49 protein-coding genes (1 of these 49 running past the window's edge) are annotated in these 57671 nt (G+C 73.0%); 24 read left to right on the top strand and 25 right to left on the bottom strand.

Annotation, left to right across the window (positions count from 1 at the left end; genetic code table 11):
* Positions 1-88: 88 nt before the first annotated feature.
* A complete protein-coding gene (locus tag AB0958_RS27295) occupies positions 89-1255 on the bottom strand; it encodes a cation diffusion facilitator family transporter (RefSeq protein WP_366893104.1) in 1167 nt (388 codons plus the stop codon).
* Between the two features lie 63 nt (positions 1256-1318).
* On the opposite strand from AB0958_RS27295, the gene AB0958_RS27300 reads away from it, so the two are divergent.
* Positions 1319-1696, top strand: coding sequence for a metalloregulator ArsR/SmtB family transcription factor (locus AB0958_RS27300; RefSeq protein WP_366893105.1), 378 nt, complete (start codon positions 1319-1321; stop codon positions 1694-1696).
* On the opposite strand, the gene AB0958_RS27305 is transcribed toward AB0958_RS27300, so the two are convergent.
* From AB0958_RS27305 to AB0958_RS27315, 3 genes are all read right to left on the bottom strand, one after another.
* On the bottom strand, positions 1690-2898 hold the full coding sequence (locus tag AB0958_RS27305; protein WP_366893106.1) for a 4-hydroxybenzoate 3-monooxygenase: 1209 nt from the start codon (positions 2896-2898) through the stop codon (positions 1690-1692). The genes AB0958_RS27300 and AB0958_RS27305 overlap by 7 nt on opposite strands.
* Before the next feature lie 73 nt (positions 2899-2971).
* Positions 2972-4609 (bottom strand): APC family permease, encoded by a 1638-nt coding sequence (locus AB0958_RS27310; RefSeq protein ID WP_366893107.1) that lies wholly within the window; start codon positions 4607-4609, stop codon positions 2972-2974.
* Positions 4610-4826: 217 nt separating this feature from the next.
* Entirely contained in the window at positions 4827-5240 is a 414-nt protein-coding gene (locus AB0958_RS27315; protein ID WP_366893108.1) for a CoA-binding protein, read from the bottom strand.
* Positions 5241-5424: 184 nt separating this feature from the next.
* Here AB0958_RS27315 and AB0958_RS27320 point away from each other — a divergent pair, with 184 nt between their 5' ends.
* From AB0958_RS27320 to AB0958_RS27330, 3 genes are all read left to right on the top strand, one after another.
* Positions 5425-6156: a hypothetical protein gene (locus tag AB0958_RS27320; RefSeq protein WP_366893109.1), complete on the top strand. Its 732-nt coding sequence runs from the start codon at positions 5425-5427 to the stop codon at positions 6154-6156.
* Entirely contained in the window at positions 6153-6695 is a 543-nt protein-coding gene (locus AB0958_RS27325; protein ID WP_366893110.1) for a histidine phosphatase family protein, read from the top strand. The genes AB0958_RS27320 and AB0958_RS27325 overlap by 4 nt, the downstream gene beginning before the upstream one ends.
* Before the next feature lie 87 nt (positions 6696-6782).
* The gene (locus tag AB0958_RS27330) at positions 6783-7409 is read left to right on the top strand and encodes a YigZ family protein (RefSeq protein ID WP_366893112.1); all 627 of its coding nucleotides are present in this window, start codon (positions 6783-6785) and stop codon (positions 7407-7409) included.
* Positions 7410-7419: 10 nt separating this feature from the next.
* On the opposite strand, the gene AB0958_RS27335 is transcribed toward AB0958_RS27330, so the two are convergent.
* Positions 7420-8823 carry an amino acid permease gene (locus tag AB0958_RS27335; protein WP_366893113.1) on the bottom strand — a complete coding sequence of 468 codons (1404 nt, stop codon included), beginning with the start codon at positions 8821-8823 and terminating at the stop codon, positions 7420-7422.
* Positions 8824-8973: 150 nt separating this feature from the next.
* On the opposite strand from AB0958_RS27335, the gene AB0958_RS27340 reads away from it, so the two are divergent.
* Together AB0958_RS27340 and AB0958_RS27345 are read left to right on the top strand one after the other, a co-directional pair.
* Positions 8974-9666, top strand: a complete 693-nt coding sequence (locus AB0958_RS27340; RefSeq protein ID WP_366893114.1) for an FCD domain-containing protein — start codon at positions 8974-8976, stop codon at positions 9664-9666.
* A 62-nt stretch (positions 9667-9728) separates the two neighbouring features.
* Entirely contained in the window at positions 9729-11201 is a 1473-nt protein-coding gene (locus AB0958_RS27345) for an APC family permease (RefSeq protein WP_366893115.1), read from the top strand.
* Between the two features lie 31 nt (positions 11202-11232).
* Here AB0958_RS27345 and AB0958_RS27350 read toward each other — a convergent pair whose 3' ends face one another.
* Both AB0958_RS27350 and AB0958_RS27355 read right to left on the bottom strand, forming a co-directional pair.
* Positions 11233-11460 (bottom strand): DUF5133 domain-containing protein, encoded by a 228-nt coding sequence (locus tag AB0958_RS27350; RefSeq protein ID WP_366893116.1) that lies wholly within the window; start codon positions 11458-11460, stop codon positions 11233-11235.
* Positions 11461-11596: 136 nt separating this feature from the next.
* The gene (locus AB0958_RS27355; protein WP_366893117.1) at positions 11597-12052 is read right to left on the bottom strand and encodes an ATP-binding protein; all 456 of its coding nucleotides are present in this window, start codon (positions 12050-12052) and stop codon (positions 11597-11599) included.
* A 202-nt stretch (positions 12053-12254) separates the two neighbouring features.
* On the opposite strand from AB0958_RS27355, the gene AB0958_RS27360 reads away from it, so the two are divergent.
* The 6 genes from AB0958_RS27360 to AB0958_RS27385 all read left to right on the top strand — a co-directional run bounded on the left by AB0958_RS27360 (position 12255) and on the right by AB0958_RS27385 (position 20944).
* Entirely contained in the window at positions 12255-12620 is a 366-nt protein-coding gene (locus tag AB0958_RS27360) for an STAS domain-containing protein (RefSeq protein ID WP_366893118.1), read from the top strand.
* Positions 12621-12890: 270 nt separating this feature from the next.
* On the top strand, positions 12891-17174 hold the full coding sequence (locus AB0958_RS27365) for a HAMP domain-containing protein (protein WP_366893119.1): 4284 nt from the start codon (positions 12891-12893) through the stop codon (positions 17172-17174).
* Positions 17175-17401: 227 nt separating this feature from the next.
* A complete protein-coding gene (locus AB0958_RS27370) occupies positions 17402-19780 on the top strand; it encodes a SpoIIE family protein phosphatase (RefSeq protein ID WP_366893154.1) in 2379 nt (792 codons plus the stop codon).
* A 66-nt stretch (positions 19781-19846) separates the two neighbouring features.
* A complete protein-coding gene (locus tag AB0958_RS27375) occupies positions 19847-20203 on the top strand; it encodes a PRC-barrel domain-containing protein (protein WP_366893120.1) in 357 nt (118 codons plus the stop codon).
* A 25-nt stretch (positions 20204-20228) separates the two neighbouring features.
* Positions 20229-20402, top strand: coding sequence for a hypothetical protein (locus AB0958_RS27380; RefSeq protein ID WP_366893121.1), 174 nt, complete (start codon positions 20229-20231; stop codon positions 20400-20402).
* Positions 20403-20503: 101 nt separating this feature from the next.
* Positions 20504-20944 (top strand): universal stress protein, encoded by a 441-nt coding sequence (locus tag AB0958_RS27385; protein ID WP_366893122.1) that lies wholly within the window; start codon positions 20504-20506, stop codon positions 20942-20944.
* Positions 20945-20980: 36 nt separating this feature from the next.
* On the opposite strand, the gene AB0958_RS27390 is transcribed toward AB0958_RS27385, so the two are convergent.
* The 3 genes from AB0958_RS27390 to ppk2 form a co-directional block, all read right to left on the bottom strand.
* Complete coding sequence (locus AB0958_RS27390; protein WP_366893123.1) at positions 20981-21445, bottom strand: cyclic nucleotide-binding domain-containing protein; 465 nt, start codon at positions 21443-21445, stop codon at positions 20981-20983.
* Between the two features lie 135 nt (positions 21446-21580).
* Complete coding sequence (sulP, locus tag AB0958_RS27395; RefSeq protein ID WP_366893124.1) at positions 21581-23299, bottom strand: sulfate permease; 1719 nt, start codon at positions 23297-23299, stop codon at positions 21581-21583.
* A 318-nt stretch (positions 23300-23617) separates the two neighbouring features.
* A complete protein-coding gene (gene ppk2, locus AB0958_RS27400; RefSeq protein WP_366893125.1) occupies positions 23618-24421 on the bottom strand; it encodes a polyphosphate kinase 2 in 804 nt (267 codons plus the stop codon).
* 41 nt (positions 24422-24462) lie between these two features.
* Between ppk2 and AB0958_RS27405 the strand changes: the two genes are divergently transcribed.
* The 4 genes from AB0958_RS27405 (at position 24463) to AB0958_RS27420 (ending at position 32142) form a co-directional block, all read left to right on the top strand.
* Positions 24463-26847: a phosphoketolase family protein gene (locus AB0958_RS27405; RefSeq protein WP_366893126.1), complete on the top strand. Its 2385-nt coding sequence runs from the start codon at positions 24463-24465 to the stop codon at positions 26845-26847.
* 436 nt (positions 26848-27283) lie between these two features.
* On the top strand, positions 27284-27691 hold the full coding sequence (locus AB0958_RS27410) for a pyridoxamine 5'-phosphate oxidase family protein (protein ID WP_366893127.1): 408 nt from the start codon (positions 27284-27286) through the stop codon (positions 27689-27691).
* Between the two features lie 187 nt (positions 27692-27878).
* Positions 27879-29042 carry an exonuclease SbcCD subunit D gene (locus AB0958_RS27415; protein ID WP_366893129.1) on the top strand — a complete coding sequence of 388 codons (1164 nt, stop codon included), beginning with the start codon at positions 27879-27881 and terminating at the stop codon, positions 29040-29042.
* 109 nt (positions 29043-29151) lie between these two features.
* Positions 29152-32142, top strand: a complete 2991-nt coding sequence (locus tag AB0958_RS27420; protein WP_366893130.1) for an SMC family ATPase — start codon at positions 29152-29154, stop codon at positions 32140-32142.
* A 4-nt stretch (positions 32143-32146) separates the two neighbouring features.
* On the opposite strand, the gene AB0958_RS27425 is transcribed toward AB0958_RS27420, so the two are convergent.
* A complete protein-coding gene (locus AB0958_RS27425) occupies positions 32147-32593 on the bottom strand; it encodes an Lrp/AsnC family transcriptional regulator (protein ID WP_366893132.1) in 447 nt (148 codons plus the stop codon).
* 136 nt (positions 32594-32729) lie between these two features.
* Between AB0958_RS27425 and AB0958_RS27430 the strand changes: the two genes are divergently transcribed.
* Both AB0958_RS27430 and AB0958_RS27435 read left to right on the top strand, forming a co-directional pair.
* Positions 32730-33215, top strand: coding sequence for a rhodanese-like domain-containing protein (locus tag AB0958_RS27430; RefSeq protein WP_366893133.1), 486 nt, complete (start codon positions 32730-32732; stop codon positions 33213-33215).
* A gap of 47 nt (positions 33216-33262) precedes the next feature.
* A complete protein-coding gene (locus tag AB0958_RS27435; protein WP_366893134.1) occupies positions 33263-33778 on the top strand; it encodes an immunity 21 family protein in 516 nt (171 codons plus the stop codon).
* A gap of 7 nt (positions 33779-33785) precedes the next feature.
* Here the strand turns inward: AB0958_RS27435 and AB0958_RS27440 are convergent, their stop codons facing one another.
* The 6 genes from AB0958_RS27440 to AB0958_RS27465 form a co-directional block, all read right to left on the bottom strand.
* The gene (locus AB0958_RS27440) at positions 33786-35012 is read right to left on the bottom strand and encodes a cytochrome P450 (RefSeq protein WP_366893135.1); all 1227 of its coding nucleotides are present in this window, start codon (positions 35010-35012) and stop codon (positions 33786-33788) included.
* A gap of 34 nt (positions 35013-35046) precedes the next feature.
* Positions 35047-36441, bottom strand: a complete 1395-nt coding sequence (locus AB0958_RS27445) for an FAD/NAD(P)-binding oxidoreductase (RefSeq protein WP_366893136.1) — start codon at positions 36439-36441, stop codon at positions 35047-35049.
* A complete protein-coding gene (locus AB0958_RS27450) occupies positions 36428-36655 on the bottom strand; it encodes a ferredoxin (RefSeq protein WP_366893155.1) in 228 nt (75 codons plus the stop codon). The genes AB0958_RS27445 and AB0958_RS27450 overlap by 14 nt, the downstream gene beginning before the upstream one ends.
* Before the next feature lie 75 nt (positions 36656-36730).
* Positions 36731-37408, bottom strand: coding sequence for a hypothetical protein (locus tag AB0958_RS27455; protein WP_366893137.1), 678 nt, complete (start codon positions 37406-37408; stop codon positions 36731-36733).
* A gap of 123 nt (positions 37409-37531) precedes the next feature.
* Positions 37532-39220 carry a DUF885 domain-containing protein gene (locus tag AB0958_RS27460; RefSeq protein ID WP_366893138.1) on the bottom strand — a complete coding sequence of 563 codons (1689 nt, stop codon included), beginning with the start codon at positions 39218-39220 and terminating at the stop codon, positions 37532-37534.
* Between the two features lie 32 nt (positions 39221-39252).
* Positions 39253-39744: an Lrp/AsnC family transcriptional regulator gene (locus tag AB0958_RS27465; RefSeq protein ID WP_132887826.1), complete on the bottom strand. Its 492-nt coding sequence runs from the start codon at positions 39742-39744 to the stop codon at positions 39253-39255.
* A gap of 59 nt (positions 39745-39803) precedes the next feature.
* Between AB0958_RS27465 and AB0958_RS27470 the strand changes: the two genes are divergently transcribed.
* Positions 39804-41156, top strand: coding sequence for a PLP-dependent transferase (locus AB0958_RS27470; RefSeq protein WP_366893139.1), 1353 nt, complete (start codon positions 39804-39806; stop codon positions 41154-41156).
* Between the two features lie 65 nt (positions 41157-41221).
* Here AB0958_RS27470 and AB0958_RS27475 read toward each other — a convergent pair whose 3' ends face one another.
* The 5 genes from AB0958_RS27475 to AB0958_RS27495 form a co-directional block, all read right to left on the bottom strand.
* Positions 41222-42658 (bottom strand): GNAT family N-acetyltransferase, encoded by a 1437-nt coding sequence (locus AB0958_RS27475; RefSeq protein ID WP_366893140.1) that lies wholly within the window; start codon positions 42656-42658, stop codon positions 41222-41224.
* Between the two features lie 99 nt (positions 42659-42757).
* Positions 42758-45415 (bottom strand): DUF6493 family protein, encoded by a 2658-nt coding sequence (locus AB0958_RS27480; protein ID WP_366893141.1) that lies wholly within the window; start codon positions 45413-45415, stop codon positions 42758-42760.
* Positions 45412-46866: an SWIM zinc finger family protein gene (locus tag AB0958_RS27485; RefSeq protein WP_366893142.1), complete on the bottom strand. Its 1455-nt coding sequence runs from the start codon at positions 46864-46866 to the stop codon at positions 45412-45414. Before AB0958_RS27485 ends, AB0958_RS27480 begins: the two co-directional genes overlap by 4 nt.
* Positions 46867-47028: 162 nt before the next feature.
* A complete protein-coding gene (locus AB0958_RS27490; protein WP_366893143.1) occupies positions 47029-48609 on the bottom strand; it encodes an alkaline phosphatase D family protein in 1581 nt (526 codons plus the stop codon).
* Positions 48610-48749: 140 nt separating this feature from the next.
* Positions 48750-49580, bottom strand: a complete 831-nt coding sequence (locus tag AB0958_RS27495) for an alpha/beta fold hydrolase (protein WP_366893144.1) — start codon at positions 49578-49580, stop codon at positions 48750-48752.
* Between the two features lie 208 nt (positions 49581-49788).
* On the opposite strand from AB0958_RS27495, the gene AB0958_RS27500 reads away from it, so the two are divergent.
* Both AB0958_RS27500 and AB0958_RS27505 read left to right on the top strand, forming a co-directional pair.
* The gene (locus AB0958_RS27500) at positions 49789-50673 is read left to right on the top strand and encodes an RNA polymerase sigma-70 factor (RefSeq protein WP_366893145.1); all 885 of its coding nucleotides are present in this window, start codon (positions 49789-49791) and stop codon (positions 50671-50673) included.
* A 239-nt stretch (positions 50674-50912) separates the two neighbouring features.
* Positions 50913-51674 (top strand): GntR family transcriptional regulator, encoded by a 762-nt coding sequence (locus tag AB0958_RS27505; protein WP_366893146.1) that lies wholly within the window; start codon positions 50913-50915, stop codon positions 51672-51674.
* An 84-nt stretch (positions 51675-51758) separates the two neighbouring features.
* Here the strand turns inward: AB0958_RS27505 and AB0958_RS27510 are convergent, their stop codons facing one another.
* The 3 genes from AB0958_RS27510 to AB0958_RS27520 all read right to left on the bottom strand — a co-directional run bounded on the left by AB0958_RS27510 (position 51759) and on the right by AB0958_RS27520 (position 54839).
* Positions 51759-52916, bottom strand: a complete 1158-nt coding sequence (locus AB0958_RS27510) for an ROK family transcriptional regulator (RefSeq protein WP_366893147.1) — start codon at positions 52914-52916, stop codon at positions 51759-51761.
* A gap of 100 nt (positions 52917-53016) precedes the next feature.
* Positions 53017-53667 (bottom strand): response regulator transcription factor, encoded by a 651-nt coding sequence (locus AB0958_RS27515; RefSeq protein WP_366893148.1) that lies wholly within the window; start codon positions 53665-53667, stop codon positions 53017-53019.
* A 14-nt stretch (positions 53668-53681) separates the two neighbouring features.
* A complete protein-coding gene (locus AB0958_RS27520; protein WP_366893149.1) occupies positions 53682-54839 on the bottom strand; it encodes a histidine kinase in 1158 nt (385 codons plus the stop codon).
* Between the two features lie 109 nt (positions 54840-54948).
* On the opposite strand from AB0958_RS27520, the gene AB0958_RS27525 reads away from it, so the two are divergent.
* The 3 genes from AB0958_RS27525 to AB0958_RS27535 all read left to right on the top strand — a co-directional run.
* Positions 54949-55872 (top strand): ATP-binding cassette domain-containing protein, encoded by a 924-nt coding sequence (locus AB0958_RS27525; protein WP_366893150.1) that lies wholly within the window; start codon positions 54949-54951, stop codon positions 55870-55872.
* A 2-nt stretch (positions 55873-55874) separates the two neighbouring features.
* Complete coding sequence (locus AB0958_RS27530) at positions 55875-56585, top strand: ABC transporter permease (protein ID WP_366893151.1); 711 nt, start codon at positions 55875-55877, stop codon at positions 56583-56585.
* Between the two features lie 149 nt (positions 56586-56734).
* A protein-coding gene (locus AB0958_RS27535) for an Orn/Lys/Arg decarboxylase N-terminal domain-containing protein (protein WP_366893152.1) crosses the window boundary here: on the top strand, positions 56735-57671 show its 5' portion. The gene runs 1442 nt beyond the window's last position; the window shows 937 of its 2379 coding nt (coding positions 1-937); it begins with the start codon at positions 56735-56737; its stop codon lies off the right edge, out of view.

A 57671-nucleotide genomic window follows, 5' to 3' on the forward strand; every position in this document is an offset into this window, starting at 1 on the left:
TGGCTCCGCCACATGACCCGCCACCCCGCACGCCGATCGCACGCACCGAACGCCGCTCCTTCTTCCACGGAGATCCATCAGAAGGGCCCTAGGGCGACACCGCGTGGTGGGCCAGGGCCAGGTGCGGGTCGGCCTCGCCGGGGCCCGGAGCCGGATCCGCGTGCACCAGGGCCGCCGTCAGCCTGGGGACGGCGTGCAGCAACGCATGCTCCGCCTCGACGGCGATCACGTGCGCCTGCCGTACGGTCGCGTCGCCGTCGACCACCACCGCGACCTCGGCGCGCAGCCGGTGTCCGAGCCACCGCAGCCGCAGCTCACCCACCGCACGCACCCCCGGCACCTCGCGCACCGCTCGCTCGGCCCGGTCCACCAACTCCGGGTCCACGGCGTCCATGACCCGCCGGAACACCTCGCGCGCCGCGTCCCGCAGCACCAGCGCGATCGCGGCGGTGATCGCCAAGCCGACGAGCGGGTCCGCGAGGTGCCAGCCCAGCGCCGAACCGGCGGCGCCCAGCAGCACGGCCAGCGAGGTGAAACCGTCGGTACGCGCGTGCAGCCCGTCGGCGACCAGCGCGGCCGAGCCGATGTCCCGGCCCACCCGGATCCGGTACCGGGCCACCCATTCGTTCCCGGCGCATCCCACCAGCGCGGCCACCGCGACGGCCGGCAGATGTGCGACGGGGCGCGGGTCCAGCAGTCGTTCAGCCGCCGTCCAGGCGGCGAAGGCGGCCGACGCGGCGACCGTCAGCACGATCGCGAGGCCCGCGAGATCCTCCGCCCGCCCGTAGCCGTAGGTGAAACGGCGGTTCGCCGTGCGCCGCCCGAGCACGAAGGCGATCCCCAGCGGTACGGCGGTCAGCGCGTCGGCCGCGTTGTGCACGGTGTCCCCGAGCAGGGCGACCGAGCCGGACGCGACCACGACGGCCGCCTGGACGAGCGCCGTCGCGCCGAGCACGGCCAGCGACACCCAGAGCGCCCGCATGCCCCGCGCCGAGGACTCCAGTGCCGGGTCGAGCTTGTCGGCCGTCTCGTGGGAGTGGGGGGTGAGCAGGTGCCCGAGACGGTGCCGCAGGCCACGGGGGGAGGAGTGGGAGTGACCGTGCCCCGCCTCACGGCCGCCGTCACCGTCACGGTCATGGCCATGGCCGTGGGCGTGGTCGTGCGGGTGCCGGTCGCCCGACGATGCGTGCCTGTGCGTATGCGTTGTCGCGTGCTCGTGCTCGTGCGCGTGTTCGTGTTCGTGCCGGTCGCTCATGCGGCTCCCCTCTCCGGTGGGCGGGGCGTGGACAGACCGTGCCCTCGGCGCCATTATGTGCGTATGAGCGCACGCACGCACCTATCACCTGCGCATCATGCGCATCCGCGCAGCCCCGGCGAGGAGCAGTTCGCGCTCGCCGCCGAACTCCTCGCCCTGCTCGGCGACCGCACCCGGCTCACCCTGCTGCACGCGCTGACCACGGGCGAGGCGGACGTCACCACGCTCACCGAGGTGTGCGGCGCCGCCCGGCCCGCCGTCAGCCAGCATCTGGCCCGGCTGCGGCTCGCCGGTCTGGTGGGTACGCGCAAGGAGGGACGGCGGGTGGTGTACTCGCTGCGCCACGGTCATCTGCGCCGGCTGGTGGACGAGGCGCTGAAGGTGGCCGACCACCGGCTCACCGAGACCACCGCCGAGGACCGCCCGGGAGGGGCTCAGTAGGCGGTGGCCGAACCGAGGTACTGCTCCGCGAAGGACGTCGCCGCCGTGCGTGAGGTGAACAGCCGCCGCAGCCGGGCCAGCGTGGTCCCGGCCACGAAGGGGTCGCCTGAGGCGGTGCCGTGGTAGATGCCGGACAGGAACCCGGAGAACTCCTGGTAGTCCCAGACCCGGCGCAGGCAGGCGTGGGAGTAGCCGTCCAGGCCGGTGTCGTCGCCTTTCACGACGTGCGCGACGAGCGCGTCGGCCAGCAGGAAGGCGTCGTGCAGGGCGAGGTTCAAGCCCTTGGCCGCGATCGGCGCGGTCAGGTGCCCGGCGTCGCCCGCCAGGAGGAGCCGGCCGAAGACCAGGGGCTCGACCACGTAGTCGTGCATGTCCAGCACGCGCTTCTCGAGCAGCCGCCCCTCGTTGAGCGGCGGCGCCCCGGCCGCGCCGAGCCGTTGGCGCAGTTCGTCCCAGACCCGGTCGTGGGACCAGTTCTCCGGGTCGTCGCCCGGTGGGCACTGGAGGTAGTAGCGGGTCATCTCGGGACTGCGGGCCATGTGTCCGGCGAAACCGTTCGGGTGGACGCCGAACACCACACAGTCCGAGGACGGCGGCGCCTCGGCGAGCAGCGCCAGCCACCCGACGCCGTAGTCCCGGCGCGAGATCCGCACCCGTCCGTCGGGGATCGCCTCCCGGCTCACCCCGCGCGCGCCGTCACAGCCGGCGACGAACTCGCAGCGCAGCACGTGCCGTTGCCCGGTGGTCGGGTCGGTGTACGAGACGGCGGGCCGGTCCGTCTCCAGATCGTGCAGCCGGACGTCCCGCACCCCGAACCTGACGTCCCCGCCGCGCACGTCGGCGTACTCCCGCACCAGGTCGGTCACCAGCAACGGCTGCGGATAGACGTAGTGGTGATGACCTGTCAGCTCGGCGTAGTCGAAGCGGAACCGCTCGTCGGCGAAGCGGAACTCGCACACGTCGTGGACCTGCGCGCGGGCCGACAGGGCATCGGCCAGACCGTGCTCCCGCAGGCCGCGCACCACCTGCTCCTCGATGACCCCGGCCCGTGGCCGGGTCTCGACGAACTGCCTGCTCTCGGTCTCCAGGACCACACAGTCGACGGCGGCGGCCCGCAGGATGTTCCCGACGGCCAGCCCGGCGGGCCCGGCGCCCACGACGACGACCGTACGGCGTTCCTCTGACGGGGAGTTCGGATTCACCCCCGCATTATGACGGTGTCCCGTCAGCCACGGCAGTGCCACCGCGGCTGACGGGACGCAGGGGTGTGGCGGGTCAGTGCGCCGGGGCGTCGGTGACCACGACCTCGTCGATGCTGCGCTCGATGTCCTCCGTCGTGGAGGCGGTCGCCTTGGCCCAGTAGTAGATGACGACCGAGAAGGCGGCGATGACCAGGATGTCCCACCACAGGGCGATGTGTCCCTGGCCGCCGAAACCGCCCTGCCAGGAGATCAGGCCCATGCCGACCAGGTAGACGGGCAGCCACTGGGCGGCCTTGAAGTCCAGCCTGGGCGCGTCCGGCAGGTTCTTGTTGACCGCGTAGAGCGCGTAGCCGCCGAGCAGCAGGTAGCCGAGGACGATCGCGATGCCGAGCCGCCACAGGGTGCCCCAGCCGGACCAGTAGATGATCAGGTTGGCGACCACGAACGACACCGGGGAGATCACCTTCCCGAAGGGCAGCCGGTACGGGCGCTCCAGGTGCGGCAGCTTGTCGGTGAAGACGCCGTACGCCAGCGGCGCACCGGCGTACATGAGCACGCTCGCGGAGGTGATGAAGCCGACCAGCTGCTGCCAGCTGGGGAACGGCAGGAAGCAGATCACACCGGTCACGAAGGACATGATCAGACCGAACCACGGGACGCCCCGGGCGTCGGTCCGGGAGAAGAGCTTCGGCGCGTAGCCGTTCTTCGCCAGGCCGTAGGAGACGCGGGAGGTGGCGGTGGTGTAGATCAGGCCGGTGCCACCGGGGGAGATGATCGCGTCGAGGTAGAGGACCCACGCCAGCCAGCCGAGGCCCACCAGGCTGGCGAGTCCGGCCCACGGGCCGCTGATGCCCTTGTAGGCCAGGTTGGCCCAGCCGTGCGCGAAGCTGCTGTGCGGCAGCGCGGCGATGAACACGACCTGGAGCAGGACGTAGATGACGGCGCCGATCGCGACCGAGCCGAGCGTGGCGCGCGGCAGGTCCTTCTTCGGGTTGCGGCTCTCGCCGGCCAGCTGGATGGCCTGCTCGAAGCCCAGCAGCGCGAAGATGATGCCGCTGGTGCTGATCGCGGCGAGGACACCCTTGGCGCCGAACGGGGCGAAGCCCTCGGAGTGGAAGTTGGACGGGTGGAAGTTGCCGACCGCGATGATGAAGATCGCGAGCAGCGGCACGGCGATCTTCCACCAGGTCGCGGCGCTGTTGGTGTGCGCGAGCACCCGCACGCCGAGGAAGTTGACTCCCACGAACAGGGCCATCAGCACGATCGCCACCAGCAGACCGGTGTGGGTCAGGGTGCCGTTGGCGTGCTGCAGATGCTGTGCCCACTTCCAGTGACCGGCGTAACCGATCATGGCTTCGACCTCGATCGGGGCCACGGTCGCGGCCTGCAGCCAGGAGAACCAGCCGAAGGACATGCCGGCCAGCCCGCCGAAGGCGTAGTGCGGGTAGCGGGCGGTACCGCCGGCCACCGGGAACATGCCGCCGAGTTCGGCGTGCACCAGGGCCAGCAGTACGATCGCGATGGCGCCGATCACCCACGAGATGATCGCCGCGGGGCCTGCCTCCACGACGGCCTTCTGGGCGCCGTAGAGCCAGCCGGATCCGATGATCGAGCCCACCGAGGCCCACATCAGGCCGATCAGGCCGACGTCCCGCCTCAGCCCGCCCGAAGGCCGGGTGTCCTCCGTCGCGGGTTTCTCGACACTCACCATGTCAAGTGGCCTCTCAGTTTCTGAACGCAGATTTAACGAGCAAGAGGGCACAACTTAAGGGCGAGTTCCGGAACGACAGAAGAGCCTTGTCGAAGATTTGACCCTCGATCTTGCCTGTCTTGGCCAAAGCTTTTGCGCAGGTGAGCGAGGGTCACGGAATGTCCGTATTCAGCTCCGGATTGTGAGAAGAGGGTAAGACAGAAAGCTCAGATCAAGCTCAAATCCCGCTCAGCCGCGGAATTTCGATGGCCGGGCAGCGGTCCATGACCATGTCCAGCCCGGCGCCCCGCACCCGCCCGTACGCGGCCTCGTCCACCACCCCGAGCTGGAACCACACCGCCTTCGCCCCCTTGGCCACCGCCTCGTCGGCCACCGCCCCGGCCTGCCCGCTGTTGACGAAGACGTCCACGACGTCGACGTCGAAGGGGATGTCCGCGAGCGACGCGTAGCCCCGCTCGCCGTGCACCGTCTCCGCCTTCGGGTGGACCGGCACGATCCGCTTGCCGAACCGCTGCAGCACCTGCGCCACCCCGTACGCCGCCCGCCCCCGGTTGGACGACAGGCCGACCACCGCCCAGGTGTCACCCGTACCGGTCAGGATCCTGCGGACCGTCTCTGCGTCGCCGTACACCGGCTGCCTCCTCTGCTCGGGGAACGTCTGCCGTGGCCAACCCCCTCCGCCTGACCCTGATTCCCCGGCGCGGGGCGGTCCCCGTGGCACGGGCGGGCGTCGCATGTCCCGTATGTCCCGCCACGGTGACCGGAATCGTCGCAAGGTGCCTGCGTGGGGCCCTCCGCACGCCTACGCTCAGCCCGTGCTGCGCATTCTCGACGCCAAGACCGGTGAGACCGTCCCCGCCGCCCCCGCCCGACGTGCCCTGACCCGGGTGGAGGCACATGTCTCCGGGCGCGACCTGACCGGGCTGCGGGTCCTGCTCACCACCGACCTCCTGCTGCGCGCCCTGGAACTCGGCGGCACCCCGGTCCTGCCGCTGCTCACCGCCGACCGCCACCAGGCCGAACTGCACGCCGCCGCCACCGCCCTCGGCATCCGCCCCTTCGAGGACGGCCGCGACCTCGCCTCCGGACTCGGCGAGGCACAGGTCGTCCACGTGACGGCGCGGGACGCGCCCGTGCCCGGCACCGGGGTGACCGTGGCGGTCGCCCCCGCCGGCGGACCGGACGCGGACGTCCTGAACGGGCTCGCCGACCCCGCCGCCCTCCGGCTCGCCCTCCTCGACGCCCCGCGCCGCACGGCCCTCCACCTCGCCGCCGGCGCCCTCGACGAGGCCGGACGGCGGCTCGGGCGGGTGCGGCAGTCGGTCGCCGGATGGGCGCGCAGCCCCTCCCGGCCGGTGCCCGAGAAGGTGCGGGGGCGGCTGCGGGACGCCTGGGATGACGATCTCGACGTGCCCGGCGTCCTCGGTGTGCTGCGTTGGATGGAGAGCCAGCCCGAGATCCCGGACGGCGCCCGCTTCGAGACCTGTGCCTACGCCGACCGGCTGCTCGCCCTCGACCTCACCCGCGACCTCGGGAGGCCGGCGTGACCGCCCGGCCGGGCGCGGGACCGCTGCGCCGTCTGGTCGTCCTGCGGCACGCCAAGTCGTCCTGGCCCGAGGGCGTCCCCGACGAGCTGCGCCCGCTCGCGGCGCGCGGCCGCCGTGACGCGCCCGCGGCCGGCCGGGCCCTCGCCGCGTCCGACTGCCTGCCCGACCTCGCGATCTGCTCGACCGCGGTGCGTGCCCGGCAGACCTGGGACCTGGCGGCCGGGCAGTGGGGCACACCGCCGCCGGTCCGCTACGACAGCCGGGTCTACGCGGCCGACGTGCCCGAGCTGCTGGAGGTCGTGCGCGAGGTGCCGGCCGAGGTGGAGACGCTGCTGCTGGTCGGGCACAACCCGGGGCTGGAGGACCTGGTCCTGGAACTGGCGGGGGGCGGCCTGGACGACGCCCTGGACCAGGTCCGCGCGAAGTTCCCGACGTCGGCGCTCGCGGTCCTCGCCTGGCACGGGACGACGTGGACGGAACTGGTCCCGGGAGCCGCGCTGCTGACGGAGGTGACGGTGGCCCGGGGGAGAAAGGCCTGACCCGGTGCGCGAAGCCCTGACCGCGGTCCACCGGCCGGGGCGGCCCGGGTGGGCCGGGTGCGCCGGGTGGCCGCATAGGCTGGGCGGATGCAGGACGAGTACCGCACAGTCGCCCGCGCGGGCGTGCACGAGACCGAGGTCAACCGTTCCCGTTTCCTGTGCGCTCTCGCCCCGGCGGCCGACGAGCAGGAGGCCCAGGACTTCGTCGCGGCGATCCGCAAGGAGCACGCCGACGCCACCCACAACTGCTGGGCGTACGTCATCGGCGCCGACGCCTCCGTCCAGAAGGCCAGTGACGACGGCGAACCGGGCGGCACCGCCGGGGTTCCCATGCTCCAGATGCTGCTGCGCCGTGAGATGCGCTACGTCGTCGCCGTCGTCACCCGGTACTACGGCGGCGTCAAGCTCGGCGCGGGCGGCCTCATCCGTGCCTACGGCGGTGCGGTCGGCGAGGCCCTCGACGAACTCGGCACGCTCACCCGCCGCCGCTTCCGGCTGGCCACGGTGACCGTCGACCACCAGCGCGCCGGCAAGGTCCAGAACGACCTGCGGGCCACCGGCCGCGAGGTCCGCGACGTGCGCTACGGCGAGGCGGTCACCATCGAGATCGGCCTCCCCGACGCCGACGTGGACACCTTCCGCGGCTGGCTCGCCGACGCCACGGCGGGCACGGCGAGCCTGGAGCTCGGCGGGGAGGCCTACGGCGACGCCTGACGGCGCCCGGTCACCGTGTCCGGCCGGTGACGCGCTGGCGGACCAGGGCGAAGACGACGACGCCCACCGCCACCAGGGTGGACAGGACGACCTGGTCGCGGCCACCGCCCGCGCTGGAGTCGGTGAGCATGTAGCCCAGCACGAAGAGGATCAGGGCGATGGTGGCCCACGTCAGGTACGGGTAGAGCCACATCCGCACGACGAGCTTCTCCGGCTCCTCGGCCTGGATGATCTTCCGCAGGCGCAGCTGGGAGAAGCAGATGACCAGCCAGACGAACAGGGCGATCGCACCGGAGGAGTTCAGCAGGAACTGGAAGACGGTGTCCGGCCAGAGGTAGTTGAAGGCGACGGCGACGAAGCCGAAGACCACCGAGGCCAGGATGGCGCTGCGCGGGACCCCGCGGTCCGTGGTGCGCGCGAAGGACGCCGGGGCGTCGTTGCGGCCGCCGAGCGAGAACGCCATCCGGGAGGCCGTGTACAGACCGGAGTTGAGACAGGACAGCACCGAGGTCAGCACGATCGCGTTCATGATCTGCGCGGCGTGCGGGATGCCGATCGAGCTGAGCGCGGCGACGTACGAGCCGTCCTTGAGGATCGCCGGGTCGTCCCAGCGCAGCAGCGACACCACGATCAGGATCGAACCGAGGTAGAAGACGGCGATACGCCAGATGACGCTGTTGGTGGCCTTGGCGACCGCCCCGCGCGGGTCGGCCGACTCGCCCGCCGCGAGGGTGACGATCTCACTGCCCATGAACGAGAAGACCACCATCAGGACACCGGTGAGGATCGCGCCGGGGCCGTGCGGCAGGAAGCCGCCGTGCGCGGTCAGGTTCGAGAACCCCGAGGCCGGGTGGTCGGAGCCGGGAAGCAGGCCGAACAGGGCCAGACCGCCGACGACGATGAACGCGGCGATGGCAACGACCTTGATGCCCGCGAACCAGAACTCGAACTCGCCGTACGAGCTGACCGAGGCGAGGTTGCTGGCCGTCAGCACGAGCATCACGATCAGCGCCCAGCCCCACTGCGGGACCGCCGGGATCCACCCGGCCAGGATCTTCGCCCCGGCGGTCGCCTCGACGGCGAGCACGACGACCCAGAAGAACCAGTACAGCCAGCCGATGGTGAAACCGGCCCAGCGCCCGAGGGCCCGGTCGGCGTAGGCGGAGAACGAGCCGGAGGTGGGGTTGGCGGCGGCCATCTCGCCCAGCATGCGCATCACCAGCACGACGAGGACGCCGACCAGCGCGTACGAGACGAGGATGCCGGGGCCGGCGGCGGCGATGCCGGACCCCGAGCCGACGAACAGGCCGGCGCCGATCACGCCGCCGATGGCGATCATCGACAGGTGGCGGTTCTTGAGCCCGGCCTTCAGACCGGGCTCGGTGGGCGGACTTGCGGGGAGGGTTGTGGTCATCTCGACATCCATGGGGGAGTGCGGACCAGAGCGGTCACGAAAATTAGTTCACGACGATCTAAAAAAACAGTCTTGTTTAAATGTTCACCTTGCTCTATTTTTCGCTTCAGCGTCGGGCTGCGTCCGCAGGGTCGCCGTTAGGGTGGCGTCGTGGTGAATACAGGGGGCAAGTTCGGCCCCTACAGCGGGCCGGGCCCCGTACGGCCCGGAGCGGAGCTGGTCCGTTCGCGGATCGCCCTGCGAGTACGCCTCAAGTCCGAGGCGCCGGGGGACCGGCTGCCGGACGCCGGAGTCCTCGCCGAGGAGCTCGGCATCGGTGAGATCACCGTGCGCCGCGCCCTGGAGGGCATGTGCCAGGACGGCCTCCTGGACCGTCGCAGGGGCAGGTCCGGAGGGACCTTCGTGGCGCGGGAGTGGGACTCCGTCGCCGCCGTACTGCACGATCCCGCGGAGGGGGCCGCACTGGACGCCTTCCACCTGCTCCTGGAGTGCGGCCTGGTCTCCCACGCGGCCGGCGACATACCGGACGGCGGCCTGGACGGGCTGCGCGCCCTCGTCGAGGAGATGGACCGCGCCGACGCGCCGGACCGGCTGCCCGAACTGGAGGCCCGCTTCCACCTCGAACTGGCGCAGACGCTCGGCGGACCCGGGATCCGTGAGTTCGCCGCCGACCTGCTCGGCCGGCAGTGCCTCCTGCTGCCCGCCCCGGAACCCGAGGTGGTACGGGCACGCAACCGCCATCACGCCGACCTCCTGAAGGAACTGGCCCGCGGCGACATGGCCCTCGCGGTGGCCGCGGTCAAAGCACACCCGCACGCCGTGCCACGCTCCGGGCCCGCCTGACCCCCGCCGCCCCCGCTCAGTCCCGCAACCGCTCGAAGACCGTCCCCGAAGGAGCTGGCGTCATGCCCGATCCCGCATCCGCCGCCGGGTCCCCGCCGGCCTCGGGCCCACCGGGCCGCGCCACCCCGCAGCGACTGCGCGGCGGCGTCCTCGGCATGGCCGACATCGCGGCCGCCACCATGGCCAACGTGGGCCCGGCCATGAGCTTCTTCTTCGGCTTCGCCTTCCTGGCCACGACCGCGGGCGTCGCCTCGCCGCTGACCATCGTCGCCGCCGGGGTCGCCGTGGCCCTGCTCGGCAACACCCTCGCCGAGTTCTCCCGGGCCCATCCCTCGGCAGGCAGTTTCATCACCTTCGTGGGCCGGACCTTCGGGCCGGTCAGCGCCGTGACCACCGCCCTGCTGGCGGGCCTCGGCTACATCGTCGCGATGGCGTCCGTCATCGCGATCTCCGGCGGTTTCGTGCAGATCACCCTGCACCACTACACGGGCCTCGACCTCCCCTGGATCATCTGGACGCTGCTGCTGACCGGGGCGGCCGTCCTGCTCATGCTGCGCGGGATCGTGGTCTCCACGAAGTGGGCCGGCTACTTCTTCGCGGTGGAGATGCTCGTCCTCGCCGTCGTCTCCGCCGCCGCGATCGCCGGGCACCACGGCGCCCTGTCCGCCGCCCCGTTCCTGCCCGGCCACATCACCCACGGACTCAGGGGCCTGGCCGCGGGCTTCCCGATCGCGGTGTTCCTCTTCGTCGGCTGGGAGAACTCCGCGGCCCTCGCCGAGGAGACCGAGAACCCGCGCCGCAACGTCGGCCGCGCGGTGTTCTCCTCCGTCGCCATCATGACCGTCAGCTACATCCTGTTCGCCTACGCCACCGTCACCGGCTTCGGCTACGACGTGCAGCGGCTCGGCGACTCGCCCATCCCCTTCATCGACGTCGCCCAGGACACCCTGGGCGTGCTGGCCGCCCTCGCCTACGTCGGTGGCCTCACCTCCACCCTCGGGGTCCTGATCGCCGGCATCAACTCCCAGGCCCGGCTGATCTTCAACGCCGGCCGGGAGGGCCTGCTGCCGTCCTTCTTCGGCTACGTCCACCCGACCCGCCGTACGCCGAACAACGCGATCGTCACCTTCACCGTCACCGCGCTGCTGATCATCGGCGGCTGGGGTCTCGGCCACGTCCTGGGCGGCGGCCCGATGGACCCCGTGGTCTTCTTCACCGAGGCCTCCAGCCTGGGCGCCATCCTGATCCTGCTGGTCTATCTGGCCTCGAACATCGCCCTGCCGCTCTACTACCGGCGGTACCGTCCTCAGGAGTTCCGCGTCCTGCGGCACCTGGTCCTGCCCGCGGCCGGCACCCTGGCCATCCTCGTTCCCCTCTACTACCTGGCGAAGCCCGGGCAGCCGGCGCCGTACAGCTGGTTCCCGTACGTGGCCCTGGCCGCCCTGCTCGCCGCCGTCGGCTACGCCACGCTCCTGGTCCGCCGCGAACCGCACCTCGCCGAGCGCGTCGGCTCGGTCGTCGCCGACGCGGAGTGAGCGCACCCGCTGTGCGGGCCGCTCCGCCCGGTCAGGCCGTGAGCAGGGAGTCGTCCTCCGTGCGTGCGCCGGGAAGCCGGTGCCGGGCGGCGATGAGAGCGGCGTCGATGTCCTTGGTACCGGTAGCCACGCAGAGCGTGTAGGCGATGTCCGCCATCCGGGAGCGCACATCCTCGGACCCGTCGTCCGCGTTCAGGACCCGCAGCGTCTCGTACTGCTCGACCAGGTTCATCAGCACGGCGGGGTGGGCCATGAGCATCGCAAGCCTCCTGCGTCATCACGCTTCACATGGGTCGTACAGCGCCCCGTGTGCCCCGGCTTCCGCCGCTCATTCCCCTCGCCCGGGCCGGTGTCCCCGGCGCGGCGAAGAGCGGCCTTGTCGCGGTGGGCGACCGTCAACCGTCCCCGTCGGCACCGGAGGGGCCGAGTCCCGGCAGCACGTCGTCGAAGAGTGCGAGCCGGGCGGTGACGCGTTTGCCCACGGGCTCCCGGTGCGCCTCGAAGCCCTGCACCACCGCCAGCACGATCTCCAGACCGTGCTGGCCGACCCGTCCGGCGTCCGCCGCCCTGGCCAGCGGAAGCGTCGGATCGCTGTCCCACACCTCGATCTCCACCGCGCCCCCGGCGATGCGCAGCCGCAGCAGCACCGGCCCCGGCGCGTACTTGAGCGCGTTGGTGACCAGCTCGCTGACCACCAGTTGCGCCAGGTCCATGGTCCGGGCCGTCACCGGCAGTCCGTGCGCGGACTGGGCCCGCGTCAGGAACTCCGACGTCCGGTGGCGGGCGCCGGCGATACAGCCGTCCGCCCCGTCCAGTGCGAAAGTGACATCGTCAGGTGCGGCTTCCGGCATCCGGGAACACTCCTCGGGCGGGACAGGCTCCCTGCCGACGATCTGCAATACCCCGTTCATGGGCGCGCGTTTACCCGGTGATGGCCTGCACTACTCCCGGCCGGCGACAAAAACAGGACCGTCTCGTGCATCACGTTCCGCTTCCCGGGGCAGCGTTGGCTACGGAGAAGCCCAGCCCGGACCGAGAATGCGCAGGTCGCAGGTGACAGACAACGAGGAAGCAAAGAGCCGGGGACGGCTGGCCGTGACCCGTGCCGACGCCGACGGCATCACCGTTCTCATCCTCCGTGGGGAGGTCGACTACGAGAGCGCGGGCGCCCTGGCCCGGGCCACACCGCCGGCCGACCCCACGGCCGCGGCGCGGATAGTCGTCGATCTGAGCGGGGTCACGTTCATGGACTCCAGCGGCATCAACGCCTTGGTCGCCGCCTATCAGACCGCCCGGGCCGCCCAGGGGTGGCTGCGCATCGCGGGGGCCCGGGGTCCTGCGTTGCGCATCGTGCAGATGGTGGGGCTGGACGCCCTCGTGACCTGCCACCCGACCGTCGAGGACGCCATCGCGGCGTGACGGCCCGCCGGTTCGCAAACTGCTTCGAGTACCCCGATCCGACGCCCTCATTCCGCCCGCACCACCCCTGATTTTCGGCCGATCGGGAAGGCCGTTTTCCAGGGCTCGCGGGCTTTGGCCGCGGGCAGTTCCGTGCGTTAATCTGCGACCGATTTCCCATCGGTCGGAGCCGTCGAACACGGAATTCCCGCTGGTGGGTGGGGCTCGCGGCCCTGGTGTGGTTCCGAGTCCTCGGGGTGGGGACTCCTGGGGAGTGGAACGAGGGTGTGCATGAGCGGCACGAAGGTGGGCGCCCAGGTGCAGGGGCCGGGTGAGCAGGAGCTCCGGCAACTGCTGGCCGGGCTGACGGCCGTGCGCGACGGGGACTTCGGCACCCGGCTGCCTGCCGACGGACCGGGGCTGCTCGGCGACATCGCCACGGTCTTCAACGGCATGGTCGACCAGTTGTCCCTTTTCACGTCGGAAGTGACCCGCGTGGCCCGCGAGGTGGGCACCGAGGGCACCCTGGGCGGTCAGGCGGAGGTGCCCGGTGTCTCCGGCACCTGGGCCGACCTCACCGACTCGGTGAACGCCATGGCGGGCAACCTGACCACGCAGGTCCGCGACATCGCGCAGGTGGCGACCGCGGTGGCCAAGGGAGATCTGTCACAGAAGATCGACGTGCCCGCGCGCGGGGAGATCCTGCAGCTGAAGGAGACCGTCAACACGATGGTCGACCAGCTGTCCGCGTTCGCCGACGAGGTCACCCGTGTCGCCCGCGAGGTCGGCAGCGAGGGCCGGCTCGGCGGTCAGGCGCAGGTGCCCGGCGTCGGCGGTGTCTGGCGGGACCTGACCGATTCGGTCAACTTCATGGCCGGAAACCTCACCTCCCAGGTCCGCAACATCGCCCAGGTGACGACCGCCGTGGCGCAGGGCGACCTGTCGCAGAAGATCACGGTGGACGCCCGCGGCGAGATCCTGGAGCTGAAGAACACCATCAACACGATGGTCGACCAGCTGTCCGCGTTCGCCGACGAGGTCACCCGTGTCGCCCGCGAGGTCGGCACCGAAGGGCGCCTCGGCGGACAGGCGGACGTCAAGGGCGTCAAGGGCACCTGGCGCGATCTGACGGACTCCGTGAACTTCATGGGAGGCAACCTCACGGGGCAGGTCCGCTCCATCGCCCAGGTCGCCACCGCGGTGGCCCAGGGCGACCTCTCCCAGAAGATCACCGTGGACGCCCGCGGCGAGATCCTCGAACTCAAGGACACCATCAACACGATGGTCGACCAGCTGTCCGCGTTCGCCGACGAGGTCACCCGCGTCGCCCGCGAGGTCGGCACCGAGGGGAACCTCGGCGGCCAGGCGATCGTGCGGGGCGTGTCGGGGACCTGGAAGGACCTCACGGACAACGTCAACGTGATGGCGTCCAACCTGACCGGGCAGGTCCGCTCCATCGCCCAGGTCGCCACGGCCGTGGCGCGCGGCGACCTCTCGCAGAAGATCACCGTGGAGGCCAAGGGCGAGGTCGCCGCCCTGGCGGACGTCATCAACACCATGGTCGACACGCTGTCCGCGTTCGCCGACGAGGTCACCCGCGTCGCCCGCGAGGTCGGCACCGAAGGGCGCCTCGGCGGCCAGGCCCACGTGCCGAACGTGGCCGGCACCTGGAAGGACCTGACGGACAACGTCAACTCCATGGCGAACAACCTCACCGGGCAGGTCCGCAACATCGCCCTGGTGACGACCGCCGTGGCCAACGGCGACCTGTCGAAGAAGATCGACGTCGACGCCCGCGGCGAGATCCTCGAACTGAAGACCACCATCAACACCATGGTCGACCAGCTGTCGTCCTTCGCCGCCGAGGTCACCCGCGTCGCCCGCGAGGTCGGCAGCGAGGGCCGGCTCGGCGGGCAGGCCGAGGTGGAGGGCGTCGAGGGCACCTGGAAGCGGCTGACGGAGAACGTCAACGAACTGGCCGGGAACCTCACCCGGCAGGTCCGCGCGATCGCCGAGGTCGCCAGCGCCGTCGCCGAGGGCGACCTGACCCGCTCGATCACGGTGGAGGCCTCCGGCGAGGTCGCCGAACTCAAGGACAACATCAACTCCATGGTGGGGTCGCTGCGCGAGACCACCCGGGCCAACCAGGAACAGGACTGGCTCAAGACCAACCTCGCCCGCATCTCCGGCCTGATGCAGGGCCACCGTGACCTGCCGGTCGTGGCCGAGCTGATCATGGACGAGCTCGCGCCCCTGGCGGCGGCCCAGTACGGCGCGTTCTACCTCGCGGAGGACACCCCACGCGGTCACGAACTGCGGCTGGTCGGGTCGTACGGCTACCCCGACGACGCGGACCGGCCCACCCGCATCCCCGTCGGACGCTCCCTCGTCGGGCAGGTCGCACGCAACCGGCGGCCCATCACCGTGGAGGACCTGCCCGAGGGCTACGTGACCATCTCCTCCGGTCTCGGACAGGCGGTGCCCAGGGCCCTGATGGTGCTGCCCATCGTGGTCGAGGAGCAGGTCCTCGGCGTCATCGAACTGGCCTCGCTGACCGGCTTCACCCAGATCCACCAGGACTTCCTGACCCAGCTGATGCCGACCATCGGCGTCAACCTCAACACCATCGTGGCCAACGCCCGCACCGACGAACTCCTGGAGGAGTCCCAGCGGCTGACCTCCGAACTCCAGGCCAGGTCGGAGGAGTTGCAGGTCCAGCAGGACGAACTGCAGCGCTCCAACGCCGAACTGGAGGAGAAGGCATCCCTGCTTGCCTCGCAGAACCGCGACATCGAGGCGAAGAACCTCCAGATCGAGCAGGCCAGGCAGGAACTGGAGACCCGCGCGCAGCAGCTGGCGCTGGCCTCCAAGTACAAGTCGGAGTTCCTGGCCAACATGAGCCACGAACTGCGCACCCCGCTCAACAGCCTGCTGATCCTGGCCCAGTTGCTGGCGCAGAACCCCTCGCGCAACCTCACCCCGAAGCAGGTCGAGTACGCGGGCATCATCCACTCGGCGGGCTCCGACCTGCTCCAGCTGATCAACGACATCCTCGACCTGTCCAAGGTGGAGGCGGGCAAGATGGACGTCGCCCCCGAACGGGTGCCGCTGCGCCAGCTCCTGGAGTACGTCGAGGTCACCTTCCGGCCGATGACCACCCAGAAGAGCCTGGAGTTCACGGTGGCCACCGCCGCGGGGACACCGGCCGACCTGCTCACCGACGACTCCCGGCTGCGGCAGATCCTGCGCAACCTGCTGTCGAACGCGGTCAAGTTCACCGAGGAGGGCGGCGTCCAGCTGCTCATCGAACCGGCCGCCGACCGGGAGGTGCCACCGGAGGTCCTGCGCGGCGGTCCTGTGGTGGCCTTCCGGGTCGTCGACACCGGCATCGGCATCCCGCACCAGCAACTGGAGACGATCTTCGGCGCGTTCCAGCAGGCCGACGGGACCACCAGCCGCAAGTACGGCGGCACCGGACTGGGCCTGTCCATCACGCGGGAGATCGCCCATCTGCTCGGCGGCGCCGTCACGGTCGACAGCACCCCCGGACAGGGCAGCACCTTCACCCTGTATCTGCCGGTCGCCCGCGCGGACTTCGAGGAGCTGCTGGAGAACGGCGGCCGGCCGGCGGAGCAGCAGCACGCCCCCGCCGGCGAGGCCGCCGCCGGGGAGGCCGCCGCGCACCACGAACTGCCGGTGGCCGCCGCGGCCGCCGGACAGCACCGCAGGCGGCGGCTGCTGGTGATCGAGGAGCGCCCGCGCGGGCTGCTCACCCTGGTCGCCGAACGGGCCGTCGGCGACCTCGCGCAGGACCCCGGAGACCCGCACGGGGCGATCGACCTCATCACCGCCGTCGGTGCCCAGGAGGCGGCGAGCACGCTGGCGGCCGAGCCCTGCCACTGCGTCGTCCTCGAGCTGGGCATGCCCGGCAAGGAGGGCGCGGACTTCCTGGAGGCCATGCGCGGCGACTCCGCGCTGGCCAGCGTGCCCGTCCTGGTGCACACCGGGCACCGGATGGAGCTGGCGCAGGAGCAGGCGCTGCGGGCCCTCGCCGGGGGGCGGCCGCTGGACTTCCTGTCCAGCCTCGACGAGCTGCGCGAGCGCATCACCCTGCACCTGTCCGCCGAACAGCCCGGGGACGTGCTGTCCCTGGTCCGTACGGAGGAGCCGCACCGGCCGGCCGCGCAGATCGACGACGCCTTCCTCGGCCGGACGGTCCTGGTGGTCGACGACGACGCGCGCAACCTCTTCGCCCTCAGCGGGGTGCTGGAACTGCACGGGTTCCAGGTCCTGCACGCCGACAACGGCCGCAAGGGCATCGAGATGCTGCTCGCCCACCCCGACGTCTGCCTGGTCCTGATGGACGTGATGATGCCGGAGATGGACGGGTACGCCGCCACCGCGGAGATCCGGGCCATGCCCCAGTACGCTGAGCTGCCCATCATCGCCGTCACCGCGAAGGCGATGCCGGGCGACCAGGAGAAGAGCCTCGCGTCCGGTGCCAACGACTACGTCACCAAACCCGTCGACACGGGCGACCTCATCGCCCGCGTCCGACGCTGGCTGCCGGAGTGAGCGGGCGCGGCCGACGTGACGTCCAGCGGAGGAACAGGAACACCGTGAGCGATCTCCGGCAATCCCCCGAACCCCTCGCCTCCGGCGCCTCGGCGGGCGACCACCCGGCGGCGGGAGCCCCCGCCCCGGCGGAGCCGTCGGCCGCGGCGGACGGCTTCGCCGCGGCCGACGGTCCGGGCCCGGCGGACGATCGGATTCCGGTCGGTGGCGCGGCGTCCGTTGCCGTCGTGGGGCAGGACGAGGGGCCTGGCGGAGACGCGGACGAGGCGGGGGAGCGGTCCCCCGTCGGGCGGCTCGCGGCGACCGTGGAGCGGTTGCGGCGTGAGGTGCGGGCCGCGCACGCCGAGGCCGACGGGCGTGCGCTGATCGAGATGGCCAAGGGCATCCTCGTGGAACGGCTGGGCTGCGGCCCGGCGCAGGCGGCCCGGCAGCTGGCCGAGCTCGCCGAGCAGGCGGGGGTGACCCCCCTGGAGTTCGCGGTCGACGTCATCAACCAGGCGGCGCGGGACCGGTTCTCGGAGGTCGCCGCCGAGTTCCTCACGGTCACCGCGGCCCGCACCGACAGCTCCGGCTCGGCGAGCGTACGGCTGCGGGCCGCCGAGAGCGGTGCACTGGCCGCCGACGACACCCAGGCCGTGGCCGACGCCCTGCTGGAACACGCCCTGGTCCCGCTGGGCGCGGAGGCCGTGGCGATCTGGGCCCTGGGCACCGACGGCTCGCTCACCCTGGCCGGGCACGCCGGCTTCTCCTCCGCCGAGGCGGGACGCTGGCGGCACGTGCCCCCGGGCGTCGCGACCGTGGCCCGCCGGGGCCTCACCGAACGCGGCGGCCACTGGATCCACAGCCTCGCCGAGACCGGCCTGCCCTCCATCGGCCAGCACCACCATCCCGAGGGCGGCCGGGTCGCCGTACCCGCCGGGACCGGCGGCCGTATCCACGGCGTCCTGGAGATCGCCTGGCCCACCCCCTTCGACACCCCCTCCGCGCCGATCGTCCGGCAGGTCGAGGCGCTGGCCGAGCTGTGCGCGCACACCCTGGAGACCTACGCTCCCGCCACCCTCGACGGCGACCTGGCCGCGCGCGCGGTGCCCGCGGTGACCGAGCTGATCGACCTCGCCGAAGGACTCCACGACCCGGCCCTGGTCCTGGTGCCGCACCTGGACGCCGACGGGAACCTCGTCGACTTCCGCATCCACCACGTCAACAGCCGTTTCCTGGATCCCGCCGGCCGGCCCCGGAGCGTCATCAACGACGCCCTGCTCCTGGAGGCGTACCCGATGGTCGCCGGCCACAGCGAGCTCTTCGACCGGATCGAGCGCGTCTTCGCCACCGGCGAGCCCTACCGCGCCCGCCGTATGCGCCTCACCGCCCTGGTCGACGACGTCCCGCTGGCCGCGGTGGCCGACTTCAACATCAGCCGGCACGGCGGCAGCGTGCTGCTCATCTGGCGTATCGAGGACGAGACCGCCCGCCTGGCCAGCCTGCTCAAGCACGCCCAGCGGCTGGGCCGCATCGGCGGCTTCGAGGAGAACGTCCTCACCGGCGAGATCACCTGGAACGGCCAGCTCTACGACCTCTACGGCCGGCCCGCCTCCGCCGCCCCCGTGCCGCTGGAGGACCTGGCCGCCCACGCCCACCCCGACGACGCCGTCACCATCGGCCGTTTCCTGCGCACCCTGATGCACCACCACCGGCCGGCGTCCACCGCCTTCCGTCTGCAGCGACCCGACGGCGTCACCCGCCACATCCGGGTGGTGGCCGAACCGGTCCTCGACTCCGGCGGCCAGCTGTACGGCGTACGCGGTGCCTACCAGGACATCTCCGCCCACCACTGGACCGAGGTCGCCCTCGCCGCCACCCGCGACCGGCTCGCCCACACCGAGCAGCAGGCCAGCGAGCGCAACCGGCTCACCCTCCAGCTCCAGCACGCCATCATGCCGCCCGCGCAGGCCCCGCTGGAGGTCCCCGGCCTGGACCTGGCGGTGCGCTACCGGCCCGCGGAGACCCAGAACCTGGTCGGCGGCGACTGGTACGACGCGGTCGTGCTGCCGTCCGGACTGGTGCTGCTGTGCGTGGGCGACGTGGCGGGACACGGCATCGAGGCGGCCACCAGCATGGTCGTCCTGCGCAACGCGCTGCGCGGGCTCGCCGTGACCGGCGCGGGCCCGGGGCAGCTGCTGTCCTGGCTGAACATGGTGACCCACCACCTGACCGGCTCCGTCACCGCCACCGCCGTGTGCGGTCTGTACGACCCCGACCGGCACACCCTGCGCTGGGCCCGGGCGGGCCATCTGCCGCCGGTCCTGGTACGCGGCCCCGAGGCGGAAGCGCTGCCGCTCGTGCAGGGCCTGCTGCTGGGCGCCGTGCCCGAGGCCGCCTACCAGGAGCACGAGGTGCAGCTCGCCGTCGACGACACCCTGCTGATGTACACGGACGGCCTGATCGAACGCCGGGACCGGTCCGTCGAGGAGTCCCTGGCGCAGCTGCTCACCGCCGCGCGCACGGTTCCCCGGACCCTGGAGCAGCGACTGGACCGCCTGCTGACCCACAGCAGGTCCGACACCGACGACGACACCTGCATCGTCGGCATCCGCGTGGTGCCGTGACCCGGGCGCCCCGCGCCGTGCGTCAACCCCGGATTCAGGGGGTACCCGCACAGCCGGAGGTGGGCGATGTTCGAAGCAGGCGACATCCGGGAATGGCGCGGCCATGACGTGGTCGATCCGGGCGGTCACAAGATCGGTGTCCTGGAGTCGGTCTACGTCGACACCGCGACCGACAGGCCCCTCTACGCCACCGTCACGGTCGGGCTGCCGACCCGCCGCCGGCTGGTGTTCGTCCCCCTCGTGAAGGCGACCGTCGGTCCGGGCTACCTGAAGGTGGCCTACGACAGGGGTGTGGTCAAGAAGGCCCCTGCGATCGACACGGACGGCGAGCTCCTGGCCGCCCAGGAACCCGCGGTCTTCTCGCACTACGACCTCGAATACACCCCCGGCGCCGGCGGTGAGCGCCGGCTCGCCCGGCGCTGACCGGGCCGAAGCGGCAGGAGAGCCGATGACCCTGTTTCTGCTCCTGATCCTCGTGGCCCTGGTCCTGGGCATCGTCGGGTTCGCCGCCCACGGACTCTTCTATCTCTTCGTCATCGGCGCCGTCGTCCTGGCCGTCGACCTCGTCTACGCCGCGCTCCGCCTGCGGCACGGCGGCCGGCACCACCGCATCGTCCGCTGACCCTGCCGGAGGCGTATCTCTGGCGGCGCGGCGGACCATCCCGCAGCGTGGGGGTGAGGGGGCCGCTGGGCGGCGTGCGCGCCGCGGGAGAGGTGGGACCGATGGACAGGGAAGTCGCCGTGCCCCGAGTCGTGGTCGGTGTCGACGGGTCGTCGTCCTCGTACGGCGCCCTGCGCTGGGCGGTCCGGTACGCCGGCCTGGTCGGCGGCACCGTGGAGGCGGTGTCCGTGTGGGAGCTCCCGGGGCTGTACGGCTGGTCGGGGCCCGCGGTGGACATGGACGTGGACCAGGAGGAGGCCCAGGACCGGATGCGGCAGGAGCTGACGGAGGTGCTCGGCGAGGAAGCGCGGTCCGTCACGACCCATCTGGTGCACGGCAACGCCGCCGACGTGCTGGTGCGGGCCTCGGCGGGGGCCGAGGTGCTGGTCGTCGGCAGCCGGGGCCGGGGCGGGTTCGCGCGGGCGCTGCTCGGTTCCGTCAGCATGCAGGTGACGCAGCACGCCGACTGCCCGGTGGTGGTCGTCCGCTCCGGGGAACCGTGAGCCGGCGCGGACCCGGCCGCCGCATCGCCGTCCCGGTCAGAGGCTCGCGCCCGCGCCGTACGGGGCGTACAGGTTCAGGAGCCGGGTACGGGCCGCGCTCAGGCGGTGGCCGACCACCTGCCCCACCCACTGGCTGACGGCGGCGCCCAGCTCCGCGTCCTCCTGGCACAGGGTCAGCACCGTCGCCGCGTCGAACTCGTAGGCCCGGACCGGCGTGGTGGCCTCGGCGCCCAGATGCCACACATGGGGCGCGAACAGCCAGGACCAGCCGACCAGTTCGCCCGGCCCCAGACTCTCGATGACGGCGGCCCGCCGACCGGGCACCCGCACGTCCAGCTCGACCCGGCCGGTACGCACGATCCAGAACCGGTCGGCGTGGCCGCCTTCCTCGAAGAGCCTGGTCCCCTGGGCGAAGGAGACCTCCCGGGCGAAGTGCATCAGCCGTTGCCGCTGACCGGCGGGCAGGGCGCGCGGCATGCTGAGGGACGGCGGGGCGTTCATGGCAGGCCTCCTGGGGACGCGCGTGACAACTCTGTCGCTGCCAGCGTGCGGGTCCGGCCCCGGGCCCGCCATGGGCCGAGCGGTCCCCACGACCGGGACCTTGAGCACCTCCGCGGCGCCCACGCCGGTGGCCGCTCAGTTCTGCGCGGCCGCCCACTCGTGGTACGCCGCCACCGCCGTCGGCAGGGTCGGGAACATGCGGTCGGGGCCCACCGCGTCGGCGAGGCCGTAGGCCCGGAGGCTGTCCAGGAGGTCCTGTTTGACGCGGGCCAGGGCGAACACGACGTCCCGGGCGGTCAGTTCGCGGCGGAGCTCGTCGACCGCGTCCAGGGCGGTGATGTCGACCTCCACGTTGGCCTCGGTGTTGAGGACGAACCACCGGACGGGTTCGGTCTGTTCGTCGACGGCGGCCAGCGCCCGGCGCCGGAAGTTCTCCGCGTTCGCGAAGAACAGGGGTGAGTCGTAGCGGTAGACGAGAAGCCCGGGAATCGTCCGGGCGGCGGGGTAGTCGTCGATGTCGTGCATGCCGGCCAGACCGGGCACCAGCCCCTCGACCGCGTCGTGCGGACGGGCCACCCTGGTGAGCAGCTCCGCGACGGACAGGCCGACGGCGACCAGCACGCCGTACAGGATGTCCAGGGTGAGGACCCCGGCCAGGCAGCCGAGTGCCAGCAGGAGTTCGCGACGGCGGAAGGCGGCCAGGCGGCGGAAGCCGGCCAGGTCGATCATGCGCAGGGCCGCGTAGACCACGAGGGCGCCGAGGACCGCGGACGGTGTGCGGGTCAGCAGCGGGCTGAGCAGCAGCAGGACCGCGAGGACGAGGGCCCCGGCCACCAGGGAGTACGCCTGGCTGCGGGCGCCCGCCGAGGCCGCGAGGGCGGTGCGGCTGGCGCTGCTGCTCACCGGGAAGCCGTGCACGGCGCTCGCGCCGAGGTTGGCCGCGCCCAGGGCCAGGAACTCCTGGTCCGCGTCGAGGGTGGGCTCCTCGTCGTCCGGGCCGGCTCCGGTGAAGGCGCGCGCGGTGAGGATGAAGTCCGTGTAGGCGACCAGGAGGACGCCCAGCGCGGGCAGCACCAGGCGGGGGATCTCGCCGAGGTCCGGCAGGGCGAGATCCGGCAGGCCGGAGGGGACCGTGCCGATCACCTTGATGCCGTGGCGGTCGTCCAGGCCGAACACGACGACCGCCGCCGTGGCCAGGGCCACCACCAGCAGCGGGCCGGGCAGGACGGGGAAGTACCGGGCGACGAGCAGGAGCACGGTGAGAGCCAGTGCCGCGAGCACGACGGTGGGCGGGTGCACGTCCCCCAGACGGGTGAGGAAGGACCACAACTGGGGGAAGAACGCGGTGCCGGTGGTCGGGACCCCGGTGAGCTTGGTCAGCTGGTCGACCATCATGATCAGGGCCACGCCGGTCAGGTAGCCGATGAGGACCGGGCGGGACAGCAGGTCGGCGAGGAAACCGAGCCGTATCACCCGTGCGACCAGGCAGAGCAGGCCGACGGTGGCGGCGAGGGTCGCGGCCAGCACGGCGTACCGGGTGGGGGCGCCGGCCGCGAGGGGGCCGACCACGGTGGCCGTCATCAGCGCGGTCGTCGACTCCGGGCCCACCGAGAGCAGCCGCGAGGAGCCGAACACCGGGTACAGGGCCAGCGCGGGCAGGATCGCCCACAGCCCCGCGACCGGCTGCAGCCCGGCCACCTCCCCGTACGCCATGACCTGCGGCACCAGGTACGCGGCGACGGTCGCGCCGGCCAGCAGGTCGCCCTTCAGCCAGGCACGCCGGTAGCCGAGCAGCAGGGCGAGACCGGGCGCGAGCCGGCGCCATCCCGGGTGTCCCTCTCCGTCCTGGGCCATGCGCCGCCTTCCGCCCGGTGATCTCCCAGCATCCACCGGACGGTACCCGCCCGGCCGACAGGCGCACGGCACCCCGCCGACGGCCCTGGCACACGGCACCGTTCGACGGCCGCACCTGAGGTCGGCATGGGGCCGAACGGCACGGGTGCGGGACCACCGGGCCCTGTCGTCGGCCGCCTCGGCGCACCAGGCTGGATCCCGGTTCCGGGGGATCCGGCATCCGTCACGCACGCGGCCGCCCGGCCGGCCGACCTCCGAGGAGCAGCGGACATGAACCCAGCGGTCGTACGGAGCGCCGGCTCTCCCGGCCGGAGCCGGTTACAGGCTCGCGGCGTGGTCGGGGACGTAGGTCTGCAGGTCACGCGACGGGCGCTGGTACCCCGTCGGCGCCGGCCGCTCGGGCAGTTCGAGCACCGGCGGCGGCACGTCGTGGTACGGCACTGTCGAGAGCAGGTGGGCGATCATGTTCAGGCGGGCCGCCCGCTTGTCGTCGCTCTCCACGACGTACCAGGGCGCGTCGGAGATGTCGGTGTGCACCAGCATCTCGTCCTTGGCCCGGGAGTACGCCTCCCAGTGGGTGATCGACTCCAGGTCCATCGGCGAGAGCTTCCAGCGCCGCAGCGGGTCCTCCAGCCGCTTGCGGAACCTGTCCTGCTGCTCGGTGTCGCTCACCGAGAACCAGTACTTGCGCAGCAGGATCCCCGACTCGACCAGCATCCGCTCGAAGATCGGGCAGTGCCGCAGGAAGAGCTGGTGCTCCTCCTTGGTGCAGAAGCCCATCACGTGCTCGACCCCGGCCCGGTTGTACCAGGACCGGTCGAACAGCACGATCTCCCCGGCGGCGGGCAGCTGCTCGACGTACCGCTGGAAGTACCACTGGGTCCGCTCGCGCTCCGTCGGCTTCGGCAGCGCCGCGATCCGGGCGATGCGCGGGTTGAGGTGCTCGGTCACCCGTTTGATCGTGCCGCCTTTGCCTGCGGCGTCCCGGCCCTCGAAGATCACTACAAGACGTGCACCCGTGGCCCGTACCCACTCCTGCAGTTTCACCAATTCGGTCTGCAAGCGCAGCAGTTCCGTCTCGTACACCTTGCGCGGCAGCTCCGCCGCCTTCTTGCCGGCCATGCCGCCTCCGCCACCCGATGATCTACCCGTGGAGCCATCCGATGTCCAAGGTCGAACACCAGGACGCCACCGTACTGTCCGACGACGAGCTGCGCACCCTCGACGCCCACTGGCGCGCCGCCAACTATCTGGCCGCCGGCCAGATCTACCTGATGTCCAACGCGCTGCTCACCGAGCCGCTGCGCCCCGAGCACATCAAGCCGCGGCTGCTCGGCCACTGGGGCACCTCGCCCGGCCTGAACCTCGTGTACACCCACCTCAACCGGGTGGTCCGGGCGCGCGGCCTGGACGCGGTGTGCGTGTGGGGGCCGGGGCACGGCGGCCCGTCCGTGCTGGCCAACTCCTGGCTGGAGGGGAGCTACGGCGAGACCTACCCCGACGTCCCGCGGAACGGGGAGGGGATGGCGCGGCTGTTCCGGCAGTTCTCGTTCCCCGGGGGCGTGCCCAGTCACGTGGCCCCGGAGACACCGGGCTCGATCCACGAGGGCGGTGAGCTGGGCTACTCCCTCGCCCACGCCTACGGCGCCGCCCTGGACCATCCGGACCTGCTGGTGGCCTGCGTGATCGGCGACGGCGAGGCGGAGACCGGCCCGCTGGCCGCGTCCTGGCACTCCAACAAGTTCCTCGACCCGGTGCACGACGGCGCCGTCCTGCCGATCCTGCACCTCAACGGCTACAAGATCGCCAACCCGACCGTCCTGTCCCGCCTGCCCGAGGCCGAACTGGACGCCCTGCTGAGGGGGTACGGTCACGAGCCGATCCACGTCACCGGCGACGACCCGCACGAGGTCCACCGGGCCATGGCCGCCGCGATGGACGACGCCCTGGACCGCATCGCCGTCATGCAGCGCTCGGCACGCGAGGACGGCAGCACGGAACGCGTGCACTGGCCGGTGATCGTGCTGCGCACGCCCAAGGGCTGGACCGGCCCCGCCGTGGTGGACGGCGTGCCCGTCGAGGGCACCTGGCGGGCCCACCAGGTACCGCTCGCCGCAGTGCGTGAGAACCCCGAGCACCTGCGGCAGCTGGAGGCATGGCTGCGGTCGTACCGGCCCGAGGAGCTGTTCGGTCCCGACGGAAGTCCCGTCGCCGACGTGCTGGCCTGCGTCCCCGACGGTGCGAGGCGGCTGGGGGCCTCGCCGTACGCCAACGGCGGCCTGCTCGTCCGGGACCTGCCGCTCGCCGATCTCGACGAGTTCGCGGTCCCCGTCGACAAGCCGGGCACGACCCTGCACGAACCCACCCGGGTGCTGGGCGACTTCCTCGCGAGGATCATGAAGGACACGCGCTCGCGCCGGGACTTCAGGCTGGTCGGTCCGGACGAGACCGCCTCCAACCGGCTCCAGGCCGTCATCGACGTGAGCGGCAAGGCCTGGCAGGCGGGGCGGCTCCCGGTCGACGAACACCTCGAACCGCACGGCCGGGTGATGGAGATCCTCTCCGAACACCTCTGCCAGGGCTGGCTGGAGGGCTACCTCCTGACCGGCCGGCACGGACTGTTCTCCTGCTACGAGGCGTTCGTGCACATCGTCGACTCCATGGTCAACCAGCACATCAAGTGGCTGAAGACGTCTCGTCGCCTGCCCTGGCGGGCTCCCGTCGCCTCCCTCAACTACCTGCTCACCTCGCACGTGTGGCGCCAGGACCACAACGGCTTCTCCCACCAGGACCCGGGCTTCGTCGACCACATCCTCAACAAGAGTCCCGAAGTCGTCCGCGTCTACCTCCCGCCGGACGCCAACACCCTCCTGTCCGTCGCCGACCACGTGCTGCGCAGCCGCGACTACGTGAACGTGGTCGTGGCCGGCAAGCAGCCCTGCTTCGACTGGCTGCCGATGGACCAGGCCCGCGTCCACTGCGCCCGCGGCGCCGGGATCTGGGACTGGGCCGGCACCGAGAACGGCTCCCGTGAACCGGACGTGGTGCTCGCGTGCGCCGGCGACGTCCCGACCCAGGAGATCCTGGCCGCCGCCCAGCTGCTCCGCCGCCACCTGCCCGAGCTGGCGGTACGGGTGGTGAACGTCGTCGACATGGCCCGCCTCATGCCGCACGAGGAGCACCCGCACGGGATGACCGACTTCGAGTACGACGGCCTGTTCACCACCGACAAGCCGGTGATCTTCGCCTACCACGGCTACCCCTGGCTGATCCACCGCCTCGCCTACCGCCGCACCGGCCACCGGAACCTGCACGTCCGCGGATACAAGGAGTCCGGGACCACCACCACCCCGTTCGACATGGTGGTCCGCAACGACCTGGACCGCTACCGCCTCGTCATGGACGTCATCGACCGCGTCCCCGGCCTCGCCGTCCGCGCCGCCGCGGTACGCCAGCAGATGGCCGACGCCCGCACCCGCCACGAGGCCTGGATCCGCGCCCACGGCACCGACCTGCCCGAGGTGGCCAACTGGAGCTGGGCCGGCTGACAGGACCTGGCCCGGCCGGTGGGCCCGGGGCGGCCGGGGCGTGGCGTCGCCGTCGGTACGTGCGCCGTACGTGGCCCGTCCGGCGGTGGACGGGGGCCGGTCGGCCCAAGCGGCCGGTTCCCGGCCGGTGCAGGCTGGACCCGTGAGGTGGCGGGCACGCCCCGCTCCCGGAGCGGGCGCACACCTCCCCCCAGGGCGGCGACGGCCGAGGCCTCCGGACACCTGGGGAGCCGGCACCGGGACCGGGCGCCGTCTCCGGGCCCCCGGCCCCCGGCCCCCGGCCCCCGGCCCCCGGCCCCCGGCCCCCGGGCCCCGGGCCCTTCGTCGGCCCGGCCGGGACCGTTGGCCCCTGGACCTGCCCCTGACCGGCGGCGCAGGCTGACAGGACCGGGTGCCCCAGGACGGTGGTACCGCAGGACGAGAGACGAGGCGGCCGATGTACTCCCATGACGGATTCCGCGAACTGGACCGTGGCGAGTGCCTGCGCCTGCTCGCCGGAGTGCCCGTCGGCCGGATCGTCCACACCCGGCACGCGCTGCCCGCCGTGCTGCCCGTCAACTTCGGCCTGGACGGGGACGGCGCCGTGCTGCTGCGGACCTCCGCGGCCTCGGAACTGGTGCACGCCATCGACGGCTCGGTGGTGGCCTTCGAGGCCGACGAGGTGGACGCGGACCGCCGCTCCGGCTGGAGTGTGGTCGTCACCGGCGCCGCGACCGTGGTGCAGGACCCGGCCGAGCACGAACGGCTGGTCCGTGAGGGCCCGCGCTCGTGGGTGCCGGTGCCGCAGGAGGTCTTCGTGCGCATCGAGCCGGACCTGGTCACCGGACGGGAACTGACCGGCTGAGGGACCGGGCACCCGTCAATCCACTCATTACCGACAATCCGCCCATCGGAACCGGGCGATGGACGAGTCCCGTGGTGGAGCAGGGGTCCGCAGGGGTTAGCGTGGTGGGCGCTGACCGTCGGCCACCTGCCGGCGGGCGTCGGTCGTGAGGGGCGGAAGGGCGAGAAATGCGGGTCGGGGCGGTTTCGTGAGATTGCTGCACACGTCCGACTGGCACCTCGGCCGCTCCTTCCACCGGGTGAACATGCTCGACGCCCAGACCGAGTTCATCGGCCACCTCGTGCGGACCGTACGCGAGCGGGCCGTCGACGCCGTGCTCGTCTCGGGGGACGTGTACGACCGCGCGGTCCCGCCGCTCGCCGCGGTCGAGCTGTTCGACGACGCGCTGCACCGGCTCGCCGACCTGGGCGTGCCCACGGTGATGATCTCCGGCAACCACGATTCGGCCCGTCGCCTCGGCGTCGGCGCCGGTCTCATCGACCGCGCGGGCATCCACCTGCGTACCGAGCCGTCCGCCGCCGGTACGCCGGTCGTCCTCGCCGACGCCTTCGGCGACATCGCCTTCTACGGGCTGCCCTATCTCGAACCCGCCCTCGTGAAGGACGAGTTCGGGGTCGAGAAGGCCGGTCACGAGGCGGTGCTGGCCGCCGCCATGGACCGGGTCCGCGCCGACCTCGCCGCCCGTGCCCCCGGCACCCGCTCCGTCGTCCTCGCGCACGCGTTCGTGACCGGAGGCGAGGCCAGCGACAGCGAGCGGGACATCACCGTCGGCGGGGTGGCCGCCGTCCCGGCCGGCGTCTTCGACGGCGTCGACTACGTGGCGCTGGGGCATCTGCACGGCTGCCAGACCATCACCGAGCGCGTCCGCTACTCGGGCTCCCCGCTCGCGTACTCCTTCTCGGAGACCGACCACCGCAAGAGCATGTGGCTGGTCGACCTGGCCGGTGACGGCACGGTCACCGCCGAGCGGCTGGACTGCCCGGTCCCGCGTCCCCTGGCCCGGCTCCGGGGCACCCTGGACGACCTGCTGGCCGACCCCGCCCTGACCCGGCACGAGGACGCCTGGATCGAGGCCACGCTCACCGACCCGGTCCGCCCCGCCGACCCCATGGCCCGGCTCACCGACCGCTTCCCGGGCACCCTGAGCCTGGTCTTCGCCCCCGAGCGCGCCCCGGACGACCCGGACGTGACCTACGCCCGCCGCCTCGCCGGCCGCACCGACCGGCAGATCGCCGAGGACTTCGTCGCCCACGTGCGCGGCGCGGGCCCGGACGAGCGGGAACTGGCCGTGCTCGGCGACGCCTTCGACGCCGTCCACGCGGACGCCGCGGCCCGCGAGGTGCCCCGGTGACCGCCCGTACTCACAGCATCCCGCCCGCCGGCCCGCACTCCGCCGAGGCCGGCCGCGGCCCGCGCGGTGCGGTGGCAGCGGGGCCGGGGTGGCCGGGGGAGGACGTCCAGTGAGGCTGCACCGGCTCGATCTGACCGCCTTCGGGCCCTTCGGCGACACCCAGAGCGTCGACTTCGACGCGCTCTCCGCCGCCGGGCTCTTCCTCCTGCACGGCCCGACCGGTGCCGGCAAGACCTCCGTCCTGGACGCCGTCTGCTACGCGCTCTACGGCAGCGTCCCCGGCGCCCGTCAGAGCGGCCAGGGCCTCACCCTGCGCAGCGACCACGCCGCCCCGGCCGTCCGCACCGAGGTCCGCCTCGAACTCAGCGTCGCCGGACGCCGGCTGGAGATCACCCGGCAGCCGCCCTGGGAGCGCCCCAAGAAGCGCGGCTCGGGCACGACGCTGGACAAGGCCCAGGCCTGGCTGCGCGAGTACGACGCGAAGGGCGCCGCCTGGAAGGATCTCAGCCGCTCCCACCAGGAGATCGGCGAGGAGATCACCCAGCTGCTCGGTATGAGCCGGGAGCAGTTCTGCCAGGTCGTGCTGTTGCCCCAGGGCGACTTCGCCCGCTTCCTGCGCGCCGACGCGGGAGCCCGCGGCCAGCTGCTCGGCCGGCTCTTCGACACCCAGCGCTTCGCCGACGTCGAGAAGCGCCTCGCCGAGCGGCGGAAGTCCACCGAGGCGCGGGTACGGGACGGTGACGCCGCGCTGCTGGCCGACGCGCACCGGATGCAGCAGGCGGCCGGCGACGCGATGGAGCTGCCTGACCTGGCCCCGGGCGACCCCGGCCTCGCCGAGGCCGTCCTGACCGCCGCGGCGGTCGCCCGCAGCACCGCACGGGAGCGCCGCACCCTCGCGAACTGCCGCCTGGACCTGACCGAGTCCGCCCAGTTCGCCGCCGACCGCGCACTGGCGGACGCCCGTGAACTGGCCCGTCTGCAGGGCAGGTTCGCGCAGGCGCGGCAGCGCGCGGCCCGGCTGGCGGAGGGGGCCGGGGCCCACCGGGAGGCGCAGGCGCGGATGGAGCGGGCGCGGAAGGCGGAGGCGGTGGCGCCGGCGCTGGAACTGCGCGAGGCGGCCGAGTCCGCGCACCGCGCGGCGGCCGCGGCCGAGGCACGCGCACGGGCGCTGCTGCCGGACACCTTCGCCGGAGCCGGTGCGGCAGGGCTGGCGGCCGCTGCCCGCCGGGCCGCCGAGGAGCTGGGCGGTCTGGAGTCCGCGCGCCGGGCCGAGCGACGGCTCGCCGAGGTCGTCGACGAGCGCGGCCGCCTCGACCGGCAGGAACGCGAGGACGAGGACGTCCTGCGGGAGACCGACGGCTGGCTCGCCGACTGGGACGCCACCCGTGCCGCCCTCCAGTCCCGTATCGACGCCGCCCAGGAGGCCGCGACCCGGGCCGAGCAGCTCGCCGTGCAGCGCGAACCCGCGCGGCAGCGGCTGGCGGCGGCCCGGCTGCGGGACGAACTCGGCCGGGACACCGACGAAGCCCAGCGCGCCGCCCTCGCCTCCGGTGCGCTGGCCCTGGAGGCGAAGGCGCACTGGCTGCGGCTCAAGGAGCAGCGCCTGGCCGGCATCGCCGCGGAGCTCGCCGCCCGGCTCACCGCGGGCGAGCCCTGTGCCGTCTGTGGGTCCACCGAACACCCCGCGCCCGCGCAGATGTTCGCGGGCCATGTCGACGCGGAGGCCGAGGAGCGCGCGGAAGCCGACCACCAGCGCGCCGAGGCGCGGCGCGCCCAGGACGAACGCCGCCTCGCCACCGCACGCGAGGCACTGGCCGCCGCCACCGCCGCGGCCGGGGACACACCCACCGACCGACTCACCGCCCAGGTGGACGAGTTGGAGCAGGAGTACCGCCTGGCCCGGGGCGCCGCCTCCGACCTGCACCCGGCGCAGGAGGAGCTGCGGCTGGCCGAGCGGGAGCGCGAGCGCCGGCTGACCGACCGCCGGCAGGCCGAGGTCCGGGCCGCCTCCCGGGTCGCCCGGCGTGACGGCCTCGACGCCGAACACGCCCTGCTCGAAGCGGAGTTGACCAAGGCGCGGGGGAGCGCGGACAGTGTGGCGGCGCGGACCGGGCAGCTGGAGCGACAGGTGGCGCTGCTCACCGAGGCCGCCGACACCGCGCGCGCCGCCGAGGGCGCCGCCCGGCACCTGAAGGACGCCGACGCCCGGCTCGCGGACGCCGCCTACCGGGCCGGCTTCGAGACGCCGCAGGCCGCGGCCGCCGCGCTCCTCGACGACACCGCCCACCGCGAGCTGCAACGACGTCTGGACGAAAGGCAGTCGGAGGAGGCGGCGGTCCGTGCGGTGCTCGCCGAGACGGACACCGCGGCCGCCGCGCAACAGCCGCCCGCCGACCTCGACGCGGCGGAACGCACTGCCGCCGCGGCGGCCCGGTCGGTGCGTGAGGCCGCGTCCGCCCGCGACCGGGCCGACCACTGCTGCACCGAACTCGACCGGCTGTCCGCCCGCGCCACCGCGGAGGTGCGCCGGCTCGCCCCGCTGCGCGAGGAGTACGACCGGGTCGCCCGGCTCGCCGCCCTCACCGCGGGCACCTCGGCCGACAACGAACGCCGGATGCGTCTGGAGTCGTACGTCCTGGCAGCCCGGCTGGAACAGGTCGCCGCCGCGGCCACCGTCCGCCTGCAGCGCATGTCGTCCGGCCGCTACACCCTGGTCCACTCCGACGACCGCACCGGACGCGGCCGCAGCGGCCTCGGACTGCACGTCGTCGACGCCTGGACCGGACGCGAACGCGACACCGCCACGCTGTCCGGCGGCGAGACCTTCTTCGCCTCCCTCGCCCTGGCCCTCGGCCTCGCGGACGTGGTCACCGACGAGGCCGGCGGGGTCCGGCTCGACACCCTCTTCATCGACGAGGGCTTCGGCAGCCTCGACGACCAGACCCTGGACGAGGTCCTCGACGTCCTCGACTCGCTGCGCGAACGCGACCGCAGCGTCGGCATCGTCAGCCACGTCGCCGACCTGCGCCGCCGCATCCACGCCCAACTGGAGGTGGTGAAGGACAGATCGGGCTCCGCGCTGCGGCAGCGCGGCGTCTAGGGCCCTAGGTGCCGATCGCCCGGCGGGGCAGGGGGGAGGAGTAGACGACGCTCGTCGTCACCGAGCCCAGGGTGCCGATCCTGCCGGTGATCTCCTCCAGGTGACGCATCGAGCGGGCGGTGACCTTGATGACGAAGCAGTCGTCGCCCGTGACGTGGTGGGCCTCCAGGATCTCGGGCGTGGCGGCGACCAGGTCGTGGAACGGCTTGTAGTGGCCGTTGGGGTAGCGGAGGCGGACGAAGGCGAGGATCGGCAGGCCGAGGCGTTCCGGGTCCACCACCGCCGCGTAGCCACGGATCACGCCCGCCTCCTCGAGGCGGCGCACGCGTTCGGTCACCGCGCTCGGGGACATCGCGACGGCACGCGCCAGCTCGGCGAAGCTGGCCCGGCCCTCGCGCTGGAGGACGTCGAGGATGCGCCAGTCGGTGGCGTCCGGGGAAAACGCGGTCATTGGGGATGGATAACAGGGAATCCCCGGCCGGACAAGGTCCGGGCCGGGAATCGCGCCTTCAGGGCGGCCGGTCACCGGCCGTAGATTTCCGGTCATGGAGATCCGCCGCACCGGCGGTCGAAGGGAAAGGCCCGACATGACCGACACGTTCGTCACCGCCCCCAACCCCGTGCTGCGCGTCGCCCCGGCCGCCCCCGCCGACGCCGCCGCCCACTTCCGTGCGAGCCTCGCCCTGCACGCCGACGTCTCGGACGTGGCCGCCGCCCTCGCCGACACCGCCGACCCCGGCTTCGTCGTCCTCGACTCCCGCTCCACCGCCGCCTGGGACCAGGGCCACATCCCGGGCGCCGTCCACCTGCCCACCGCGCTCGTCCCCGGGCAGGCCGCCGGGCTCCTCGACCGGGACGTGCCCGTGGTGACGTACTGCTGGGGTCCCGGCTGCAACGGCGCCACCCGTGCCGCCCTGGCCCTGGCCGAACTCGGCTACCGGGTCAAGGAGATGCTCGGCGGCTTCGAGTACTGGGTGCGTGAGGGCTTCGAGTTCGAGACCTGGCAGGGGCGCGAACGCCGGACCCCGGACCCGCTCACCGCGCCCGCCCGGCACGGCGACTGCGGTTGCTGATTCCCGAAGGCGAACCTGCATGGTCGCTGTCCGTGTAGGTTCGGCCCATGACTCGTTATGCGGATCCAGGCGTGATGGAGTGGGTGGAGTCGGGCGGCGGTCCGCTCGTGGCGGTCCCGGAGACGGTCCTGCCGTTCTGGGCCGGGGCGGACAGCGCGGACCTGGCCACCGACTACGACCGCGCCTGCGAGGTCGACGGCTTCGTCGGACTGCTCCCGGTCGGGGACAGCGCCGCCCTGGTCCTGGGCGACGAGCCCGCCTCGACGTCCTTCCTGCCGGACCACGGCACCTTCGTACGGTGGTCCGCCGCCGACTCCGAGGACGAACTCCTCGCCCAGGTCCCGGCCGCGCTCGACGCCGCCGTGTGGGAGAAGGAACTGCGCTGGCGGGTCCCCGGTCCCGTCGTCCTGTTCGACTCCGCCTGGCCGGGCGGCGAGGCCGAGGGCGGGGAGCACCTGCGCGTCCCGCTGGAGCCCGGCACCTACCTGGTGCGCGCCGCCTACACCAGGCCCGGCCCGGAAACCTGGCTGGGACTCGTGCAGTTGCGCAAGGTCAACGACTGACCGACCGTCACCTCACCCCGTCCACGGCGATGTTGAGATGCCGGGGCCCGCGCAGCACCGCGTTCCGACGGTACGGCGGCGGGTCCTCGACCAGCCGGGGACCGTCGAGCCGCCGGGCCAGCTGGGCGAGCGCCAGCTGCGCCTCGATGCGGGCCAGCGGGGCACCGAAGCAGCTGTGGATGCCGCTGCCGAAGCCGAGGTGCTGGATGTCCTTGCGGTCCGGGTCGAAGCGGTCGGGGTCCGGGAACCGCTGCGGGTCCCGGTTGCCCGCGCCCAGGACCAGCCAGATCCGCGAACCCTTGGGAATGGTCACCCCGTGCACCTCGATGTCGGTGATGCAGGTGCGCTGCGGCAGGAGCTGCACCGGCGGCTCGTAGCGCAGCAGTTCCTCCACGATCCGCACCGACAGGCCGGGGTCGTCGCGCAGCCGGGCCAGGACCTCCGGGTGCCGCAGCAACGTGAGCATCCCGTTGGTGATGAGGTTGACGGTCGTCTCATGGCCCGCGATGAGCAGCAGCACCGCCGTGCTGAGGACTTCCATGGTCGTCATGGCGCCGTCCGGACCGCGGCTGTGCACCAGGTCCGACAGCATGTCGTCGCGCGGTTCCCGGGCGCGTTGCTCCACCAGGCCGTTCAGGTACATGCCGAGCTGAAGCCGGGCCTCCTGCGCGGCCTTCTCCGAGTCGGCGGCGGTCCGGGTGTCCGGGTCCAGACCCGCCACGATCGGGTCGACCCAGGTCCGGAACCGGGGCTCGTCCTCCCTCGGTACGCCGAGCACCCGGCAGATCGCGGTCACCGGGAAGGGGTAGGCGACCTGGTCCACGAGGTCGAACTCCCGTGCGTCCCCGAGGCCGTCGATCAGCTCGGTGACGATCTCCTCCAGCTGTCCCCGCATGTTCTCGATCCGGCGTGGCCGGTGCGGCGGTCCGAAGGAGCTGTTGGCGATCCTGCGCAGCCGGTCGTGCTCCGGAGGATCCATCCGGATGAAACTCGGCGGCAGCCCGGTCGCCTCCGGGCCGGACAGCTCGTCCGCTCCGAGGGCGGCCAGGTTGGCGGCGTCGGAGCTGATCCGCGGGTCGTGCAGCAGCGCCTGGATGTCGTGGTAGGTGCTGATGAGGTACGGGCCGTCCTCCTCGTGCAGCACCGGCGTCCTGCGCAACTCCGCGTACACCGGGTACGGGTCGGCGCGGTTGGCGAAGTCGGTGATCTGCCGCAACATCGAGGTCTGCGTCATGACAGGTCCTTGGAACGTCGGGGCCGGCGTACGGTCAGTGGCGGGCGGGGTGGAAGACCAGCTGCTGGTCGGTCGGCGAGTAACCGCTGAGGGTCACCATCGGGGCGTGCGTCGGCAGCGCCGGGTCCGGGAAGGCGGCGTCCACCGGCACCCGCCCCTCGGGGCGCCGGTCCACCGTCGGGAACTCCACCGGGAACGGCGCGCCCCGCTCGATCTGCCGCTGGTAGAACTCCAGCCACCGCGTGTTGTCGAAGCTCACCGCGGCGATCGTCCGGCCCTGGTGGCCGTAGACCCCGACGAACCGGCGTTCGGCCAGCGAACCCTGCGTGATCATAATCTGGTCGCCCATCGGCGGTACCCCGACCGACTTGATGTTCACCCCGAACTGCGACGACCAGAACGCCGGCACCCACAGATGCGGCCTGCGCTCCGCGCTCGAACTGACCATGTTGTGCGCGGCGGTCTCGGCCTGCGCGACCGCGTTGCCCCAGTGCTCGAGGGACAGGAACTGGTAGCCGAACAGCGCGTGCGGGGACCGGGCGACATCGCCGGCGACGAAGACGTCGTCGGTGACGATGCCCCGGAAGTCGAAGGCACGGCAGCCCGCGTCACAGGCGACGCCCCGCGGGCCGGCGCCCAGCCCGGACCCGGTCAGCCAGTCGGTGTTGCGGACCGCGCCGAGCCCCACGACCACCACGTCCGCCTCGACGACGTTCTCGTCGGACAGATGGACCGCCCGCACCCGGCCGGCCGGGTCACCCTCCAGCGCGGTCACCATGACCCCGGTCCGCAGGTCCACCCCGTTCTCCCGGTGCATCTCGGCCGCGACCGCCCCGATCACCCCGCCCAGCGCGCCCACCAGCGGCGCGCCCGCGCGTTCCGCCACGGTGACGGGAATGCCCTGTTCCCGGCAGGCCGAGGCGATCTCCGAACCGGTGAATCCGGCGCCGATCACGAACACCCGGCGCGGCCCGGCCTTCAGCCGCCGCAGCAGCGCGGCCGCGTCGTCCCGGGTGCGCAGCGTGAAGACGCCGTCGAGGCGGGCCTCCTCCTCCTTCGGCCAGGGCCGGGCCCGCACCCCGGTGGCGATCAGCAACCGGTCGTACTCCACCTCGTCGCCGTCGGCCAGCCGTACCCGCCTGGCCTCCATGTCGAGGCCGGTCGCCGCGACGCCCAGCCGCCACTTCGCGTCGATCTCCAGACGGTGCGGCAGCTCCGTGTGGTGCGGCTCCGCCTTGCCGAGCAGGACGCCCTTGGACAGCGGCGGCCGGTCGTACGGCTCGTACGGCTCGTCGCCGATCATGGTGAGTTCGCCGGCGAAGCCCTCGGCGCGGAGCGTCTCGGCACCCCGCAACCCGGCCAGCGAGGCACCCACGATCACGATCCGGCCCTCGCGCCGCAGCCAGTCCGGATAGTCAGCGGGCGGCATCCGAGGCCCCTCCCGCGGCTCCGTCCAGACCGTCGGCGGTGATCGCCTGCACCGGGCAGGCCGCGACCGCGCGGGCCAGTCGCTCCCGCTGCTCCTCCTCGGCGCGCGGGTTGTAGACCAGCGACTCCTCGCCGTGCATGGCGAAGACGTCCGGAGCGAGGAACGCGCACTGCGCGTACCCCTGACATCTGTTGAGGTCGACGACAAGACGCATCATGGCTCCGCCCTTCGGTGGCCAGGTCCGGTGCGTACCGCCGGTCCGTCGTCCCAGTGTCGGGCGAGGGCGAACTCAGCGCACTCCGGCACGGGAGCCGGTGGCACGGCGGAAGCTCTCCGCGACGATGTGCACGCTGATCAGCAGCGACCACGCCGGGAACACCAGCTCGGCCCACGGCACGGCGGACGACACGAACAGCAGCGCCACGGTGGCCACCAGGCCCAGCACCGTGAGCCAGCGGGGCAGGATGCCCAGCCGGTGCCCGATCACCGACGTGGAACAGGTGAAGACGGCCGCCATCCGCATGGCGTACCCGGTCATCAGCGTGTACGCCAGGTGCTGGCCGAAGTCCCAGACGGGCCTGGAGGGTGAGGTGCCCGCCGGATGCGCGGTGTCGAACACCGCCGTGGCCGCCGCCGCGGCGCCGAACATCGTGGCCGTGAAGACCAGCCCGCTGCCGAGGAAGACAGTGGCCAGGAACCGGTCCTCGCCCTCACCGACATGGGCGCGTACCGCGCCGGCGAACCACAGGAAGCAGATGCCCGCGAACGGCACCAGCAGGAGCGCCGCGTGCACGGCGCTGCGCTGGGCCGGATCCGGCCGCTGGGCCACGACCGCGTCGGCACCCTGCGGGATCCCCAGCCGGATCAGCACCATCGCGGCGGCGAGCAGCAGCGCGAAGACGATCCCGGCCACACCCGCCGCCCGGGGGGTCTCCAACGGCTGCCGTCGGGGCTCGGAGGTCTGCATGCGCGGCTCGCTTCCTGTGTCCGGTGGCCCCCGGCACCAGCAAGCCGAATCCGCCGGACCGGCGCCACCGGAACACCCCCGAACGGCAGACACGGCCGGTACCCCGGCCGCGCCGCCGGCCGGTCAGAGCCGGGACAGCTCCTCCACCAGGTCGTCCAGGCCCAGTGACCCCTGGGACAGGGCCGCCATGTGCCAGGCCTTCAGGTCGAAGGCGTCGCCCTGCCGCTCCCGGGCCTTCTCCCGGCCCAGCAGCCAGGCCCGCTCGCCCAGCTTGTAGCCGATGGCCTGGCCCGGCATCGACAGATAGCGGGTCAGCTCGCTCACCACGAAGTCCGCGGGGCGGCTGCTGTGCGCGGCGAAGAACTCCTGCGCGAGCTCGGGCGTCCAGCGCTCCCCGGGGTGGAAGGGGGAGTCGTCCGGGATCGTCAGCTCCAGGTGCATGCCGATGTCGATGATGACCCGCGCGGCACGCATCATCTGCGCGTCCAGGTAGCCGAGCCGGCGCTCCGGGTCGGTGAGGAAGCCCAGCTCGTCCATCAGCCGCTCCGCGTACAGCGCCCAGCCCTCGGCGTTGGCGCTGACCATCCCGACGCCGGCCTGGTAGCGGGAGAGGTTCTCGGCGATGTGCTTCCACTGCGCCAGCTGGAGGTGGTGGCCGGGCACCCCCTCGTGGTACCAGGTCGAGACCAGGTCGTAGACGGGGAACCGGGTCTGGCCCATCGTCGGCAGCCAGGTGATACCGGGGCGGGAGAAGTCGTCCGACGGCGGCGTGTAGTACGGCGCCGCCGCACTGCCGGGCGGCGCGATCCGGGACTCCACCCGGCGGACCCGCTCGGCCAGGTCGAAATGGGTGCCGTCCAGCTTCTCGATGGCCTCGTCCATCACGGACTGCAGCCACTCCCGCACCTCGTCGACGCCCTCGATGTGCGTGCCGTGCTCGTCCAGGTGCGCCAGCGCCTCCCAGGGCGTGGCCGCGCCGGGCAGGATCTTCTCCGCCTCGGCCCGCATCTCGCCGAGCAGCCGGTGGTACTCGGACCAGCCGTACGCGTACGCCTCGTCCAGATCGAGGTCCGTACCGTTGAAGTAGCGGACCCAGCGGGCGTACCGCTCGCGGCCCACCACGTCCGGCGCGCCCTCGATCGCGGGCTCGTACACGTCCCGCATCCAGTCGCGCAGCGCCACGACCGCCCCGGTGGCGGACCGGGCCGCCGCGTCCAGTTCGGTGCGCAGCGCCTCGGGCCCGGCCGACGCGAACTGTTCGAACCAGCCCCTGCCGTCGCCCGTGTCGGCCCATTCGCCGAGCTGTCCGACGAAGGTGGCGGTGGCCCGCGGACCCGCGTAGAGCTTCCGCTCCAGGCCCAGTGCGAGGGACTGCCGGTACCCCTCCAGCGCGGCCGGCACCGCGCGCAGCCGCTCGGCGACCGCCGCCCAGTCCTCCTCGGTGGCGACGGGCGTCACGGTGAACACCCCGCGCACCGAGTGCGCGACCGAGCTCAGGTTGCTGACGGCACGCAGGCTCTCGTCCGCCTCGTGCACGGCGAGGGCGGCGGTGAGCCGCTCACGCAGCAGACGGGCGCAGCGACGCTCGATGTCACTGTCCGCACCGGGCTGCCGCTCGGCCTCGTCGAGCTTGGCGAGCGTGGCGCGCTGGAGCTGTGCGACCGCTTCGTCACCGGCCGGCGAGGTGTCGGGCAGCCGGCCCGAACTCTCCTTCACGCCGAGGAACGTACCGGTGATCGGGTCGAGGGCGATGAGTTCGTCGACGAAGGTGTCGGCGACCTGACGGGGCAGCGGGCTGTTCGTCTGTGACATGCGGTCCATCCTCGTACGACGGCCGCCGCGCGTCACTGGGATTGAGCTGACGGCGTAGGCGGGAGCAGCGGTCCGCAGTCCCACCGCTGGAAGATCAGCCGGGTCTCCACCCGGGCCACTTCCCGACGGGACGTGAACTCGTCCAGGACCAGCCGCTGAAGGTCCGTCATGTCCGCCACGGCCACCTGGACCAGGTAGTCGTCGGGACCGGTCAGATGGAACACCGTACGCGACTCCGGCAGCGCCCGGATCCGCTCCACGAACGGGCCCACCAACTCCCGCCGGTGCGGCCTGACCTGCACCGAGAGCAGCGCTTCGAGACCGCGCCCGAGTTTGGCCGGATCGAGTTCGAGCCGGTGCCCGAGGATCACCCCCGAGCGGCGCAGCCGCGCCACCCGGTCCAGGCACGTCGACGGCGCCACGCCCACCTGGGCGGCGAGATCGCGGTAGGTGGTCCGGGCGTCGTTCTGAAGCAGCCGCAGCAGATGCAGGTCCACCGGATCCAGTACGACGGAATCGGCCATGAGCCGAACGTAGCACGGCGTTCGGGGCGACCGGCCCGCCCCCTGTTCACCCTTTCGCCATGGACACAGCGAGCATGGACATGGCGGGCTCGGGCGCGGCGGGCATCGACGCGGCGGGCATCGACGCGGCGGGCATGGACGCGGCGGGCATCGACGCGGCGGGCATGGACGCGGCGGGCATCGACGCGGCGGGCATGGACGCGGCGGGCTTGGACGCGGCGGGCTTGGACAGCGCGGGTACGGCCACTGCGCACGACCGGCCGGCGCGGCGTCACGGCGACCCGGGCCGCCCGCGGCGCGCCCTGGCCACCGAGGCGGTGCACGCAGGCCGCGACGACCTCGCCCGACAGGGACTGCACGCCCCGCCGATCGACCTGTCCACCACCTACCCGTCGTACGACAGCCGTGCCGAGGCCGCCCGCATCGACGCCTTCGCCACCGACGGCGCGGACCCCACCGGGCCCCCGGTCTACGGGCGCCTGGGCAACCCGACGGTCGCCCGCTTCGAGACCGCCCTGGCCCGCCTCGAAGGCACCGCGTCCGCGGTGGCCTTCGCCAGCGGCATGGCCGCCCTGTCGGCCGTCCTGCTCGCCCGCGCCGGTGCGGGTCTGCGCCATGTCGTGGCCGTACGGCCCCTGTACGGTTGCAGCGACCACCTCCTCACCGCCGGTCTCCTCGGCACCGAGGTCACCTGGACCGACCCGGCCGGCATCACCGACGCGCTGCGTCCCGACACCGGCCTGGTGCTGGTCGAGTCCCCGGCCAACCCGACGCTGGCCGAACTGGACCTGCGCGCCGTCGCCCACGCCTGCGGCACGGTCCCGCTGCTCGCCGACAACACCTTCGCCACCCCTGTCCTGCAACGCCCCGCCGAACTCGGCGCACGTCTGGTGCTGCACAGCGCGACCAAGTACCTCGGCGGTCACGGCGACGTGCTGGCCGGGGTGGTCGCCTGTGACGAGGAGTTCGCGGGGCAGCTGCGAAAGACCCGGTTCGCGACCGGCGGCGTGTTGCACCCGCTGGCCGGCTATCTGCTGCTGCGCGGCCTGTCCACCCTCCCGGTACGGGTCCGCGCCGCCTCCGCCAACGCTGCCGAACTCGCCCGCCGGCTCACCGCCGACCCCCGGGTGGCCCGCGTCCACTACCCGCGGCTCGGCGGCGCGATGATCGCCTTCGAGGTGCACGGCGACCCCCACGAGGTCGTCTCCCGGGTAGGTCTGATCACCCCGGCCGTCAGCCTGGGCAGCGTGGACACCCTCATCCAGCACCCGGCGTCGATCAGCCACCGCATCGTGGCCGCGGGCGACCGCAGAGCGGCCGGTGTGAGCGACCGGCTGTTGCGCCTGTCGGTGGGCCTGGAGGACGTGGACGACCTGTGGTCCGACCTGGACCGGGCACTGGGACGGCGGTAGCGCCCCGTCCGGGGCGCCGGCCTGCCCCCAGCCGAAGGCTGGGGGCGGCACCGCGCTCCCCGCCCCTACGGCGCTTCGGTCCGCCCCGGCTCACCCGCACCGGAGAGCCGTCCCGCGACCGCCACGGCATCCAGCCGAGCGGTGATGACCAGCGTCCCCTCCTCGATCTGGTAGTCGAGCGGCAGCCCCAGCGCCCGCATCGCGGCCACCATCCCGGTGTTGGACGCCTGCGTCACCGCGTACACGCTCTCGCAGCCCGCCTCGACCGCCATCCCCACCAGCCGGCTCAGCAACTCCCCGCCGACGCCCCGCCGCTGCCAGTCGTCCTCGATGAGCAGCGCCACCTCCGTCTCGTCCCCGTCCCAGAGCAGATGCCCGAGTCCCACGATGCGCCCCGACGCGGTCTCCACCGCCAGCGTCCGGCCGAACCGGGGGCTCAGGAGGTGGTTCAGGTAGCGGTCCGCGTCCCCTACGGGACCGTGGTACCGCAGTCCCAGGGTCCGCGCCGAGCAACGCTCGTGCATCGCCTTGGCCGCCTCCAGGTCACCGGTGTCGGCCCGGCGCACGGTGATCGCGTCGCCCTCCGGCAGTGTGAGCACGTCCTGGCCGTGCGGGATCCGCGGTCCGAGCCGGGCGTCCAGCTCCACCAGCGCCCGCGCCCGCGCGAACTCGGTGGGCGTGAAGGGCAGATACGGCCGCTCCACGGTGATCACTCCGCCTTCCGGCGCACGCAACCGCATCACGGTGTCCTCCAGCACGCCCTCGACGGGAACCGTCTCGGGGCGCCGGGCCCCGCCCACCGGATGGGCGGGGAGCGAGCGGATCGTGCACCGTCCCAACAACTGCCGGAGTGCCAGCGGAAGTTCCGCCGCGTCCAAGGCGGTGCGGGTGGCCAGACCCAGCACCCGGGTCGGGGCGTCCACCAGATCGTGGGTGTCGGCCCGTTCGATCCAGGTGTCCGTGCCCCCGGCCCGCGCGAGTGCCCGGGTGATCTCACTCGCGGTCAGCTCGCCGGGGCCCCGCAGCAGGAACTCGTCCACGGTGCCGTCGGCCAGGGGATGCGTCTGCAGGCTGAGGATGTCCACCCGGTGCGCGGCGAGCGCGCTGCACAGCGCGGCCAGCGAACCGGGTTCGTCCCGCACCGTCGTGCGCAACCGCCACAGCGTGGCGGGCGTTCCCCCCGCCACCGGGGCCTGCGCATCGGGCCCGGCCTGTCCCGTCGCGTCGACGGCAGGCCGGGCGCCGGTATCGGTATCCGTCACCGGCGGTGCGTGACCTGGGCGCCTCGCCCACCAGACGTGGAAGCCCGCGGTCGCCGCCAGCACCAGTGCCGAGACGACCAGCAGCGCCGGGCCGTCCGGCCCGTGCCCCACCAGGTTGGCCACCCCGTCCGCGACCGCCACCGCCGTGAAGAGCGCGGCCAGTTCGACGACGTCCCGTCGCCAGTGGTGCACGGGACGTCCGTTCCTCGTGCGTGTCACATCAGACATGTCTCGATTCATGCAGCCACTGTGAAGGAAAGGTGTTGCGTGATCGCGAACGCTCTGTGACCGATCGGTAAAGCATGCTTATGTTCCTTTTGTTGATATTTTTACTACCACTCAGGCGGCCACCGGTCCGGCCAGCGCGTCACGCAGCCGACGGGCCTGCACCACCAGCCGGGACGAGCCGCGCCGTGCCGCCGCCCCGGAGAGATGGGGCAGGTCGCCGTGTGCCCCCGACCGCTCGGCGCACTCGGCGGCGGTCGAGAGCAGCTCCCCGAGCCCACGCGCCGAGCCGGAGGTCCCCGCGGTCGCGAGGTCGGCGAGCAGCACGGGCAGGGCGTGCCGGAGCATCTCCCATATGGTCGCGTTCGCCCCGGTGGCCGCCGCCGTCCGCGCCGACTCGGCCAGCCGCAGCGGCTTCACCGCACCGCGCCGGACCAGCTGACCGAGATCGGCACCCAGCCGCTCCGCGTCCAGCTGCCCGCGTGCCGCGAGCACCAGCAGCGCGTCCACCGCGGCCAGCCGGTCCTCGGGGTGCCGGGCGCCGAGGCCGTAGGCCACGCACAGATGCGTGCTCTCGCCGGGCGTGCCGCCGGCCTCGGCGAGCAGCGGGAGCGCGGCGGCCATGCCCCGCTGGTCGTCCACGGCGGCCTCGGCGAGGTCGTGCATCAGCCGTACGGCCACCAGTTCGCGTTGTTCCGGGAGGGTGGCCAGCCAGGTTGCGTGGTCCTCCTGACCCCAGTGGTAGCAGTACCGGAGCTGCTCGGAGAGGGTGACCGGCCGGCCCAGCCGCCTGAACGCCTCCGGGAAGTGCTGCTGGAGCTCCACCACCTCACCCGACTCGACCAGGATCCGGGGACCCGACGTACGCCGGTCGGAGGCGGGCAGGGCGGGTCCCCTGGCGGACAGCCAGCACGCGAGCCGCTCGCCCTCCGGTGTGCCGAGTCCCCGCGCGCGCCCGGCGGCCGCGAGGGCCGCCGTACGGTCCTCGCGCCGCACCCGCAGCAGCGCCTGCGCGAAGTCGGCGTCGCCGACCCGCGCGCCGAGGCGGCGAAAGGCGTCGAGCCGGTCGACGAGCTCGCCCGGCTCCAGCAGCCCGGTGCTCCACGTCGGAGTGGCCAGCAGCAGCGGCTGCGGATCCGTCCGTATCCGGTAGGCCAGTTCACGGAGACGGACGTCCAGGACCCGCGAGAAGCCGTGGCGCGGGCACTGGTGATCGGCCGGTCCGCGCTGCAGGGCGGCGAGCAGGGTGGCCGTGCTCACGACCCCGTACAAGGTGGCCAGGAGCAGCTCCAGGCCGTCCTTCGGGCCGAGGAGTTCGCGCCGGGTGGGGCCGAAGTACTCCTCGGCGTGCCACCCGCGATGCGCCTCGGGCTGCCGCCACCAACGGCCGGCCACCGTCGGTTCGAGCGACTCCCGCAAGGCGTCCTGGTCCCGGTGGGCGTGCCGGGCCAGACCGTCCAGCGCCCGCTCGAACGCCGCCACGTCTCCGCCGGCCGCCAGCAGCGCCCCCACCTCCTCGGCGAGTTCCTCCGCCGACGCCGGCGCCGGCGCGAGCCGCTGCGGCTCCGGAACCGGCGGCAGCACCTCCTCGTACGCCGCGGGATCCGGTGCGGGCGCGACGCCCAGCGCGCCGGCCGCCCGGACGCGCAGGGCCGGACTCAACTGCCGCACCGCGTCGGCGACCTCGGACCGCGCCGCGGCGTCGTCGTCGAGTCGCCCGGCGTGCCGCTCCACCAGCTTCAGCGCCCGCTCCTGCACCTGGGTGTCCTCGTGCCCGAAGGCCTGGGCCACGGCGGGCAGCAGCAGCGGGGCCGCGGAGGCGTCACGGGCGAGCACCTTGCCGAGCAGTACCAGCTGGGCGCGGACCAGCTTCTTCTCGGCACGGAAGAGCAGCCCTTCGGAGGCCTCGGCCAGCTGCCGCGGGGTGAGGTCGCCGTCGAGGGCGAGCGCGGCGAGCACCGACTGGGCGTGCCCGGCGACCGGTGAGACGGCGTCACGGGCCAGAGCCGTCCAGTCGGCGACCCGCTCACGCTCCTCGTCCCGGGTCGGGTCGAGCTGGACCAGCAGCGGCAGGAAGATCCGGTGGTCGGTCGGGCCGCCGCCGCGCAGCAGCCGGGCGACGCAGGCGTCGAGGACCGCCCCCCGGTCCAGGGTGCCCGCGTGGGCGAGCTCGGCGAGCGCGCTCTGCCACGACCCCGGACCGTCGCCGAACAGCCAGCGCACCTCCGCCAGATCGGACAGCTCGAACAGCCCGCGCACCAGTGCCGCCAGATCCGGCTCGGCCCGCAGTCGCTCGACCAGGGGGACGCGCCCCCAGGTGTGCCCCACGTGCCGTACCCACCCGACCACGTAGGCATCGGTGACCGGGACCGCGCACCCCGAGCGGCACACCAGCCCCGCCATCAGCTCGAAGGGGACGTCCGCTGAGACCGGCCGTGCGGCCAGGCGCCGGGCCACGTCCGCCTGCCAGCCGGTGTCCCGGTCCGCCAGCGCCTTGAGCAGGGTCTCCACCGGCGCCTGCCGCCAGCGCATGTCGGCCCCGGCGATCCAGGTCGCCGCCGCGGCGGCTCCCGAGTGGCACATCGCCCCGGCCACCTGCAGCGCCGGGTACATGCGCCTGTCCCGCTCCTCCCACGAGGTGGCCCGGATCTCCTTGCGCATCTTCTGCAACTCGGGCAGCAGCGCACGCCGTTCGGCTTCGGTGAGCTTCCTCAGCAGCAGCTCGGTCTCTCCGGCGCGTCCCGCCCGTACCGCCTCCAGCACCGCACTCATCGCGCACCCCCGCCGATTCCCGCCATTGACTGCCCTGCCACGTCCTGCCCGGTACCGGCATCTCCGGTCCCGTCCGCCGCCGTCGCGGCGCCCCGGCGCACCATCCGTACCGCCAGTGCGTGCTTGCACGGCCCCCGCCCGCCCCGGTACGTCGCCCACCACAGACAGCTGCAGCTCAACACCCCCGCCGCGTCCCGTACCCGATGCACATGACCGTCCTCGGCCGTCACCGTGCCCACGGCTCCGTCGACGGTCACCGCGCCCGCGGCCACCAGCGCCCGGGCCGACCTCAGCCGGGGGTTGTGCCGCTCCACCCGCCCCGCGTCGTACGGCAGTTCACGGTGGAAGTAGGCGGCCTCCGCCGTGTCGTAGCCGACCCGTCCCGAGGTGCCGAGGCGGACCAGCGCCGCGCGGACCCGCTCCGCGCCGAGCCCCGAGGACGCGGCCAGGTCGGCGACGTCCACCCGGGGCTCCCAGGCCAGCAGCACCGCGATCAGCTCCGCGTCCTCGCCGGCCTCGTCGGTGGCGAGCGCGTCCAGGACACCGCCCTCGCCGGAGAACCCGCGCGCGGCGTCCGGTGACAGGGTCAGCGTGAGCCGCATGCCCGGCAGGACCACCTCCCAGGCGGCGGCCGTACCGGCGGCCGCGAGGGCGCCCTGCGGGCCGTAGACCCGCAGCGCCGTCGCATGGCGCAGGACACGCTGGAGCGCGGCCAGCCGCTCCGGACCGGGCAGACACACCGCCCCGGGCACCGGGCGGGTCGTCGGCCGCAGCGCCCGGCCCACCGGAACCACCCAGCCGGGGCCGGCCGCGCCCCGGCGTCCGGGTGCGGCGCGGGGGAGCGAGCGCAGGAACCGCACCGCCTCCGCGGCCGGCAGCTCGGCCCGCAGCTCGAACCCGGCCGCTATGACCTGTGCCTCCGCGAAGCCGCGCAGCCAGCGGTCCGGGAGCGGCACCTTCTTCTCCACCACCGGACCGTCCAGCGTCGTGACGGCCAGCTCCTCCGGGCCGATGCTGAGGTGCAGCGGATCGTCGGTGCCGATCCGGGAAAGCGCCTCCCGCAGCGGGTTGTTCACGTCGACGTTCGTCGTCCCGTGCCCCACCTCGCCCCCGTCCAGAGCGGGACCGAGGACGTCCAGCCGGGCGTACACCCCGCCGCAGCCGGAGAAGGACTCGAAGCGCAGCCGGTCGCCGTTTCCCGTAACCACCGGGTCCAGCGAGGCGCGCAGCTGCGGCTGGTGGTACCGCGCCGCCGCCACGTCGGCCACCGCGAGCAGCCCCGCGGCCGCCACCTGAGGAGACGTCAGGAAGCCCGTGAAGAACCGCGGATGGTCCGCCACGCCGGTGGGCGTCGCGCCCCGGGAGGTCTCGAGCCCGAGGCGGCGTCCGTCGGCCGCGGAGCGCAGCACGGAGGGTCGGCGATAGGCCACGGCCTGTGAAGATCGCGTCATGGGAAAACCGTAGAGGTGCCCACTGACAGCCAGTCTGACCTGCGAAAATGTCCTTGTTCGGCGGCGCGTTCCCAGCGCGGTGGAACACCCTGCCGAGGATGCGGCAGGGCCGCGCACCGGGGGATGACGCCGGAGCGCGGCCCTGCGAAAAGCGTACGGGAGTTACTGGCCGACCCGGCCGGGCTGCAGCGTACGGGTGAACAGCACCGTCCCGTCGTACTCGCGCAGACGCACCGTCAGCTCGCCGGAGTCGCCGTCGATGTCGACCTCGCCGAAGAACTGGTAACCCTCGGCGGGGGACACGTTCGAGGCGGTCGGCGCCTTGACGAACACCCGGTCGGGGCCGAACGTGCCGTCCAGCGCGCTGGCCGGGAAGGCGCCGGCGTTCAGCGGGCCCGAGACGAACTCCCAGAACGGGGCGAAGTCCTTGAAGGCGGCCCGCGACGGGTCGTAGTGCTGGGCCGAGGTGTGGTGGACGTCGGCCGTCAGCCACACCGTGCCGGTGATCCTCCGGTGCTTGATGTACCGCAGCAGCTCCGCGATCTGCAGCTCCCGGCCGAGCGGCGCGCCCGGGTCGCCCTGGGCGACGGCCTCGAAGTTCGGCTTGCCCTCGACCGGGTCGGGCACGACCAGACCGAGCGGCATGTCGGCGGCGATCACCTTCCACACCGCACGCGACCGGGACAGTTCCCGCTTCAGCCACTCCAGCTGCTCGGCGCCGAGGATGCCCTGCGGGTCGGTCGTCTGGTCGTCGGGCGAGTTCGCGTCACGGTAGGTCCGCATGTCCAGCACGAACACGTCGAGGAGCGGGCCGTGGTGGTGGACCCGGTAGATCCGGCCGTCGGGGCGCCCGCTGATCGTGGAGATCGGGAAGTACTCGGAGAACGCCTGCCGCGAGCGCGCCGCCATGTCGTTCAGCCTGGTGCCGGCCGGGTAGGAGGTGCCGGTGCCGATGACCTCGCCCGGGTACCAGTTGTTGCGGACCTCGTGGTCGTCCCACTGGATGACGTTCGGGACCTGGGCGTTGAACCTGCGCAGCGCCTGGTCGAGCAGGTTGTAGCGGAAGTTGCCTCGGAAGTCGTCCAACGTGACCGCGACGTGCGACTTCGCCTCACTGGTGACGTTGCGGTACAGGCTGCCGTCGGGCAGCGCCTGCGTCGCCGGGATCACGCCGTCGGCGTAGATGTTGTCGCCGCTGCACAGGAAGAAGTCGGGGTCGAGCTTCGCCATCGCGTCGAAGATGCGGTAGCCGCCGATGGACTCGTTGATGCCCCAGCCCTGCCCGGCCAGGTCGCCGGACCACACGAACCGCACGCCCTGGCGACGGCGCGTGGACGCGGTGCGGAAGGTGCCGGTGACCGGCTCGCCGGTGCGGCGCGGGTCGTCGGGGTCGGCGAGCAGCACGCGGTAGTGGATCTGCTCGCCGGACGGCAGGCCGTGCAGCCGGGTGGTGCCGGTGAAGTCGCTGCCCGCGCCGAGCAGCGGGCCGTGCCACCTGCGGGCGCCCCGGAACGACTCGGTGGCGGAGGTCTCCACGATCATGCGGGCCGGCCGGTCCGAACGGACCCACACCAGACCGGAGTCGGCCGTCACGTCACCCGCCTGCACGCCCCAGTCGGCGCGCGGCCGCCCGGACAGTGCGAACGCCGGCGCCGAACCGAGCGCGGTGGGCAGGGTCAGGGCCGCCGACGCGGCGAGGGAGCCGCGCAGCACGCTGCGGCGGCCAGGGAGCGAAAGGGACATGGAAAGGGCCTCCAGGACGGGATCCGGCCGATGTGCACAGCCACAACTACTGGTGCGCCGCAGCGCACACGGAAACCGCGGGTGAACACTGACCGGGCCCTCCGCCCCGTGGTGGCGGTCCGCTTCCAGGTGGTCGCGCGTCAGCGGCTGCCGTCCAGGATGACCCGGGCGACCAGCGCGGGGTCGTCGTTCATCGGGCAGTGGCCGCATCCGGGCAGCCGGATCAGCCGGGCCTTGGGGATGATCTGCTTGGCGCGGACGCCCTGGCGGCGCACCAGCAGCAGGTCCCGGGTGCCCCAGCCCACCGTCACCGGGACGCCGGGGATGTCGTCGGTGAACTGGACCAGGGAGCCCGCCCGCAGGGTGTCGGCGAATCCGTTGGCCCGTGCGAGGGCGAGGGTCTCGGCGACCACGGCCTCGGGCGAACGGCGCGCCGGACGGGCGTAGATGGTGCTCGTCAGAGCCGTCCGCCCGGCGGCCGTGCGGGACAGCCGTTCGACGAGCGGCAGCGGCAGGCGCTCCGCGATCCGCCGCATGGCGATGAGCACCCCGAAGGCGTAGCGCCGCTCGGCCTGCGACCAGAACCCGGCGGGGGAGAGCGCGGTGACGGACCGTACGAGCTTCTCGCGGCCCAGTTCCAGCGCCAGCAGCCCGCCGAGCGAGTTGCCCGCCACATGGGGCCGGTCCAGCCCCAGCGCCTCGAACAGGGCGCTCAGCACCGCGTTGGTCGTCGACAGGTCGTACGTGAGGCCGTCGGGCAGGCCGGGGGAGGCGCCGAAGCCCGGCAGATCCACGGCGATCACGTCCCGCTCGGTCGCGAGGATGTCCACCACCGGGTCCCAGGCCTGCCGGTGATGCCCTATCCCGTGGATCAGGACCAGGGGTTCACCGCGGCCCACGCGCGCGTAGGCGACGGTCACGTCCCGCTGACCGTGCGGGGTCGCGACCTTGAAGGAGACGGTGGCGGACATGGGGGCTCCTCGTCTGGCGGGGCTGGCGGCTTCGTCGACTCCGTAGACAGCTTGTCAGCAATTGCTACCGGCGGGTAGTCCCCGGTGGGGTGTGTCGCGTCTTCGCGGTCGACGGGCCCCGTGCCCTGCGTACATTCTGGTCGGGGCGCCCGCCGGACGGTCCGATTCCACTTGAACAGGCGGGAACGTGTCGGATGGGATGGGGGCCGTGACCACCGACACCCTCACCGACGTCTTCGAGGAACACCGTCCTGTGCTCATGGGCGTCGCCTACCGCATGCTCGGGCGGGTGGCCGACGCGGAGGACGTGGTCCAGGACGCCTGGCTGCGCTGGTCCGGCGGCGACCGCGGCGGGGTCCGTGAACCGCGCGGCTACCTGGTGCGCGTCACCACCCGGCTCGCCATCGACCGGCTCCGCCAGATCCGGGCGCGCGGCGAGACCTATGTCGGCCCCTGGCTGCCCGAGCCGTACGTCACCGACTTCGGCGGCACCGCGCCCGACGCCGCGGAACGTGCCGAACTGGCCGACTCCGTGTCGCTCGCCGTCCTCGTCGTCCTCGAGACCCTGTCGCCCCTGGAACGCGCCGTGTTCGTCCTGCGCGAGGCCTTCGGCTACCCGCACGCCGAGATCGCCGCCATGCTCGACCGGGGCGAGGCCGCGGTGCGTCAGCTCGCCGGACGCGCCCGGCGCCACGTCGACGAGCGCCGACCGCGCTACCAGGTCGACCCGGCGCAGCGCCGGGACCTGACCGAACGGTTCCTCGCCGCGGCGGCCGAGGGCGACCTGGAGTGGCTGATGTCCCTGCTCGCGCCCGACGTCCGCCTGGTGAGTGACGGCGGCGGCAAGGCGACGGCGGCGCTGCGCGTCATCGTCAGTGCCGCGAAGGTGGGCCGGTTCGTCGTCGGCGTGGCCCACAAGGAGGGCGCGAGGCTGTCCTTCCGCTTCCTCGAGGTCAACGGCGGTCCGGCCGTGCTCCTGCTGGCCGGGGACCGGCCGGACAGCGTGGTCCAGCTGGACGTCGCCGACGGCCTGGTCCGGGCCGTTCACGTCATGCGCAACCCCGACAAACTGCGGTCCGTCCCGATCGGCTGAACCCGCGTGCCACGCGGCCCCCGCAGTACGACGGGAGCTTTGCCGCCGTGTCACGAGAACCACCCCGCACGAACGCCTCGTGAACGCTCCGAGGCGCCGTCGCTGTGCGTTGGCCCAGGGATCGAGGATTGGTATTGACCAAGGGTGTGCGCCGTCCTATGGTCGCAGATAAGTACAACAACCTTTAATAAACAAGGGCGCTAAAACGCCGCCGGACCACGGCGATTGCGGAGGACAGGGTGGGGACCACGCAGCTGGAGACGGTGCCGGAACCGAAGTACTGGCATCTCAAGACCGTGCTCACCGAGGCACTCGACTCGGAGTTCTCGGTCGGCGAGATCCTGCCGAACGAGCGCGACCTCGCCGCCCGTTTCGGAGTGGCCCGCGCCACCCTCCGCCAGGCTCTCGAACAGCTCGAACTGGAAGGCCGCCTCCAGCGTCGCCGGGGTGTCGGCACGACCGTCGCGCCGCCGCGCGTGGGCGTGGCGGTGGGTACCGACCAGCCCGCCTGGCCGGGCGCTCCCGACGATGCCTGGCAGCCCGTCGACTGCACCCTCGCGCCGCCGCCGGCCGCCGTCGCGGCGGCCCTGGACAGCGGCGCGGACGAACCCGTGCACATCGTGCGGCGCTCCCGTGTCTCCCACGGGCAGCCCGTCGCCGCCGAGCTGCTCTACGTGCCGGCGTCCTCGGTCCCGGACCTGACGGCGATCGACGCGCCCGCCGGATCGGCACGCGCGCGTGCGGTGCTGCGCGAGTTGCAGCACCTGGAGCTGGACGGCCGGGACAGCGCCGTGGAACTCGGGTCGGCCCGTGCGGACGACGCCAAGGAACTCGACCGTCTGCCGGGCGCTCCGGTCCTGGTCGTGACGACCCGCTTCCTCGCGGCCGGCCGTACCGCCGCCCTGTCCGTCGCCACCTACCGCGCGGACACCTGCCGGCTCACCTTCGGCGACTCCGGCGGGGTGGAGATCCACCACGGCCCCGAACGCCAGGCCTCCTAGCCACAGCTCCCGGGCGACCCGCCGCGCCCCGGAACCCCTCCGGGGCGCCCCTCCGGACACCCCCGCGAGCCGTCCCCATGATGGTCAGCGGCGGGCGGTGACCGTGCCGTCGACGGCGAAGAGCTGTTCCTCCACGTGGTCCAGGGCGAGCCGCAGCGCGCCGGTCGCGACCGCCGCTTCACCGAGGAGGGAGAGGGCCACCCTGGGCGGGCGCAGGCAGTAGCGGGCGAGTTCGCGGCGCAGCGGCTCCAGGACGCCGTCGAGCCCGGCCGCCCAGCCGCCGATCACCACCAGCTCCGGGTCGAGCGCCAGCACCAGCGCGGCCACGTCGTGGACCAGCCGCTGGATGAACCGGTCGACGGCGGCCCGCGCTCGCGCGTCCCCCTTACGGGCCAGCGCGAACACCTCGGCGACCGCCTGCTCGTCCAGGGGGTGCAGCGGCTCGTCGGTGGTCGACAGCAGTGTCTCCGGGGTCACCTCCCGGCCCAGCAGATGCAGGGCGCCGATCTCCCCGGCCGCACCGCCGTACCCGCGGTGCAGCCGCCCGCCGATCAGCGAACCGGCGCCCGGACTGAGCCCGGCCAGCACCATCACCACGTCGTCGGACTCGGTGGCGGCACCCTTCCAGTGCTCGGCCACGGCCGCCGCGTTGGCGTCGTTCTCCACGAGGACCGGGCACTTGAAGGACCGGCTGAGCCGCTCGCCGAGCCGCAGCCCCGTCCACTCGGGCAGCGCGGTGCCCAGCCGCACCCTGCCGTCCGCCTCGACGATCCCCGGCGTGCCGACCCCGACGGCGCGCAGCGAACTGCGCGGCACCGCGGCCCGGCGCAGCAACTCGGCGACCGCGGTGCGCAGCCGCTCCAGGCGCTCGTCCGCGTCGGCCGTCTCGTCGACCTCCTTGGCCTGGGTGCCCAGCACCCGGCCGTCCAGGTCGGCGAGGAGCGCCGCGACGCGGTGCGGGCCGATCTCCAGGCCGAGCAGGTGCCCCGCCTCGGCCCGGAACCGGAACCGCCTGGCGGGCCGCCCCTGCCGTCGTGCGGCACCCTCCTCGGCGGCCTTCTCCACGACCAGACCGGCTTCGATCAGCCCCTCGACCACGCCCTCCACCGTCGGCCTGGACAGCCCGGTCACCCGGGTGATCTCGGTGAGCGTCGCGCAGTCCGTGGCCCGCAGCGCGTGCAGCACCACGGCGGAATTGATCCTTCGCAACAGAGACGGATCACCGCCGGTCAGCCCCGCCAACGTCCGTCCTCCCAGCCAGTTACGCGTGTTGGCCGGATCGTACTTCCCCGCCACCGGCCCCGGCGAGTGCCCGACACCCCCGCCTGCGAAAGACACACCCTCACCGCGACGCCACGAACCCCGACTCGTACGCCGCGATCACCGCCTGGGTCCGGTCCCGCACCCCGAGCTTCGCGAGCACGGCCCCCACATGCGACTTCACGGTCTCGCCCCCCACGACCAGCCGCTCCGCGATCTCGGCGTTGGACAGGCCCTGCGCCATGAGCCGCAGCACCTCGCTCTCCCGCTCGGTCAACCCCGCCCACACCAACGCGTCCCGCCCGTCGGGCTCCCCGAACCGGACGGCGAGCCGCCGCACCGCCACCGGAAACAGCAACGACTCGCCCGCCGCGACCAACCGCACCGCGTGCACGATCTCCGCGGGCCGGGCCCGCTTCAGCAGAAACCCGTCGGCACCGGCCCGCAGCGCCTCGTACACGAACTCGTCGTCCTCGAACGTCGTCACCACGAGGATCTTCGGCGGCTCGGCGACCGTGCGCAGTACCGCCCGCGTGGTCTCGATCCCGTCCATCAGCGGCATCCGTACGTCCATCGCGACCACGTCGGGCCGTAGCCGACGCACCAGCGGGACGACCGCCGCTCCGTCCGCCGCCTCCCCGACCACCTCGATGTCCGGCTGCGCCTCCAGCACGGCCCGCAGCCCCGCGCGGACGAGGGGTTCGTCGTCGACCAGCAGAACGGTTACCGGCATCGGACCAGCGTAGGTCACCGGATCGGCAGTTCGACGTGGACCTGCCAGTCACCGTCCGCCTCCGGTCCGCTGCGCGCGTGACCGCCGAGCAGCGCCGCTCGCTCGCGTATCCCCCGCAGCCCGCTGCCCCGGCCGGTCGGGGACATCGCGCCGGGCAGCGGATTGCGTACCTCCATACCGAGCATCCCCTCCGCCACCCTCACCCGGACCCGCACCGGCACGGCTCCCGCGTGCCGCAGCACATTGGTGAGCGCTTCCTGAAGGATGCGGTAGCCCTCCCGCGAGACCGGACCCGGCACCGTGTCCAGCGGGCCGGTGACCTCCGCGTCCACCTTCGCGCCCGAGGCCCGCGCGGACTCCAGGAGCCGGTCGGCGTCGGCGAGCGTGGGCCGACCGGTGCCCGGCTGCCGGGACTCACGCAGCACACCCAGCACGCGCTCCAGATCCTCCAGTGCGCCGCGGCCGGTCTCCTCGATGGCCGCCAGTGCCCGGTCGGTGAACTCCGGGTTCCCCGCCGCCCGGGCCGCACCGGCCTGCACGACCGCCACCGTCAGGGCGTGCCCGATCGAATCATGCAGTTCACGCGCGATCCGGGTGCGCTCCACCAGGTGCTCGGTACGTTCCTCCAACGCTGCCATCCGTTCGGCGGCGGACGGGCCGAGCAACTGCCGTGCCAGCGCCGTCATCAGCTCCCCGAAGCCGACGACGGCCCCATAGAGGAGGAGCAGCGGGAGCGGGACCAGCAGGGCGTATGCCCAGTGCGGTCGCGCCGCGTCGAGATACGGGACACCGCCGGGTGCCTGTCCCGCCGCGAGCCGGGCGAGGTCGAAGGCGAGGGCCGGCAGCCAGACCGTCGCCAGCGCTCCCGCCGAGCCGACGACCATGCGCGCCTGGAGCCACAGCACCGTGCGTCCCCGGTCACGCCAAGTCGCCGACGGCGTCTGCGAGATCCCCGAACCCTCCTCGCCGGGCGTCAGCAGCAGCCGGGCCTGCACGCCCTCGCCCCGGCGTACCCCCGGGACCAGTCCGATCGGCACCAGCACCAGCGCGGGCACCCACGGGGTCGACGGGTCGACGAAGAGCCACAGGCTGACGGCGAGCAACGGCACCCACAGATGCAGCAGGCGGGTGTACGTCGTCCCCCGCGTCAGCGGGCGCAGGAAGCGGGCCATGCGGCCATCGTGACAGGCACCACCGACAACGGACCTCCCCCGGGCGGGGGAGACGTTCCCCACCGACGGGGGAGGACCCAGACCGCCGTGCGCGGCCAGGGTGTTGGCCATGACCGACATAGAGGTGCACGACCTCACCAAGGAGTTCGGCAGCCGACGGGCGGTGGACCGACTCACCTTCACCGTTCGCCCCGGCCGGGTCACCGGATTCCTCGGCCCCAACGGCGCCGGCAAGTCCACCACCCTGCGGCTCGTCCTCGGCCTGGACCACGCCACTTCCGGAACAGCGACGGTCGGCGGGCGCCCGTACCCCCGACTCCGTGAGCCGCTGCGCCGGGTGGGCGCCCTGCTCGACTCGGACGCCGCGCACGGCTCCCGCACTGGACGTGACCATCTGCGCGCCCTCGCCGTGAGCAACCGCATCCCGGCCGGCCGCGTCGAGGAGGTACTGGAGGAGACAGGACTCGCCCCGGCGGCCCGACGCCGAGTAAGGACCTACTCTCTGGGCATGCGCCAGCGGCTGGGCATCGCAGCCGCCCTCCTCGGTGACCCCGAGGTCGTCCTCCTCGACGAACCCGCCAACGGGCTCGACCCCGAAGGCATCGTCTGGATCCGCCGGTTGCTGCGCCGGCTCGCCGCGCAGGGGCGCACGGTCCTGGTCTCCAGCCACCTCATGAACGAGACGGCCGCCTTCGCCGACCACCTGATCGTCCTCGGCCGCGGACGACTGCTGGCCGACACTTCCGTGCGGGACTTCATCCACGCGCGCGTGCGGCCCGGGGTGCGGGTCCGCACCACCGACGACCACCGTCTCGGCGAGCTGCTCACCCGGCACGGCTACGACGCCACCCACGCCCCGGACGGCACATGGACCGTAGGACACGCGCGAGTGGCGGACCTGGGGCGCCTGCTCGCCGACGCGGGCCTCCCGGTCCTCGAACTCGCCCAGGAGGAGGCCACCCTCGAACAGGCCTACCTCGATCTGACAACCGAGCAGGCCGAGTTCACCGCCCGGCCTCGTCAGGAGGTCTGACCATGTCGTTCCAACCCGTCCTGCACGCGGAGTGGATCAGGATCCGTACCCTTCGCCCGCTCGTCGGCAGCCTGGGTGCCGTCCTGGTCGCCACCGTCGCCTTCACCGCGCTCGCCGCGTCCGGGCCCGAGGACTCCGACCCGCTGCGCTCCGCCTTCTTCGGGGTGTCCTTCGGACAGATCGCGGCGGTCGCCTTCGGTGCGACGGCGGTGTCCTGCGACTTCCGTGGCGGTGCCTTGCGGCTCGCCCTGTCCGCCGTGCCCGACCGGCGGCGCTGGTTCACCGCCAAGATCACGGCGATCGCGCTGCCGATGCTTGCCGTCGGCCTGGTCACGGGCCTTCTCACCGCCGGGCTGGGCAGGTTCCTGCGCGGGGTGGACGGGCCGAACCTGGCGGAAGGGCTGCGCGGCGCGCTGGGCTGCGGTGTCTACCTGACGCTCATGGCGCTGCTCGCCGCAGGACTCACCGCCGTACTGCGCAGCGGGACCGCGACGCTCGCTCTGCTGATTCCGTTCCTGCTGACGGTGTCCTTCGTCGTCGGTGATCTGTCAGCCGGCGTCGCCGACTTCCTGCCCGACCGGGCGGGTCAGATCGTGCTCCACCGCACCTGGGCCGGCGCGCTGGGTCCGTGGACCGGGCTCGCGGTGACCGCGCTGTGGACGGCCGCCGCGCTGCTCGCAGGTGCCTGCAGCGTGCGCCGTCGGGACGCCTGAGGCGCGGGCGCGGTACCGGAGGTCAACGGCCGGAGTGGCGGCTTCCGTCGCGAGGGTGGTTTGGCGGTGCGGGGCGAGGGCGTGCGGGGTGGCGTCGGGACACTGGGTGCGGGGGCGGCCGTGGGCGCCGCTGGGGAGGGTGGGGACGTATGGCCGACAGTCGGATCCTGGTCGCCGTGCCGGAGCATCCGCGGAGCGAGGGCGCCGCGGCCGAGCAGTTACGGAAGATCCGGGACGCGATCGAGGCGGACGGCTTCGAAGTCCGCTGGGCGGTCACCGCCCAGGACGCGGACGCGGTGCTGCGCACCGAGGCCGGTCTGGCGGGGGCGGTGGTGGCCTGGGGCCTGCCGGGCGTCTGCGGTGACGGGCCCGGCACCGCGCTCGCGGCGCCGGGCGGCGCGCTCGTCCGGCCGGGCAGCACCCTTGACGGCACCCCGGGCGGCGGAGCCGTGCTGCGCCGGATCAGCCGCCGGTACCGGGACCTGCCGGTCTTCCTGGTGATGGCCGACGACCAGGCCTGGGACCTGCCGCTGTGGGTGTCCGAGTCGGTCGTGGGCTACGTCTGGCCGCTGGAGGACACCCCCGGTTTCATCGCCGGCCGTGTCACCGCCGCCGCCCGCGCCTACCGGGAGTCCGTACTCCCGCCGTTCTTCCGGGCGCTGCGCCGCTTCGACGACGCCCACGAGTACTCCTGGCACACCCCGGCCCACTCCGGTGGCGTCGCCTTCCTCAAGTCGCCCGCGGGACGCGCCTTCCACGACTACTTCGGCGAGCGGCTGCTGCGCAGCGACCTGTCCATCTCGGTCGAGGAACTGGGCTCGCTGTTCGAGCACACCGGCCCGATCGGCGAGGCGGAGCGCAACGCGGCCCGGGTGTTCGGCTCCGACCTCACCTACTTCGTGCTGCACGGCGACTCCACGTGCAACCGCCTGGTCGGTCACTTCAGCGTCACCCGCGACGAGATCGCGCTGGTCGACCGCAACTGCCACAAGTCCGTCCTGCACGGCCTGGTCGTCTCGGGCGCCCGGCCGGTGTTCCTGGTCCCCACCCGCAACGGCTACGGCCTGGCGGGACCGCTGCCCCCGG

It is taken from the genome of Streptomyces sp. NPDC006655 (assembly GCF_040703965.1).
Taxonomy (GTDB): Bacteria; Actinomycetota; Actinomycetes; order Streptomycetales; family Streptomycetaceae; genus Streptomyces.

Bases quoted from the DNA above. Each gene is read 5' to 3' on its own strand.
- AB0958_RS27295 (WP_366893104.1), bottom strand. From the start codon at position 1,255: ATGAGCGACCGGCACGAACACGAACACGCGCACGAGCACGAGCACGCG.
- AB0958_RS27300 (WP_366893105.1), top strand. From the start codon at position 1,319: ATGAGCGCACGCACGCACCTATCACCTGCGCATCATGCGCATCCGCGC.
- AB0958_RS27310 (WP_366893107.1), bottom strand. From the start codon at position 4,609: ATGGTGAGTGTCGAGAAACCCGCGACGGAGGACACCCGGCCTTCGGGC.
- AB0958_RS27330 (WP_366893112.1), top strand. From the start codon at position 6,783: ATGCAGGACGAGTACCGCACAGTCGCCCGCGCGGGCGTGCACGAGACC.
- AB0958_RS27335 (WP_366893113.1), bottom strand. From the start codon at position 8,823: ATGACCACAACCCTCCCCGCAAGTCCGCCCACCGAGCCCGGTCTGAAG.
- AB0958_RS27345 (WP_366893115.1), top strand. From the start codon at position 9,729: ATGCCCGATCCCGCATCCGCCGCCGGGTCCCCGCCGGCCTCGGGCCCA.
- AB0958_RS27350 (WP_366893116.1), bottom strand. From the start codon at position 11,460: ATGCTCATGGCCCACCCCGCCGTGCTGATGAACCTGGTCGAGCAGTAC.
- AB0958_RS27355 (WP_366893117.1), bottom strand. From the start codon at position 12,052: ATGCCGGAAGCCGCACCTGACGATGTCACTTTCGCACTGGACGGGGCG.
- AB0958_RS27365 (WP_366893119.1), top strand. From the start codon at position 12,891: ATGAGCGGCACGAAGGTGGGCGCCCAGGTGCAGGGGCCGGGTGAGCAG.
- AB0958_RS27375 (WP_366893120.1), top strand. From the start codon at position 19,847: ATGTTCGAAGCAGGCGACATCCGGGAATGGCGCGGCCATGACGTGGTC.
- AB0958_RS27380 (WP_366893121.1), top strand. From the start codon at position 20,229: ATGACCCTGTTTCTGCTCCTGATCCTCGTGGCCCTGGTCCTGGGCATC.
- AB0958_RS27385 (WP_366893122.1), top strand. From the start codon at position 20,504: ATGGACAGGGAAGTCGCCGTGCCCCGAGTCGTGGTCGGTGTCGACGGG.
- AB0958_RS27390 (WP_366893123.1), bottom strand. From the start codon at position 21,445: ATGAACGCCCCGCCGTCCCTCAGCATGCCGCGCGCCCTGCCCGCCGGT.
- sulP (WP_366893124.1), bottom strand. From the start codon at position 23,299: ATGGCCCAGGACGGAGAGGGACACCCGGGATGGCGCCGGCTCGCGCCC.
- ppk2 (WP_366893125.1), bottom strand. From the start codon at position 24,421: ATGGCCGGCAAGAAGGCGGCGGAGCTGCCGCGCAAGGTGTACGAGACG.
- AB0958_RS27405 (WP_366893126.1), top strand. From the start codon at position 24,463: ATGTCCAAGGTCGAACACCAGGACGCCACCGTACTGTCCGACGACGAG.
- AB0958_RS27410 (WP_366893127.1), top strand. From the start codon at position 27,284: ATGTACTCCCATGACGGATTCCGCGAACTGGACCGTGGCGAGTGCCTG.
- AB0958_RS27425 (WP_366893132.1), bottom strand. From the start codon at position 32,593: ATGACCGCGTTTTCCCCGGACGCCACCGACTGGCGCATCCTCGACGTC.
- AB0958_RS27430 (WP_366893133.1), top strand. From the start codon at position 32,730: ATGACCGACACGTTCGTCACCGCCCCCAACCCCGTGCTGCGCGTCGCC.
- AB0958_RS27435 (WP_366893134.1), top strand. From the start codon at position 33,263: ATGACTCGTTATGCGGATCCAGGCGTGATGGAGTGGGTGGAGTCGGGC.
- AB0958_RS27440 (WP_366893135.1), bottom strand. From the start codon at position 35,012: ATGACGCAGACCTCGATGTTGCGGCAGATCACCGACTTCGCCAACCGC.
- AB0958_RS27445 (WP_366893136.1), bottom strand. From the start codon at position 36,441: ATGCCGCCCGCTGACTATCCGGACTGGCTGCGGCGCGAGGGCCGGATC.
- AB0958_RS27450 (WP_366893155.1), bottom strand. From the start codon at position 36,655: ATGCGTCTTGTCGTCGACCTCAACAGATGTCAGGGGTACGCGCAGTGC.
- AB0958_RS27455 (WP_366893137.1), bottom strand. From the start codon at position 37,408: ATGCAGACCTCCGAGCCCCGACGGCAGCCGTTGGAGACCCCCCGGGCG.
- AB0958_RS27460 (WP_366893138.1), bottom strand. From the start codon at position 39,220: ATGTCACAGACGAACAGCCCGCTGCCCCGTCAGGTCGCCGACACCTTC.
- AB0958_RS27465 (WP_132887826.1), bottom strand. From the start codon at position 39,744: ATGGCCGATTCCGTCGTACTGGATCCGGTGGACCTGCATCTGCTGCGG.
- AB0958_RS27470 (WP_366893139.1), top strand. From the start codon at position 39,804: ATGGACACAGCGAGCATGGACATGGCGGGCTCGGGCGCGGCGGGCATC.
- AB0958_RS27475 (WP_366893140.1), bottom strand. From the start codon at position 42,658: ATGAATCGAGACATGTCTGATGTGACACGCACGAGGAACGGACGTCCC.
- AB0958_RS27480 (WP_366893141.1), bottom strand. From the start codon at position 45,415: ATGAGTGCGGTGCTGGAGGCGGTACGGGCGGGACGCGCCGGAGAGACC.
- AB0958_RS27485 (WP_366893142.1), bottom strand. From the start codon at position 46,866: ATGACGCGATCTTCACAGGCCGTGGCCTATCGCCGACCCTCCGTGCTG.
- AB0958_RS27490 (WP_366893143.1), bottom strand. From the start codon at position 48,609: ATGTCCCTTTCGCTCCCTGGCCGCCGCAGCGTGCTGCGCGGCTCCCTC.
- AB0958_RS27495 (WP_366893144.1), bottom strand. From the start codon at position 49,580: ATGTCCGCCACCGTCTCCTTCAAGGTCGCGACCCCGCACGGTCAGCGG.
- AB0958_RS27515 (WP_366893148.1), bottom strand. From the start codon at position 53,667: ATGCCGGTAACCGTTCTGCTGGTCGACGACGAACCCCTCGTCCGCGCG.
- AB0958_RS27520 (WP_366893149.1), bottom strand. From the start codon at position 54,839: ATGGCCCGCTTCCTGCGCCCGCTGACGCGGGGGACGACGTACACCCGC.
- AB0958_RS27525 (WP_366893150.1), top strand. From the start codon at position 54,949: ATGACCGACATAGAGGTGCACGACCTCACCAAGGAGTTCGGCAGCCGA.
- AB0958_RS27530 (WP_366893151.1), top strand. From the start codon at position 55,875: ATGTCGTTCCAACCCGTCCTGCACGCGGAGTGGATCAGGATCCGTACC.